This window comes from Streptococcus sp. A22 (assembly GCF_043674215.1).
GTDB classification, from domain to species: Bacteria; Bacillota; Bacilli; order Lactobacillales; family Streptococcaceae; genus Streptococcus; species Streptococcus suis_V.
The window spans coordinates 1-55,629 of sequence record NZ_JBIMJQ010000007.1 but is presented as its reverse complement, the minus strand read 5'-3'; the positions used below and the strand labels follow the sequence as shown (position 1 = coordinate 55,629).

The following is a 55,629-nucleotide window of genomic DNA, read 5'->3' as shown; positions in this document are numbered from 1 at the left end:
GGATCGTGGAGAATACCACGACTAGGAGGCTCACATGATTTTGACAATCACTTTAAATCCGTCAGTTGATATTGCCTATCAATTGGATACTTTTCATTTGGATACGGTCAATCGAGTAGAAAAAGTTCAAAAAACAGCTGGAGGCAAGGGGCTCAATGTCACACGAGTTTTGAAACAAATTGGTGAAGATGTTGTAGCAACAGGCTTTATTGGCGGTGAGATTGGAAGCTATGTCAAGAAACAACTAACTCGAAATGATGTTAAAACCTCCTTTGTGGAAATTGGGAGCGAAACACGTAACTGTATTGCGGTTCTTCATGATGGCAAACAGACGGAGATTTTAGAACAAGGTCCAACTATTCAAGAACATGAAGCCTTGAATTTTATAGAACATCTTGAAATCATCCTGAATAATGTAGATGTAGTTGTCATTTCAGGAAGTTTGCCTAAGGGACTTGCTAGTAACTACTATGTTAAAATAATTGAACTTTGTAAAAAATGCGGTGTGGCTGTTGTTCTGGATTGTTCTGGTGAGGCGCTGAAAAACGTTTTAGAAAGCCAGCAGAAGCCGACAGTTATTAAGCCGAATACAGAGGAGTTATCACAACTGATTGGTAAAGAAGTTACTGATGATATTCAAGAGTTAAAATCAGTTTTGTCTGATCAACTTTTCCAAGGAATTGATTGGATAGTCGTCTCATTAGGGGCACAGGGGGCTTTTGCCAAGCACAATGACAAGTTCTATCGTGTGAAAATCCCAAAAATCAAAGTCGTCAATCCAGTAGGATCAGGAGATTCAACTGTTGCAGGTATTGCAGCAGGTTTGGTCCATGCTCTACCCGAAGCAGAATTATTAAAAAATGCTAATGTTTTAGGCATGTTAAATGCCCAGGAAGAACAGACGGGTTACGTCAATTTAGAAAATGCAGAATCGTTGTATTCTCAAATCGAAGTCGAAGAGGTATAATATGGTAGCAACAGCAGATAAAAGAAAATACATGGAAAAAGTAAGCAATAAAGCAGGTATTATTTCAGCTTTAGCATTTGACCAACGTGGAGCCCTGAAAAAAATGATGGCAAAACATCAGACAGAAGAACCTACTGTGAAGCAGATGGAAGAACTAAAGAAACTAGTTTCAGAGGAATTAACACAGTTTTCTTCCTCAATTCTATTAGATCCTGAATTTGGTTTGCCAGCATCACGCGCCCGTGACGAACAGTGCGGTTTGCTCCTAGCTTATGAAAAAACTGGCTATGATACCAGCTCTACTAGTCGCTTACCAGATTGCCTAGTGGAGTGGTCTGTAAAACGACTAAAAGAAGAAGGGGCAGATGCGATTAAGTTTCTACTCTACTATGATGTTGATGGTGATCCATACGTCAATCTTCAAAAACATGCCTATATTGAACGCTTGGGTTCAGAATGTCAGGCTGAAGGTTTACCATTCTTTTTGGAAATTTTGAGCTACGATGAAACGATTGAAGACAATGCTAGTGTTGAGTTTGCTAAAGTTAAACCTAGAAAAGTAAATGAAGCCATGAAAGTATTTTCGGATGAACGTTTTGGAGTAGATGTTCTCAAGGTAGAAGTACCTGTGAACATGAATTTTGTAGAAGGCTTTGGAACAGGGGAAGTCGTTTATACAAAAGAAGAAGCAGCCGAATATTTCCATCAACAAGAAGCATCAACTCATTTGCCTTATATTTATCTAAGTGCAGGTGTTTCTGCAAAACTCTTCCAAGATACTCTGGTGTTTGCGCATGAAGCAGGTGCTAAATTTAACGGTGTTCTCTGTGGTCGTGCAACATGGGCAGGTGTTGTGCCAGTCTATATTGAACAAGGTGAAGAAGCTGCACGTGAATGGTTACGTACTGTTGGTCGTGAAAATATTGAGGGACTTGATGCAGTCTTGTCTCAAACAGCAACTTCTTGGCTAGAAAAATAATTGAAAAAATAACCATTTTCTTAAAAGAAAGGGTTTACATTTTCTGAGAATATGCTATAATAATCTCATCAGCAAGAATAGAGTGGATTGTAACTAATTCGATTAGGCAAGACTACAAATGGATTTGAGAGTAGGATATTCTCGGTTTGTTTGTAGTCTTTTTTTGCTTAAAAATATAGGAGGGATACATGTTTAGGATTATACAGTCACTAAATAATAACGCTGCACTGGTGAAAAATGAACATGGGGAACAGGCAGTCGTGATGGGATTAGGTATAACCTTTCAAAAGAAGAAAGGGGATTTAATTGTTAAGGATAAGATAGAAAATATCTTTTCGCTAAAAAATGATGAAGCCAAAGAAAATTTTCTAACCTTATTAAAAGATATTCCCTTAGATTTTATTTCAGCAACCTACACGGTTATCAATCATCTTGTAGCAACGTATCATTACCCTGTACAAGAATATCTCTATGTGACACTGACAGATCATATCTATTGTGCCTATCAGGCGGTTTTAAAGAATACTTATCAAGAAAGTAAGCTACCCAATATTTCAGCCGAATATCCATTGGAATATAAAATGGCGCGTGAAGCCTTAGCTATGTTTCGTGAAAAGTTGCTAAATGATTTTCCAAATGATGAGATTGGTAAAATTGCACTTCACTTAATCAATGCAAAGGGTGAAACGATTCATCCCACAAGTGAAGAACATGACATCAGTAAGAAAATTATTGCTGAGGTTGAACAAATTTTGATAGAAAATGGGATTAAACGCACAAAAGAAAATAGCAATTTTTATGATCGCTTTATGATTCATCTGTCCTATTTTCTGAATTACTTAGATAGGTCCCATCAGTCAAATGAATCGATTGCTAGTTTGGAACAGTATATCAAGCTCCAGAATCCAAGAGCTTACCAAATAGGTAGTCAGATTTTTGAGATGATTACATCATTGGTTGATGAACCTGTAAATGACAGTGAAAGGTTCTATATTGTATTACATATTCAACGGTTATTGTAAATCATACTCTTCGTAAATCCAATTCAGACGTTGTTGCCTCAACTTGATGAACTTTAGTTCTATCTGCGTTATATCGATACGAACTCGTTCGTCTTATTTCCAACCTTCAACAGTCTATTCCTAGACTGTTGAAGCTAGTCTGAATGGTATTTCCATTGAGTACATAAAAAATAGGAGGTTCATATTATGAACAGAGAAGAAATTACTTTATTAGGTTTTGAGATTGTTGCATTCGCTGGTGATGCTCGTTCTCGTTTGATGGAGGCGCTGGCTGCTGCTCAAAAAGGTGATTACGCAAAAGCAGAAGAACTAGTTGAAGCTGCCAATGCTTGTATTGTTGAAGCCCACCATGCTCAGACAAGTTTGTTGCAGAAAGAAGCGGCTGGTGAGGATTTAGCCTTTAGTGTGACGCTCATGCATGGTCAAGACCATCTCATGACCACATTATTATTGAAAGACATGATGAGTCATATGATTGAACTGTACAAACGAGGTGATAAGTAATGAATAAATTGATTGAATTCATTGAGAAAGGGAAGCCTTTCTTTGAAAAGATTTCGAGAAACCCTTATTTAAGGGCTATCCGTGATGGCTTTATTGCAGCCATGCCAGTTATTTTGTTCTCAAGTATCTTCCTATTGGTAGCTTTCGTGCCGAATATCTTTGGATTTACTTGGTCTGATGAAGCAGTTGCGGCTATCATGAAACCTTACGGTTACACAATGGGGATTGTAGCTGTCCTAGTTGCAGGAACGACCGCAAAATCTTTGACAGATGCGTTTAACCGTCAATTGCCAAAAACCAATCAAATCAACTTCATTTCAACCATGATTGCTTCAATTTCAGGTTTCCTATTACTGGCTTCTGATGGTATTGAAGGTGGATTTGCCAATGGTTACATGGGAACTAAGGGACTTTTGACAGCCTTTCTAGCTGCCTTCATTACGGTTAATATCTATAAGGTCTGTGTGAAAAACAATGTTACCATTCGTATGCCAGACGAAGTTCCACCGAACGTATCCCAGGCATTTAAAGATGTGATTCCATATGCATTGTCTATCTTTGTCTTGTATGGAATTGATCTTGTGACACGTCAATTCCTTGGAACAAACGTTGCTGAGGCTATTCTGAAATTATTTGAGCCTCTATTTACAGCCGCAGATGGTTATGTTGGTATTACCATTATCTTTGGTGCCTATGCTTTGTTCTGGTTTGTAGGGATTCATGGTCCATCTATTGTGGAACCAGCAATTGCAGCCATTACTTATGCCAACATTGAAACCAACTTCCAGCTTCTACAGGCGGGACAACATGCGGATAAAATCCTGACTTCAGGTACTCAAATGTTTATCGTGACAATGGGTGGTACAGGTGCTACCTTGGTTGTGCCATTCATGTTTATGTGGTTGACTAAGTCTAAACGAAATAAAGCAATTGGACGTGCTTCAGTTGTTCCAACTTTCTTTGGTGTAAACGAACCGATTTTGTTCGGTGCACCACTTGTACTCAACCCAGTATTCTTTGTTCCATTCATCTTAGCTCCAATTGCTAACGTATGGATTTTCAAATTCTTTGTTGATACGCTTAAAATGAACAGTTTCAGCGTTAACTTGCCATGGACAACTCCAGGACCATTGGGGATTGTAATGGGAACAAACTTTGCTCCACTTGCCTTTGCACTAGCTATCTTATTGGTAGTTGTCGATGTACTTATCTATTATCCATTCTTGAAAGTTTACGATGAGCAGATTCTCGCTGAAGAACAATCAGGGAAAGTTGAAAATAGCTTGAAAGAGAAAGTGGCAGCTAATTTCAATACTGCCAAAGCGGATGCTATTCTTGAAAAAGCTGCAGTCGACACCGAAATTTCTGAACAAACAAATGTTTTGGTACTTTGTGCAGGGGGTGGTACAAGTGGATTGCTTGCCAACGCTCTAACGAAAGCTGCAAAAGAATATGGTGTTCCAGTTACAGCTACAGCAGGAAGCTATGGGGCGCACCGTGAGATTTTGCCAGAGTATCAATTAGTCATCCTTGCACCTCAAGTAGCATCAAACTACGATGACATTAAACAAGAAACCGATGCATTGGGTATTAAACTTGCCAAAACTGAAGGGGCTCAATACATTAAACTCACACGTGATGGTCAAGGTGCTCTTGACTTTGTCAAACAACAGTTCTAGAACCTGTATTCACAGTTCAGCACTTCCATCTAAGGCTAGTTTTTCAGCTACTCATCGTTAGTTTTTTTCAAAATACAGTCAGTATTCCCTCAAAAAACTGCCTTGATTAGCGAAAAACTATCTCTTATATACAAGCACTTCACTTGTGAATACAGGTTCTTAATCAAAAGGGGAGGGAGTAATAAATCTCCAACTCCTCCCCCTTTATTTATTTTTGATAGAAGAAGGTAGGCATATGGTTAAAACATTACCAAAAGATTTTATATTTGGTGGAGCAACTGCTGCATATCAAGCAGAAGGTGCCACAAAGACAGATGGAAAAGGTCGTGTTGCATGGGATAAGTATCTAGAAGATAATTACTGGTACACTGCGGAACCAGCTTCTGATTTTTATAATCGTTATCCAGTTGATTTAGAACTAAGTGAACAATTTGGGGTAAACGGAATTCGTATTTCAATTGCGTGGTCTCGTATCTTCCCAACAGGCTTTGGAGAAGTGAATCCAAAGGGGGTAGAGTTTTACCATAAATTATTTGCGGAATGCCATAAACGTCACGTAGAACCATTTGTAACGCTTCACCATTTTGATACACCAGAAACGCTACATTCTAATGGTGACTTTCTAAATCGAGATAACATTGAACACTTTGTCAATTATGCAGCGTTTTGCTTCAAAGAATTCCCTGAAGTTAATTACTGGACAACCTTTAATGAAATCGGCCCAATTGGTGACGGTCAGTATCTTGTTGGGAAGTTCCCACCAGGTATTCAGTATGACCTAGCTAAAGTATTCCAATCTCATCACAATATGATGGTTTCACATGCCAAGGCAGTTAAGCTCTACAAGGATGCTGGTTATAGCGGAGAAATTGGAGTCGTCCATGCATTGCCAACGAAATATCCTTATGATCCAACCAATCCAGACGATGTCCGTGCAGCGGAGCTTGAAGATATTATTCACAATAAATTTATCCTAGATGCAACATACTTGGGTTACTATTCTGAAAAGACTCTTGAAGGTGTTCGCCATATTCTGAAAGTAAATGGTGGGGAATTAGACCTTCGTGATGAAGACTTCGCTGCCTTAGATGCTGCAAAAGATTTGAACGACTTCTTGGGCATCAATTACTATATGAGTGATTGGATGAGAGCTCATGATGGAGAAACGGAAATCATCCATAATGGTAAAGGTGAAAAGGGAAGTTCTAAGTATCAAATCAAAGGAGTTGGTCGTAGAGAGTCCCCAGTTGATATTCCAAAAACGGACTGGGATTGGATTATCTATCCGCAAGGTCTTTATGATCAAATCATGCGTGTGAAAAATGACTATCCAAACTATAAGAAAATCTACATCACTGAAAATGGTCTCGGTTATAAAGATGAATTTGTAGATGGTACAGTCTATGACGATGGTCGAATTGATTACGTGAAAAAGCATTTAGAAGTGATTTCAGATGCTATCTCAGATGGTGCCAATGTTAAAGGGTATTTCATCTGGTCCTTGATGGATGTATTTTCTTGGTCAAATGGATACGAGAAACGATATGGATTGTTCTATGTTGACTTTGAAACCCAAGAACGCTATCCAAAGAAAAGTGCTTATTGGTATAAAAAAGTAGCAGAAACACAGGTTATTGAATAAAAATAATACAAGGATGCCTAGCTCAAGTTAGCATCCTTGTTTTCATATAAGGGAGGCAGTTTTTATGTTCGAATTAAAAAATGAGAACTTAACAGTACAATTTTCTGAATTAGGTGGGCAAATTACTTCGATAAAAGACAATGATGGTGTCGAATATCTTTGGCAAGGGGATCCGACCTATTGGAGCGGTCAAGCACCAGTTCTATTTCCGATTTGTGGAAGTTTACGAAATGATTGGGCTATCTATGAACCTGCAGAAAGACCGACATTTACAGGCACAATTCCAAGGCATGGACTTGTACGAAAAATGATGTTCAAAAATGTAAGGAGAACCGAAAATTCTTTGGAATTTTCTATTTCATCAAATGAGGAAACCGTAAAAAATTACCCATTTGAATTTGAACTTTCCATTAACTACTCACTACTTGGCAATACAATCCGAACTGAATATCGGGTGAAAAATCTTGAAGGACATAGAAAACTACCTTACTTTATTGGGGGGCATCCTGGTTTTAATTGTCCTTTGTTGGATGGTGAGAGTTATGAAGACTATTATTTAGAATTTGAAAAAGTAGAATCTTGTACGGTACCTAGAAGTTTTCCAGAAATTGGCTTACTTGATCTGCGAGATCGTCGGCCATTCTTGGAAAATCAAAAGATCTTGGACTTGTCCTATCAACTGTTTGAGTACGATGCCGTAACATTGGATCAATTAGCATCACGAAAGGTAACCTTGAAATCCAAAAATCATCAGAAGAAACTTTCGATTGCATTTGATGATTTTCCATATTTAGTGATTTGGTCAACTACAAATCAGAGTCCCTTTATCGCATTAGAACCATGGAGCGGACTCTCTACATCACTGGAAGAATCTGACATATTCAATGCCAAACGAAATATTAGTTACGTTGCTCCAAAAAAAGTTGATAAAAAACATTTTGATATTATTATTGAGTAACCTTTTGAAAATGTTTGTTCGTTACAGAAATTTGGTAAAATAGTTCGTATAATGAAAAAACTAAAAAATATTAAGCCACGATGCTTTGTTTTTATTTGTATCCTAATTTTTCTTGCTTTAGGTTTTGACAGTCGGCTTCAAGTAACTCATTACAGGCTTGTTAGTCCCAAAATATCTCAGCCAATCAGACTTGCTCTAATTACTGATTTACACTCATCAAATTACGGTAAAAATCAGATACAAATCTTGGAAACATTAGAGAAAGAAAAGCCAGATATCATTTTATTAGGTGGAGATATTTTTGATGATGAACTTTCTGACAGAAAAACTCTAGAATTGTTAAGCGGGCTAGGAAAATTTAATCATACTTACTATGTGTCAGGTAATCATGAAATATGGAGTAATCGATATGATCAGATGCTGGAACATCTAAGACAACAGAATGTGGTCGTATTATCTGGAGATAGTAGTAGAGTTGATGTAAGGGGGCAGTCCATCACTATTTCAGGCATTGATGATCCTGAATATTTTCAAAAGTATGATACTAGTGAGAATTTGCTAGACCAACTTGAAGACATAAAAGGGAAGCAAATAAGCACTGACTTTCAAGTTTTACTAGCGCACCGGCCAGAACTAATTGACACATATCAAAAGTATGGATTTGATTTAGTGTTATCTGGTCATGCGCATGGAGGACAATGGAGAGTGCCTTATTTGGTTAATGGTGTATTTGCGCCTAATCAAGGTTTTCTTCCAAAATATGCAGGTGGTTTATATGAAGTTGAAAATTCGTATTTTATTGTAAGCAGGGGTCTGGCTAAAGAATCTACACGAGTACCAAGATTCTTTAATCGCCCAGAAATTATCATTGTCGATCTTGTTAATCCGTAACTTCACTTCTTTCTAACCACTCAAAAACCCACTGACTTTTAATGAGCCAGTGGGTTTTATTACTTTTCCGAATCAAAAACTTATTTCAAAAAAGGTAGTGATTCGACTGATTTATACTGCAATGTAATGAAAATAAAAATTTCAAAAATCGCTTAAAATCAAGGTTTCTACCGCCTATTGACGTGTAGTGAATCCCTATTTCACATCAGTAAAGATTAAGTATTGTCTATTTTAGCTGTTAGAAACGTTTATATATCAACGTTTTTGTAATATTCCTTAGCAAAAGGTAGAGTGAATGGTAGAGTAGTTATTGCGTTAGTTCAGCAATCTGATCAAGATAAATACCCACAGCTTCTAACATTCGTTGAGGTGCTAATTCAGCGTAAGTATCCATTGTTATCCTAGTTGATTAAAAAAATCTCTGATTTCCTCATCTTTTATAAAATAATATATAATTTTCCCCTCTCTTCTAGTGTCCAAGATGTTTTGATTGGCTAGTTTACGAAGATGGTGGGAGGCAGATGCCATACTGAGATTTAATAAACAGGCTATATCGCAGACACAGAGTTCTTCGACGGCAAGGAGATAAAAGATGATATTTATCTGTTTATTATCGGTAAATTTTGATAAAATGCGAAGTGATTTTTGGACTTTTTCCTTTTCAAGGTAGTTCGTTGCGGTTGTAACATTTTGTTGATTTATAACATCCACTTGACAGATACTATCTTTTTTCATAATTTTTTTCTCCTAGCCTAACACAGCCCATAGCATGTCAAAGCTGTTGTTTTCAATCAGGATATACATCCCCAATCCTAAATAGACAACGGCAATAAACCATCTGCTATATTTTTCCAAAGTTTCTCCAACAGAAGGGACTTGTGCCAATTTTTGGGCAGAAAAAACCAAGAGATAAATCATGACTAGAAAGGTAAGTAAAGCCACTATCAAATTCGCTAAATTTAAGGTAGTAAAATATGGGACAAATACACCAATATTGTCAGCACCACAACTTGCAAAAGTTATCATAGCGACTAGAAAAATAAGGTTTTTATTATCTTTGCGCAAACCATCTTTTACAATAGCTTCTCCATCAGAATCTCCTAAAAGCAAAACTTTGAGGCCTAGGAAAATTGGAATCAAACCGAGCAAACCTAAAATCTCTTTACTAGGAATATAATCTAAGACAAATGCAAAAAGCAAACTTAGTAATATTAGACTAACAGAGCCTAGAAATTGTCCTAAATAGATGTTAACGATGTCTTTTCTGCTTTTTCTTTTGGCAAAAAATAACATTAGGATAATAAGTAAGTCTACGGCTGTCCCAGAATACAGGATTATTGAAGTAACAACATTTTGAATCATAAAACACCTCATTCAAATATATTTTTGAATGTATTCTAACATTAAACTTTGTAGATGTCAACTTAAAATCCACCAAAATATAGATAAGAAGTTAGTGTACCAAATATTAAAAAGCCCTGCCATCGAAATGATAGTAGGGCTTAACTTCAATATCAAATGATATATTCATCTAAAAAGGTAGAGTTCTTATTGATTTATACTGCAATGTAGTGAACTTCAAAAATTCAAAAATCGCTTTAAATCAATGTTTTGACGTCTAATGACGTGTACTGAAACCCTTACTTAACCTCAGTAAAGGTCTAATAATGTCTATTTTAGCGATTATAAACCTTGATATAGCAAGACTTTTATGAATTGTCCTCCAAAAGTGTAGAGAAAAATGTAGAGATAGAATAACTATGCCGTTAATTCGTCTAATTTGGTTTGAAACAAGCTAACAACTTCCAATTTTCTTTTGCGCTAGTGAAGCGTACGTATCCATGGTAGTGGAGATTGACCGATGCCCTAATCGAACTTGTAATTATTACTTCAGTTTATCTTGTTGCGTTATAGTAATATTTAGTTCCAAACAGAAAAATACTTGATTGATAAGTAAATATATGTTAGAATGAAATCGATAAATAGAAAGCGCATTCATGGATTAGGTAAATATTGTGGACTAAAAAACTTCCTAATTTATTTTTGTTGCAGGTAGTTATAATTGGTAACGCAAATTCATATAAACAGGATCTGCAGAATGGAGAACACCATGAAGTGAGAATTCAGTCGTAAAAAAAGCCAGGTGGACTTGATGTGGGGAAAGCAGACTGATGGGGGATGTATTTTTATAGATTTCAAATTAATATTAATAAGGATAGGAGGTTCCCTGTAGATGAAAATCTACATTTATTAACTTCTGAAAAGTCATCAATTACTCATAAAGTAAATATGACAATTGAAAATAGGAAAGGAGAATATCATGCATAAGTTTGAAAAGCTATTGCTATTGTCAGGGGTTTCAGCTAGTTTATTTTTAGGATTGGGAGTGAACGCTACTTCTGTTTATGCAAATACAAAAGTAGATCAGGTAGATTCAACTATCTTAGGTGGCTGGAATGAGGAAACAGGTAAGTTTTCTAACCAGAATAGTAATTTAACGCCTGGAATTTCTAGATTGCGAGCAGCCAACAGTGGACCGATACATAATGGAAAACGTGAAAACCGTTTTCGGAAAGATGGTCTTGAATCGAGAGCTGTTGCTTCTACCACTTGGCCAGGAGTCTATCATTACAGTAGAGCTCAGATGGTAGGGGCGTATGGAAGAGGTCGTGTTAATACTGACTCAGGTCGTGTTTGGGCTCGTAATGGTACACAAGCTTACTCTCCATGGGTATTTGAAGGAGAGATTAGTACAAATCTCGCGAAAACTTTCTATGGTAAATAGTAATTGTTAAATAAATATGCCTTTTCATTAAAAAAGAAAAGGCATATTTTCTATCAGGTGATAATTTATGAATTTATTGAGAAAAATACAAATTTATATACCACTATTTATTTTAATGGCGTGTCTATGGCTTAATTACTATTACCAAAATCAGCAAAACTTAGTGGTGTTAGAAAGTAATGCTCTTAGAACATCAAACCATTTATCTCTATCTTCTGATGAATTTAGTGACATATTGACTAAAATTGGTAAGAATAATGATAACTTTTGGCTAGTTCAGAAGATAGAAAATGGAGATAAGGATGTTCTGAATATTTTTGCCAATAACTGGGATAATCTTCACTTCCCTCATAAAACAGGAGAATTATTATATAAAAATAATGATTCGAAAGCCTTGATTGGCTATTCAATAAAGACTATTTATGAAGAAAATAAAGAATATGTTATTTTTGAGGGAAGAAAATATGAAGTAATTGGAAAACTTGGAATGTTAGCTAATAGTCCGTTGTCCAGAACCATTTTAGTTAGTGACAAAAAGTTATTAGCACATGAAGGGGAACTCAGTTTAAATGGTGAATTAAATGATCCCAATTTTCAGAATCATACGAAACCAGGTGATAACATAGGTGTTGAACGTATTTTTTCTTTGTCACAATTTGCTTTCTTATTGAATGCAAGTACTGTAACGTTTGTCGGTCTATCTATTATTTTTTGGATACATTTCCTTATCCGAAAAAATAACAAAATATATCAAACATATCATTTATTAGGAAAAAACTGGGTATCCATTTATATCAAAGAATTATTTTTTCTACTTTCAGCAAATATTTGTATTTTGACGACATTTACCTTCCTATTTAAGCTACTAGGAGAGAGGCAAATGATGTTACCCCACCATTTAGCGATGGTCTTGATTGAGGTGATTAGTTTTACATTTTTGTTTTACAGAGGGAGAGCTAATGAAAAATAGAAATAATGACATACATATAAAAAAAACAATTCCCTCCGTCCTACTTCACTTACTTGCAAGTTTATTAGTCATATTACTTACGGTAGTTATCACATTAACTAGTCAGTTATTATTAAAAAATGATCAAGCTAAAAATAATATAACCCGACTATCCAACGGTTATTATAGTTACACTATAATTGATACTCTATATGAAGACGATGCTTTTTATCAGTTTAGGAGTGATAAAGAGAGTCTTGATACTCTTAGAATATTTTACAATAACTTGTATCAATCAAAAGAAATTGAGTTGTTAGCAACTTTTAATCAACCGCTTTTTATTCAATCATTCAATAAAGGAGAGAAATTTTTATATGATGAAGGGATGCTAGAAACCAATGGAAACACTAAGGATCCTGAAGCAGTAAAATCTTTTCAAATGAATCGGAAAGCATTTGATTTTTATCATTTAAAAGTTGAAGAGGGAGAGGAAATAGATTGGCCCTCTATATCTTTATTAGATTTCAACTCCTATCCTATACTTTTAGGTAGTCAATTTCGTGAACATTACAAACTAGGAGATAAAATCACTGGGGAATTTTATACGAAAACAATAACGTTTGAAGTTAAGGGTTTTTTAGAACCAAATAGTTATGTTTTCTATAAAGGGAATGCGGAATTTTATTTAGATGATTATATCGTTATACCTTATCCTATTGAACTTCCAGACATTAAGACAAAGGATTTTACATTTGAAGGTATTTTATATTTCGCTATGATTAATAGCCAGTTTGCAACACGTTTACCAAGAGAGAAGGTTTTGGAAGTGCTTCGAGAACAATCGGAAAAGTCAGGTTTTGTTGATTTTTCGCTGTTGGAAGTGGATGATTTTTTAATAAAATACGAGCAATTGTTATCGGTCATTAGTCGTCTTCAAATTTTATTGATCATACTAGTAGTTGCTCTAGGTATTCTTTTTTTATATGTTATAGGAAGCATTTTAGTATCTATTTTACGATACCAGGCGGATGAGATTCGCATTAGTTGGTTAATTGGGTATAACGTAAGAGATCGAATTTTATCCAGAATATGTATTTGGCTCTATTTATCATCTTTATTGACTTGTTTTGTGATAGAAATTTTATTATTTAAACAAATTTTTGTGTTACCTATTATGGTTGTAAGTAACTTTATCTTATATTTTATTATCTATTGCACACTAATTAAAATAAGTGAATATGAATAGGAGAAATCGTATATGATCATACTAGAAAACATTGACAAAAAATACCATAAGCACAAGGTATTTACCAAATTTAATATGAAAATAGAACCTGGAGAGATAACGGCAATTAGGGGAAAAATTGGTTCAGGGAAATCAACTCTATTAAGGATTCTTGCTGGATTAGATACATCTTATCACGGAACATGCTCCATTTTTGGACATTTAATGATAAAAAATGATAAGGAATTGGCGCACTATCGTCTTCAAAATATTGGCTATATTCCACAAGATTATCAGTTACTCGATGATTTAACTTGTTTTGATAATATAGCCTTACCCTTAAAGTTTTTGAAAGTATCCAAGAATGAGTCAAACAATAGAGTGATGAATATCATGAGAGAATTAAATATTACTCATTTAAAAGATAAGTATCCAGTGGAGATTTCAGGAGGACAAAGCCAGTTAGTATCTATTGCACGTGCTTTAGTAAAAGAACCGGCTATTATAATTGGCGATGAACCAACAGGAGCTCTTGATAGAAAAACAGAAGAGCTCGTATTGCAGTGTCTAAGATATCGTCAATCTAAAAATTCTTGTATCATTATTGCAACTCATAGCAAAGCAGTTGCAGAAAAATGTCAAAAAATAATAGAATTAAACTAATTAGTCAGATAGTTAGATTTGATATTAAGTTACAGAAATTAGTCCTTGTTATAAATGCACGCTACCTCCCCTTACTATTGAACTGTATTTAGAATTCTATATAAGAAAAATCTACATATAAATTCTATTTTAAAAATAGCAAAGGAACACCTCATATGAGGTGTTCCTTTTCATATCTGCATGTTCTACTTATATTTTTTATTATCTAAAAAAATGTAGAGATTCGGTTGATTTTTATTGCAATGTAATGAAAGTTCATCTTTCAAAAATCGCTTAAAATCAAGGTTTCTACCGTCTATTGACGTGTAGTGAATCCCTATTTCACCTCAGTAAAAATCACGTGCTTACGCAATTTTGGTGAGTATTTTTTCAATTGAAGACGGTCTGGAGTGTTACGTTTGTTTTTTGAAGTAAGGTACAAACGCTCACCAGATTCTTTGTGTTCAAGTGTGATATTTACGCGCATGGTATCTCCCTTCTATTATTCAGCTGAAGCAGCTTTAGCGATTTTACGTCCTTTGTAGTATCCTTTCAAAGATACACGGTGAGAACGTGAGTAATCTCCAGTAGTTTCGTCAAATTTCACAGTTGGAGCTGCTACTTTATAGTGAGTACGACGTTTGTTTTTCTTCGCTTTTGAAGTGCGACGTGCAGGTACTGCCATTTCGATTTTCCTCCATTAAAATGCGAGCTGACGCTCGGCTCTTATCATAAATATAGTGTATGACTTTCGCCAACTTTAACAGTATATCAAAACTTTTTTGTAAAGTAAAGTTACTTGACAGATTTTTTTCTATTTTTTGCCATCAAGCAAGGTGAATGGTCAGATATAGCAAAAAACTATCGAAATGTATAGAAAATATATATTTTACAATTATAGCTTTTGGGAATAAAATGAAACTATCAAAATTTTTCAAGGAGTTTTCATCATGTCAAAAACACATTACCATTTCGATCATGTCGGTTCTTATCTTCGTCCACAAGCTTTGAAGGATGCCCGTGAGCAATTCGCCCAAGGCAAAATCAGCCACGAAGACCTGCTCGCTATTCAGGACAAATTGGTCGCTGAATTGGTCCATCACCAGGTTGACAATGGGCTCAAGGTAGTTTCTGACGGCGAGTTCGGCCGTTCTTGGTGGCACCTGGACTTCCTCTGGGAATTGACAGGGTTCGAAGCTTACTTGCAGGAGGATTCTTACAAGTTTCACGGGGCTAAGACTCGCACGACCAATGTCCGCCTCAATGGCAAGGTAGCTGAAAATCCAGACCACCCGTTTTACCGTGATTTCCAATACCTTCAGTCTATCGTGCCTGAGGGAGTTACACCAAAGGTGACTATTCCAAGCCCGTCACTGGTTATCAAGCGTGACCATCGCAGCGATCTCTATGCGGATTACTACGAAAATTGGAGTGATTTCCTAGACGGTTTGGCAAAAGCCTATCATGATACCATTCAGCATTTTTATGATTTGGGTGCCCGCTATGTTCAATTGGACGACACAACCTGGGCTTATTTGATTCAGCAATTGGAGACCTATCATGACCAACAGGAAAAACGGGCGGAATTTGAGCAGATTGCTGAAGATGATGTCTACGTGATCAATAAGGCCCTGGAGGGCCTGCCAAAGGATTTGACGGTGGCGACCCATATCTGTCGAGGCAACTTCAAGTCAACCTACCTTTTTGAAGGAAGCTACCAGACGGTTGCCAAGTATCTAGGCCAACTCAACTATGACATCTTCTTCTTAGAATATGACGATGAGCGTTCAGGCGATTTTTCACCGATTGTGGACATCTGGAATGGCCGTGAGAATGTCGAATTGGTGCTGGGTGTGATTACATCTAAAGATCCTCAGTTAGAGGATATTGACGCGGTGGTTGCCCGTATTGAAGAAGCAGCGAAATTGATTCCACTCAAGAACATCGGCATCTCAACCCAGTGCGGCTTTGCTTCTACGGAAGAAGGAAATATTCTGACTGAGGAAGACGAGTGGAAAAAATTACAATTGATTAAGACGATTACGGACAAGGTCTGGGGAAATTAGGAGAGAAAAAGGAGATAGGAGGAGTCATAGGGATTTAGGAAGAGCGATTTTAGAAGGTGTAGGAGGCAAGGTCAATGTGTCCAGTCTGCCCCATTGTGCGACACGTCTGCGTTTTACCTTGGTGGATAAGTCTAAGGCAGACCAAGCTGGCCTGGAACAGTTAGAGGGTGTTTTGGGTGTGATTGATAAGGGTGGTCAATTCCAAGTTATTATCGGAAATGACGTGGCCCAGGTCTATCGTCCTTTAGCAGAGGATTTGGAAGAACAAGTAGTCGCAGACCAAGAAGTTTCGAGCAAGCAGGGAATTTTTGCGACTGTTCTGGCTACTATCTCAGGTATCTTTACCCCGATTTTGCCAGTCATTACGGCAGCCGGGATGATCAAGGCTGTGCTGTCCTTGCTGACGGTGTTTGGCGTGGTGGCTGCTGATGATACCAACTATCAAATTCTCAACTTTATTGGGGATGCTGGTTTCTTCTTCCTGCCTATCTTTCTTGGCGGCTCGGCTGCCCGACAGTTTAAGACCAATCAGCAGCTGGGGATATTAATCGGGGCGATTTTGCTCCACCCTAGCTTTGTGGCCTTGGTGACAGCGGCCAAGGAGGCTGGGACGGGTCTGAATTTCTTCTCCATTTCGATTACTATCAAGCTACTCTTCGACCGTTATTCCGGTAATTTTAGCAGTATGGTTCATGAGCTATGTGGAAAGAGTTGCGGATAAGATTTCGCCCAAGGCTATCAAATTTTTCTCTGTTCCACTCTTGACAACTCTGGTGACTGCCCTGGTTACTCTGATTGTGCTGGGGCCGCTTGGTGCTATTGTGGGCAATTGGCTGGGTGCCTTCTTCCTCTGGTTGGAAGAATTTGGTCCTTGGGTTGTGCCAACTATTGTAGGAACAGTGTCGCCTTTCTTGGTGATGACTGGTACCCACTACGGTCTAGTATCGATTGGCATCAACAACCGCATGACCATTGGCTATGATACCATCGCTCAGCCTGGCATGTTGCCGTCCAATGTGGCCCAGGGTGGGGCAGCTTTAGCTATTGCACTGAAAACGAAGGATGTCAATAAGCGTGCCTTGGCTTCATCGGCTGGTATTACCGCGATTTTTGGTATCACTGAGCCCGCCCTGTATGGTGTGACCCTGCGTCACCGTCCTGCCTTGATTGGGACCATGGTTGCCGGTGGTATTGGTGGTTTCTTTATGGGGATTATGGGGGCTCGCAACTTTTCTGGTGGTTCTCCAGGGCTTCTGACCATTGCTGCCTATATCGGTGAGGACACGCTCAAGTATTTTTATACAGCGGTAGCCGGCCTGGTCATTTCCGTTCTGATTTCCTTTGTGGTGACCGTTGTTCTCTATAAGGAAGATTAAGAACCAGTATTCACTGTTCGGCACTTTTAGCTAAGGCTAGTTTTCTGCCACTCAGCGTTGTTTTTCTCGAAATACAGTCAGTATTCCAGCTCAAACGGCCTTGACTTGCAAAAAACTATCTCATATCTAAATGTACCTCACTAGTAAACACAACTCCTAAAAGTGGTGCAAACCGCTTTTTCTTTACGGGGAAAAGGACTTGCACAGGTTGGCAAAATTTTTTACAATAACATCAGAAATACTTGACACGACATATATATAATGGTTGTAAGGAGAAATCCATATTAACTACTTTTAAGGAGAACTGTATGAAGACAGTTGGAAAATTTTTTGCTAAAAAGGTGGCGAGCCTCTTGGTTGTTTTATTGGTCTTAGCAATTGGTGTCATCTGGTTTCGAAATAGCATCTTTGCCTGGTTCCGAGGCACTCATAGGGTCCAGTATGAATTTGTCATCAAGCGGTTTGAGCAGGAGACCAAGCTGATAGTGGCAGGTGCAGATGTGGAAACGACTGCCAATCATACCTTTGAAAACAATAAAATGAAGGAGTGGCCAGACTGGACAGAGCCTATCACCAAGCTCTTTGTCGGACGAGAAATGTCGGTCGAGATTCCTGTTCAGACCGAGTTTAAGCTGGATTTGGAAGGCTTGACCAAGGATGATATTCGCATTGAGGACAATACCTTGACCTTCCAAAATTCTCTGACTGTTGAGGTGGACTCTCAGCAACATGGGGAAATCAAGATTTCCAATAATAGCAATGGTTTGATTGACAAGGCTGTCGATGTCTTTACTGCCGGACAAAAGGCACAAGAATTTCTGTCTGATAAGTCCCAGGAGGCAATTTACAAGACCAGTGAGTATGTCCTGAATGACGCTGAACGTCAGGAAAAGGTGGTCGGCTTTGCGGAAAATTCTCTTGAAAGTCTACTCAATTTAAATTCCGATGAAAAGTTAGAAGTTGATTTATCTCTGGATGACCTCAGCTTTGTCATCGTTGATAAGAAATAGCAGTGGAAACCGTGTCAAGCAGACATGGTTTTTTGCTCGCTCTGCCATTTCCAAAAAGCCTGGGAATATGGTAAAATAGGAAACAAACTGTAGAAACGAGAGACGAGATGAAACTTCAAAAACCTAAGGGAACCCAGGATCTATTGCCACAGGATACGGTCAAGTGGCAGTATGTGGAAGGCTTTGCCCGCAGTATTTTTAAGCGATACAATTACGCAGAGATTCGCACGCCGATTTTTGAGCATTATGAGGTTATCAGCCGTTCAGTTGGCGACACGACGGACATCGTGACCAAGGAAATGTATGACTTCTATGATAAGGGCGACCGCCATATTACCCTTCGTCCGGAAGGGACCGCCCCGGTGGTTCGTTCGTATGTGGAAAACAAGTTGTTTGCTCCAGAAGTGCAAAAGCCAAGCAAGTTTTACTACATGGGCCCAATGTTCCGTTATGAGCGTCCTCAGGCTGGTCGTCTACGCCAGTTCCACCAGATTGGTGTGGAGTGTTTTGGTTCCAACAATCCTGCGACGGATGTGGAAATCATGGCCATGGCCTATCATTTCTTTGAGGAACTAGGGATTCAAAACATCACCCTTCACCTTAACAGCCTGGGCAATCCAGAGAGTCGTGCGGCCTATCGCCAGGCCTTGATTGATTATCTGACACCGCTCAAGGACCAGTTGTCCAAGGATAGCCAGCGCCGTTTGGAGGAAAATCCTTTGCGCGTGCTGGATTCCAAGGAAAAAGAGGACAAGGCGGCAGTTGAAAATGCTCCGTCCATCTTGGATTACTTGGATGAAGAGAGCGCGGCCTACTTTGAAGGGGTCCAGTCTATGTTGGACAGCCTGGGTATCACATATGTCATTGACACGAATATGGTTCGCGGTTTGGACTATTACAACCATACCATTTTCGAGTTCATCACCGAGGTGGGGGGCAATGATTTGACCATATGTGCTGGTGGTCGCTATGACGGCTTGGTCAGTTATTTCGATGGACCTGAGACACCAGGTATTGGCTTTGGTATGGGGATTGAGCGCCTGATTTTGGTCCTTGAAAAGCAGGAAATTGAGCTGCCGATTGACCAGTCTCTGGATGTTTATATCGCTGTTTTGGGTCAGGAGGCCAATGGCGGAGCTTTGGAGCTGGTTCAAGCCCTCCGCAAGCAAGGTCTGTCTGCCGAGCGTGATTACCTAGACCGCAAGCTCAAAGCCCAATTTAAGTCTGCGGATGTCTTTGGTGCCAAATACATCATCACCCTTGGTGGAAGCGAGCTGGAAAGCGGCCAGATTACTGTCAAGAATAATCAGACCCGCCAGGAAGTCAAGACTAGCCTGGATACCATCAAAAATGATTTTGCCAGCCTCTTGCCAGAACTTGGAGCAGAGTAGGGGAGGTAGAGGATGAAAAAATACATCAATATTGCCTTAATTTACGCCGTTGTAGGTCTTCTCAGCGGTCTTGCTTACCGTGAAATCATCAAATTGACCGGTTTTACTGGTCAGACATCTCTTAATTTGGTTCACACCCACCTGTTTACATTGGGCATGTTCCTCTTTATGATTGTGGCGCTCTTTGCCCAGCACCATGAACTGGAAAAAATCAAGTCTTTTCGTGTCTTCCTAGTGACCTACCACATCGGCTTGCCTCTTTCTGCTATCATGCTGGCTGTCCGCGGTATGACCCAGGTTCTAGAAATGGATTTGTCAAAAGCCGTCAATGCTAGTATTGCAGGCTTGGCAGGTATCAGCCATATCCTGGTTTCAGTTGGTATTATCAGTCTACTCCTTGCCTTGAAAAAAGCAGCTGAAAATTAACATATAAACAGTAAAGCAAGCTCCGTTTTGGAACTTGCTTTTATTGTTTATTTGGAATAATAAAGAAGAGATAGTAGGTAATGAAAATAGTCAAAGCAACTAAGAGGATTTTGACTGGTAGGAGTGGGGCCAAATAGATAGAAATCCCCATGAGGATGTAAATTTGCAGGATAATTCGTTTTTTCCGACTCTTGCTGATAGCCTTGGTCTCCGCATAGTCAGCGACATAAAATTGATAGAGCCTGGTTGTCCTGAGCCAGGCCTCAAACTTCTTTGAACTATTGGCAAAACAAAAGCCAGCCAAGAGTAGCAGGGGAGTGGTAGGGAGGATGGGCAGGAAAATGCCGATGACTCCGACAAGCAAGCTGAGGAAACCGGAAAGAAAATAGAGATATTTTTTCATGTTACGATTGTATCATAAAAGGAAAATGAAAAAAAGACTTGCGTTTTACGAAAGAAAACGTTATCACAACTAGGTAACGTGATTTTTGTCACAAATACGATGAAAAGAGGGACCAAGATGAAATTGATTGCATTGGTTGGAACAAACTCCGCCGCATCCACCAACAGGAAATTATTGCAGTTTATGGCTACACATTTTAGCGAGAAGGCTGAAATTGAATTGGTAGAAATTAAGGATTTGCCAATGTTTAACAAGCCTGCCACCCGTCAATTACCAGAAGCTGTCTTGGAATTGGCTAAGAAAATTGAAGGGGCAGAAGGGGTTATCATTGGAACACCCGAATATGACCACTCTATTCCAGCAGTTTTGATGAATGCCTTGGCTTGGTTGTCTTATGGCATCTATCCCTTGTTGAACAAGCCGATTATGATTACAGGTGCATCTTATGGTACCTTGGGTTCTTCCTGTGCCCAGTTGCAGTTACGTCAGATTTTGAATGCTCCTGAGCTCAAAGCCAGCGTTTTGCCTGATGAGTTTCTCTTGTCAAATTCCCTGACTGCCTTTGATAAGAAAGGTCATTTAGTGGATATTGAAACAATCCAAAAATTGGAGGCTATGTTTGACGACTACCGCTTATTTGTGAAAATGACTGGAAAATTGTCTCATGCCAAGGAACTCTTGCACAAAGAGGCAGAGAATTTCGACTGGGAAAGTTTATAGGAAGAGGACGAAAAGATGAAATTTGTTGGTATTGTAGGATCAAATGCGGACCAATCATACAACCGTATGCTCTTGGAATACATCCGCCGTCAATTTAAGTTGAAGTTTGAACTAGAAGTCTTGGAAATCAAGGATGTTCTGATGTTCAATCAAGATGAAGACCAATCGGACTGCTTTGCTATCCAGTATTTATACAATAAGATTACTCGTGCAGACGGTGTCATCATTGCAACACCAGAGCACAACCATACGATTACACCAGCCCTCAAGAGCACCTTGGAATGGTTGTCCTTCAAGCTCCATCCACTGACTGATAAGCCTGTCATGATTGTCGGTGCTTCTTACTATGACCAAGGAACATCCCGTGCCCAGGTCCATCTCCGTAAGATTTTAGATGCTCCAGGTGTCAATGCCTATACCCTTCCAGGAAATGAATTCCTACTTGGCAAGGCAAAAGAGGCCTTTGATGAGAAAGGAAATATCATCAATGAGGGGACAGTGAAATTCCTAGAAAGCTGTCTAGATAACTTTATCAAATATGTAGGAGTAGTGTCTCAGTTGAAAAAACCAAAACCAATTGAACCAGAAGATCTTTACTGCGGTAAGCCAATTGCAACGACTGTTCAGGGCATTGACCCAGATGATCCAAACTGGTTGGAGAAGGCTGCTGCCCAGGTTGGAGCTGTTGAAGGAGACACCTATGTCAAATTGGACAACGGTCTACTGACGGTTAATCAGCTCAATCAATTCCTCAAGGCCATGCCTTTTGAATTGACTTTCACAGACGATAACAACCAGTTCCTCTACTATAATGCCGCTCACCAAGATCCTGAAACCATGCTTGGAAAACGTCTGCCAGAGCATGTCGGCGGTCGTTTGGCAACCCTACACGGCACCCTGCCACCAGCTCGCATGAAGAACGTGGAGTGGGTTGTTGGAACGCTCCGTAACGGTAACCAAGAATACGTTCGGACCATTGTTCCAGGTACACCGCCAGAAGTTATCAATACCCACAACTATCAGGCTATGTACTATCCGGATGGCTCCTTTGCAGGTATCAACGAGATTATCTTCAACTTCAAGCCATGGTTGGATTGGTACCTCAATGAAACTGGTCAACAGTTGGTTGGCGGTAAGGCTATGTCAGCTGCTGGTCACGGTCATGCAGCTGCCCATGTCGATGCGACATCCGGTGCATCGGATGCAGGTGCTGCTCCAGCTCCAGCTCCAGCTGCTTCCGGTGTGGATGCAAGCTCTGGTGCATCAGAAGCCTATTAGATTTGTAATGAAAGGTGCCATCAGGGCACTTTTCCTTTATTATTTTATTAGAAAGAGGAGACTATGACAGTTTTTAAGGAGAAAATCGGTGCGGCTTGTGCCAAAAAAGAGGCTCTCTTTGATGAGAGTTTGGGTCGGTATGCCCTGCGTTCTATGTTTGCTGGGGCCTATCTGACCATGTCAACGGCTGTGGGAATTATCGGTGCGGATGTCATTTCTAGCCAATTTCCGGCCCTGGCTCGCTTTGTCTTTACCTTTATCTTTGCTATCGGCTTGATTTTTGTCTTGATTTTCAATGGCGAATTAGCGACATCCAATATGATGTATCTAACAGTAGGAGGCTACTACAAGCAGATTTCCTGGAAGAAGGTCTGCACGATATTGCTTTATTGTACCTTCTTTAACTTGATTGGTGCTATTGTCTTGGCCTATCTATTCAATCAATCTTTTTCCTTCCAGCAACTGACAGATAAGAGTTTTGTAATCAATGCGGTCCAGCTCAAGTTGGCCAAGACAGATTGGATGAACTTCATCGAGGGCATTACTGCCAATATGTTTGTCAATATGGCTATTATGGGATATATGCTCCTGAAGGAGGAATCTGCCAAGTTCTTTGTGGCCCTATCTGCCATTTTCATGTTTGTTTTCCTCATCAATGAGCACTTGATTGCCAACTTTGCTTCTTTTTCGCTGGCTGGATTTAGCCCTGTTGACAACATCAAAGGTTTTGATTTGGTCAATATTCTTCGCCAGTGGACCGTAGTTTTCTTTGGCAATTGGATAGGTGGAGGTCTCTTTATCGGGATTGCCTATGCTTGGCTCAATGAGACCAAAACAGTGCATAAGGAAGGTTAGAAAACAAGCTCTCAGACCCCATACCGATTTTTTCAAATAGGTCTTGAAAAATACTCTAAAATGCCTATAATGTATTTACATTAAGGTATTTTTTAGTCTACTCTGCTATTCTACTGGGAAAAGGAGGAGATTCTATGTTTATTTTTGCCTTTCCTGGTACGGGAAAATCGACCCTTGCGAAACAGTCGTCAGCCATCGTGGACTTAGAGATCTCTGACATCAAGTATGACAATTCGAGCGTCAGCCATTTGACCAAAGAAGAGAGGAAGTCTGTGCCGCGGCCTATTAAGGACAAGGACTACCGTCAGACTTATATTGACAGGGCCTATGCCCTGGAGCGTGAGGGCAAGACGGTTCTCGTAGCTATGAATTTTCTGGTCAGGATGCTGGCAGCCATGCTGGTTCGAGGCTTTGTCCCCTTCCATATTTACATTCCTCACTTTTCTTTGAAGGAAGAATACAGGAAGCGCTATATTCAAAGAGGAAACAATTCCCGCTTTATTTTTGAGGTTATGTTTATTTGGTATCTAGTGTTGCTCCCTTTTTATCTACTATCCATATGCCTGCCAAAATGGATCACTGTATTGGGAGAGGGTGAGACATTGTCAGACAAGATATTCGCTAAAAATCACCAAAAATCCAATCCAAAAACAGGCCTAGCGCAAACCATTTCATGAAAATGAATGAAAATTCACAAATTACTTGAAAAAATGACGCTAAAGCGTTATCATATTATGGTACATAAATGGAGGAATGACATGACACATATTACATTCGATTATTCAAAAGTCTTGGGCCAATTCGTCGGAGCTCAAGAAGTAGACTATATGCAACCACAAGTTACCCTAGCTGACCAAATGCTCCGTCAAGGAACAGGTCCTGGTAGCGACTTTATCGGCTGGTTGGATTTACCAGAAAACTACGACAAAGAAGAGTTTGCTCGTATCAAGGAAGCGGCGGCTAAGATCCAAAATGAAAGCGACGTTTTGGTGGTTATTGGTATCGGTGGTTCATACCTTGGTGCTAAAGCAGCAATTGATTTTTTGAGCAACTCTTTTGTTAACTTGCAAACTCGTGAAGAGCGTAAAGCTCCACAAATCCTTTACGCTGGAAACTCTATCTCATCAAGCTACCTTGCTGACTTGGTGGATTATGTTGCTGATAAGGATTTCTCAGTTAACGTGATTTCAAAATCAGGTACAACAACTGAGCCAGCCATTGCTTTCCGCGTCTTCAAAGAATTGCTTGTCAAGAAATACGGTCAAGAAGAAGCTAACAAGCGTATCTATGCGACAACTGACAAGGCAAAAGGTGCTGTTAAGGTTGAAGCGGACGCAAATGGTTGGGAAACCTTTGTTGTTCCAGATGATGTCGGTGGCCGTTTCTCAGTCTTGACTGCAGTTGGTCTTTTGCCAATTGCGGCAGCTGGTGCAGACATTGATGCCCTTATGGAAGGTGCAAACGCAGCTCGTAAGACTTATACTTCAGATAAGATTGCTGAGAATGAAGCATATCAATATGCAGCTGTTCGTAACATTCTTTACAGAAAAGGCTATGTAACAGAAATCTTGGCTAACTACGAGCCATCACTTCAATACTTCAGCGAATGGTGGAAACAATTGGCTGGTGAGTCAGAAGGTAAGGACCAAAAAGGTATCAACCCAACATCTGCTAACTTCTCAACAGACTTGCACTCACTTGGACAATTTATCCAAGAAGGAAACCGCAATATCTTTGAAACAGTAGTTCGTGTTGACAAACCAAGAAAAAATATCTTGATTCCTGAAATGGCAGAAGACCTTGACGGTCTTGGCTACTTGCAAGGTAAGGATGTTGACTTTGTAAACAAAAAAGCAACGGACGGAGTACTTCTTGCCCACACAGATGGTGGCGTACCAAACATGTTTGTCACTCTTCCGCAACAAGATGAATTCACACTTGGTTACACCTTCTACTTCTTCGAGTTGGCAATTGCGATCTCTGGTTACCTCAATGCCATCAACCCATTTGACCAACCAGGTGTAGAAGCCTACAAGAAAAATATGTTCGCTCTTCTTGGTAAACCAGGATTTGAAGAACTCGGTGCAGAATTGAACGCACGTTTGTAATGAATATGAACCGGCCGCTTGGTCGGTTTTTCTTATGCCTCAAATCCTGTCTGTGTGTCTAGGTGTCTATTGTCTAAAAAAGTAATTTTTCTCTAAATTTTCTTGCATTTATCTATTGACAACCGAGATATATATATATATAATGGACATATAACATTCTTTAGGAGGCTATTATGGCAAAGAAAATTAGGGATGAGCATGGCAATGTCTATGTACAGAAGAAACCATTTTACAAACGGATTTGGTTTATCGTGTTGGCAGGTTTAATTGTACTTGGAGCTTTAGGCAATGCACTTGGCGGCGGTAAAGAGGGAACAACAACCTCAAGCCAACCTTCAACACAGGAAACAAGCCAGGCAAATACGGAGACTCCAGCAAGTAGCTCAGAAAAAGCAGAGGAGAAGCCAGCAGAGGTGACCTATGGCATTGGGCAAGAAGTACCAGTTGGTGATGTAACCTATATTGTAAATTCAAAAGAAATTGTCACTAATGTTGGTGGTGAATTTGGTAAAAATGCAAATGGAGTTTTCTTGTTGCTCAATGTTACCGTAAAAAATAATGGGACTAAAGCCATTACAGTAACAGATGACTTCTTTACTTTGTTAAAAGGTGAAGTGGAGTACGAGACAGATTCGTCAGCGGGTCTATTTGCTAATCAAGATGCAAATTTCTTCCTCTCTGAGGTAAATCCAGAGAGTACCATTACTGGCAATGTCATCTTTGATATTACAGAAGAGACAGCAAATGATCCAAGTATCCAACTCAAAGTACAAACTGGATTTTGGGGTACAGAGACTGGTTTGATTAACCTACAATAACAATCAAGAGGCATAACTCTAGTCTCTTTCTCATTGCCGGCCGCTTGGTCGGTTTTTCTTATGCCTAAAATTATGGTACAATGGTTTTACAAGGAGATAGGTCTATGAAACCAGAGTATTTTGTAGTCGGGGATGTTCATGGCAAGTATCAACTCTTGGTTGATTTGTTGCAGAAGTGGAATCCTGAGCGTCAGCAATTGATTTTTTTAGGGGATTTGATTGACAGGGGTGAGGATTCCAAGGCTTGTTTGGAATTGGTCATGGATTTGGTGCAGAATCAGGGAGCCATTTGCCTGACAGGTAATCATGAGCGGATGTTCCTGGCCTGGTTGCGGGACCCTCAGGACCGCTATGACCATTATCAGAGAAATGGTGGTGATACGACCATCAATTCATTGCTGGGGCGTTCCTTGGATGCGTCGGTGGATGGTATGGTTGATGCCCATCAGGTTTCAGAGCAATATGGGGAATTGATTGACTTTCTCAAATCTTGTCCCTACTATCTAGAAACGGAGCTCTATATCTTTGTTCACGCGGGGGTTGACCTGACCTTGGATGATTGGCGGGAAACCAGTGAGCATGACATGGTTTGGTTGCGATCCAAGTTCCACGAGACAGCTAATGAAACTGGCAAGTGGATTATTTTCGGCCATACACCAGTCTATAATTTGTTTGGAACTAAGACGCGGATCAGTCAGATTTGGGACAGTGGTGATGGAAAAATTGGCATGGATGGCGGTGCTGTCTATGGCGGTGTCCTCCATGGTCTGGTCTGCAATCAAGACGGGCCAATCGAAGACTATGTGGTCGGTCACACCCGATTCCAGTTGCAGATAGAAGATTAGTTTTTATCAGCTCCACCGTCAAACAGGGGAGAACAAGATTTTGTAAATAGACATATTAAAAAAGGCGATTGTGTTCGCCTTTTTGTGTATTCAGATAAAATTGTCTAAAAAGTCTGAGTGGTCACGAGAGTTGTTTGCAGAAGGTATTATGTCTTCAACCGAAAAGTCTGTGGCGCCTTTTTCAAGAGAAAGAAATAGCCGAAGCCGACGTAGAGCAGGAGAAGGCATGACACGCCGATGACATAGTAGTGAGAACCAATATCTACGCGGCTATTGAGATAGGCCACCCAGTAGAGGGCTCCACTGAGAAATTTATAGACAGGGTTGGTCACTTCCATGTCTTTGGTAAAGGGCTGCAACATATAATAGATAAAGAGGTCATGGAAGGAAAAGAGGGCGGTCAGGCTGGTCAATAGCAGGGCAGTTAGCAGATAGCTGCCAGGAGTGTATGTCGCCCGTGTAAAGAGGACAAGCCCTAAAAAGAGGGTGACAGCAAAGCGAGCGTTGTAGAAGATAGACTGCTTGAATCGGTAGTTGAAACCAGCAATAATGGTCTGCGGTTCCCGATAAAAGGGGTAATGGAGCATGGAAAGGTCGCAGTTGACAAAGACCATCTGTGTGACAGCCTTACCCATGGAGGCGATATATATAACCATGAACGTAAAAGGCAGCCCCTCGATATAGTTGGTATTGCTTATCTGAATGTCATCTTTTGAAAACCAACGAATTCCTTCAATAAAAAGGACAATAGCCAAAAGACAACCCAAGCGAAAATGCAGTTTTTTCGTAAGGATGGAGCGGTAGCGGTCAAATAGCAGAGCGTTTAAGTAGGTCATGCCTGATAGGTGACTAAGGTTCTTGCCTTTTTTGAGTTTGAGTTTCTCCTGCATCTGCAGACCTTGACGGGTGTATTCATTACCCTGCACGATACCAGCGATTTTTTTATCGGTGATAGCAGATTGGTCCATGCAAAATTCTATGTAGCTGTTCAGCTGATAGGGCTGGAGCAAGGTCCACAGACTGACCAGGATGAGAATGCCTAGTAAGACAGCCAGCCCCATAAACAGCTGGTTGCTCAGGCTATCTCTGTAATAAAAGGCAAGAAAATAGGGAATGATACAAGAAATCCCGATGACGGCAGATGACCAACCATTTCGTTTGTAGCGACAGCCTTTTTGAAAAAGGAAGCGGTTGAGTGCCTGTCCAGAAAAGCTCAGCGCCATGGGGGTCAAGAAACCTAGTGGGAGGAAAATCCATTGTCCCGACAAGAGGCAGAAGGTTACCAGAGCGGGCAGGTAGTAGATACTAGTCAAGACGGGTTCTAAGAAAATACGACTGTAGAAGTAGGTGGTTCGTGATAAGCCGAAATGGGTCATAAATTCCCGGTCGGGCTGGCTGATAAAGGGGTCAAAACTCCCTAAAAATCGATTGGCTATTCCAATGCAGTAGCACCAGCTGACAAAGCCCATGGTCCACATGTCTTCTTGTTCAAGGGTAAACTGAGGTTCACCTCTGAAGAGATTGAGGAAGAGAACGGCTATGCCCACGTGGAGTGCCAACCAGAAGAACTTGGCAAAAAAGCGCGTTGGGATGCTGAGGATGATGTTGAAATAGAAAAGAAAACTCTTGAAACCATAACTTTTGAAGATGTTGACCGGAATTTTATGGCCGACAAGAGGAATTTTTCGTAGGTAGTAGAGCAGGCTATTGGCCGACTTGTAGGCTCTGAATTGTTGCTGGTACCAGGTGTAGCTCAGCATGTCTTTGATTTGTTTCTTCATGGCTATCTCCTATTGCTCCGTTAGTAGGTTGACAATTTCCTGCTCAAAGTCCGTGTCATGGAGCTTGTCTGTCGGCACAGCTTGGAGTTTATGGTGATGGAGCAACACAATCTCGTCGCAGAGATCCTGAGCCAGTTGTAGAATGTGGGTGGAAAAGATAATCACGGAATCTTTTTTGGCTTCCCGAATCAGCTGCTTGAACTCGTGGGCAGCCACGGGGTCAAAGGAAGTCAGAGGTTCATCCAAGAGCAGGACAGGAGGTTGGACAATCAAGGACAGGAGCAACTGGACCTTGTTCTGCATACCGTGGGAAAAATCCTTGAGCAGGCGATGTTGGTCTTCTTCTCCGATACCGACTAAGTTCAGCCATTCTTCTGGACTGCGAGGAGATTTGAGCTTATCCTTGTGAATATCCATATAGAAACGGACAAATTCATAGGCCGTCATAAAGGCAGGCAGTTGTGGGTAGGTTTGGGTAAATCCGATGTCCGTATTATCGTAGTCAAAGGCATTTCCATCCTTTACAAACTGAATCGAGCCCCTATCCAAGGTCAGATTTCGGGCAATGCAGTTAAACAGGGTTGTCTTACCAGCTCCGTTCCGCCCTAGCAAACCGTAAATCTTGCCTTGTTCGAAGGTAAAGGAAGTATCTTCCAAAATGATTTTATGGTCGAATTTCTTGGAAATAGAAGATAATTTCAGTTGCATAGCCAATCTCCTTTTTGTTATATTGTTATGGATTTATCATACAATAAAAAACAAAAAAATTCAAGCAGATTTTTACTTGAATTTAGAAAGAGGATAGGGGTTGTTTTTGCTGCCCCTGGCCATTGAAGTTACTATCCTTTAGCCAGTTTTCAAGGGCATGCTTGCGGTCGGGCCATTCGTGGTCTAATAGAGAAAACCAGGCGGTATCCCGATTGCGTTCCTTATAGACTAGAGCCTGACGGAAGGTGCCTTCGTAAGTAAAACCAAGGCGTTTGGCAGCAGCTTGACTGGCTTGGTTGAGCGAGTCGCATTTCCATTCGTAGCGTCGATAACCCAGTTCTTCAAACACATAGTTCATGAGAAGATAGTGGGCTTCTGTCGCCTGTCGGGTACGTTGCAGTTGCGGGGAAAAGATAAGCCAGCCCACTTCAATGCTACGATGGTTGGTATCTATTCGCAGGAGTGCAAAGGTTCCGACTGCCTGATTGGTTGCTTGGTCAATAATAGCTAGATAATAGGGGTCGGTCGAGTCCAAAAGAGCCTGGAAATAGTCCTGAAATGTCTCTCTGTTCTCAAAGGGTTCAAGGGCCAGATAGGTCCAATCGGCTTTTTTAGCACTTGGTCCATAAAACTGATAGAGATCATCTGCATGGTGCAGGCTCAGTTTTTCTAAGCGGACTGTGTGTCCTTGTATAGTCTCCAGACTTGGTCGCTCACCACTGGTGTAATGTGGCAAGGGCATACCAATTTCTTGGCCGAATGAATTGATAGGCATGGTTCCCTCCTAATAATGCAAACTTCCAGCCACCCAGCCAGTTGCCAGACAGTAGGTGATGTTAAAGCCACCCGTGTGGGCGTTGATGTCCAAGACTTCTCCTGCAAAGTGGAGACCAGGTACTTTCTTACTTTCCAAGGTTTTGGGGTTGATTTCCTTGAGATCAACGCCTCCTTTGGTCACAAAGGATTTGGCTAGGGACATCTTGCCTGTAATCTTGATAGGGAGGGCTTTGAGGAGGGTAACCAGGTCAGCCAGATCTTTTTTTTGGACCTGTTTGACCTTGCAGTCGTAGTTCTCTGCGAAAAAGTCGGCTAGGCGGTCAGGCATGAGTTCAGACAGGGCATTCTTGACGGATTTTTCCCTGTTGGCTTCTAAATGTTCAAATAAATCTTGTTCAGAATGGGTCGGCAGAGCATCGAGAAATGCGGTTTCGCCGCCTTTGACAAAACTGGACAAGCGAAGGGCAGCGGGTCCCGACAGGCCAAAGTGGGTAAAGAGCAGGTCGTGGGTGATGACGTGCTTGCCGTAGGTCAGGGTGACGTCGTCCAGGGAAATGCCTTGGAGCTTCTTGTGGGGGAAGTCAGTCAGAACGGGGCTTTCAGCGGCATCAATCTCCGTGACTTCCAGCTTGAAGTGGCGGGCAATGTCGTGACCAAAGCCAGTCGAGCCGGTGGAAGGATAGGTCTTGCCGCCGGTGGTGACAATGAGCTGAGGAGCGGTAAAGGTTTCCTCGCTGGTCTTTACATGGAAGAGGTCGTCCCTCTTGCGGACGGAAACCACCTCCGTACCTGTGCGGATGTCCACGCCATTTTCCAGCATCTTCATCTCCAGACACTTGATAATGGTCTGGGAGCGATCGGTAGTCGGAAATACACGGCCGTGGTCCTCCACCTTGAGCTTGACCCCGTTTTCCTGAAAGAAATTCATGATGTCGTGGTTGTCAAACTGGGAAAAGACACTGTAAAGAAAACGGCCATTGCCAGGAATGCCAGCTAGTAGGTCTTCCAAAGTACCGTTGTTGGTCACATTGCAACGTCCGCCACCTGTACCAGACAGTTTCTTGCCCAAACGCTTGTTTTTTTCGAGGAGCAGGGTCTTCTTGCCGTAAAAACTGGAAGAAATAGCGGCCATCATGCCGGCAGGCCCCGCTCCGATAATAATGGTATCTACTGTATTCATGTATTTATTGTATCATAAAATAGCAGAGCTGGTTGGCAGGTTACTCCCCTCTACTTATTTATTGGTCTAAATTTGACAGTTTAGGGTGCTTATGGTAATATTTTAATGATACAGTCAGTAGAAAAATCAAGTATTTGAGGATAATATGGGAATTGAAAAAACAGTCAGCGAATTGGCTGAGATTTTAGGTGTCAGCCGTCAGGCTATGAATAACCGGGTAAAATCACTTCCAGATGAGTTTGTTGAGAAGAATGATAAGGGCGTGACGGTGGTCAATCGTCAGGGTCTGGTCAAGCTGGAAGAGATTTACAAGACCACGATTTTTGAAGATGAGCCAGTCAGCGACGAAGTTCTTCACCGTGAAATGATTGAGATTGTCATCGATGGAAAAAATGAAGAAATCGAGCGCTTGTATGCCCAACTCAAGGTTAAGGATCAACAATTGGCTGAGAAAGATGAGCAGTTGCGGGTCAAGGATATCCAGATTGCGGAGAAGGATAAGCAGCTGGACCAACAGCAGCAGTTAACAGCCAAGGCTATGGCGGACAAGGAAGTTCTCAAGTTAGAATTAGACGAGGTTAAGGCCCAGGCGGAAGAGGTAAAACCGAAAGGTTTTTTTGCTAGATTATTTGGCAAATAGAGGGATCCTATTTTAGGAAATGTTCGGGAGTGACAAGTTGTCGCTCTCTTTTTTGCGACATAAAGGAGTGATTGTGGTAAGCTAGAAACAGATAATTTTCTGAAAATTTCGGAAACTATTCTAGAGGAGGTTGCTTTATGTCCTATTTTCAAAACTTTATGAAGGCCAACAAGGCCTATGTTGACCTGCATGGTACCTACCACCTACCGCTCAAGCCCAAAACCAAGGTGGCTATCGTGACCTGTATGGACTCACGGCTTCACGTGGCGCAGGCCTTGGGCTTGGCTCTTGGTGATGCTCACATTCTGCGGAACGCGGGTGGGCGTGTGACGGAGGACATGATTCGTTCGCTAGTCATTTCCCAGCAGCAACTTGGTACGCGGGAAATCGTGGTCCTCCACCATACAGACTGCGGTGCCCAGACCTTTACCAATGAAGACTTTGTGGTCCAACTCAAGCGGGATTTGGGAGTGGATGTGGCTGGTCAGGACTTTCTTCCTTTTACAGACATTGAAGAAAGCGTGCGAGAGGATATTGCCCTTTTGAAACAATCTCCGCTCATCCCCGACGATGTTGAGATTTTTGGGGCAGTCTATGATGTGGATACAGGGCGTATGACAGAGGTCAGCTAAGAACCTGTATTCACAGCTCGCCATCTTTAGCTAAAGCTAGTTTTCTGCTACTAAGCGTTCGTTTTTCTCGAAATACAGTCAGTATTCCAGCTCAAACGGCCTTGATTAGCAAAAAACTATCTCTTATCTACATGCACCTTACTTGTGAATATAGGTTCTAAGAGCAGAGTTGTGAAGTCGGATTATTTCCGGCTTTTTTTGTAAAAATACTTGACAGTCATTCGGAGTTGATGTAGAATTGTTTTATAAAAATAATACAAAGAAACAAAGGAGTCCTCTCATGTCTGATAATCGTATGAAATACACAATTGATAGCAATATGCAATTTCCTTTGGTGGAAATTGCCTTAGAGGCTGGAGAGTCGGCTTATATTCAACAGGGGAGCATGGTTTACCATACACCCAGTGTGACCTTAAATACTAAGCTCAATGCCCGCGGTGGTTCAGGATTCGGTAAGTTGCTGGGAGCTATCGGTCGCTCCATGGTGTCGGGTGAGTCTATGTTTATCACCCAGGCTGTATCTAATAGCTATGACGGGAAAATCGCCCTGGCGCCGTCCACACCTGGTCAGGTTATTGCTCTAGAGCTGGGTGCCAAACAATACCGCCTCAATGATGGTGCCTTTCTGGCTTTGGATGGTTCTGCTCAATATAAGATGGAACGCCAAAGTGTGGGCCGTGCCTTCTTTGGTGGCCAAGGCGGACTCTTTGTCATGACTACAGAAGGCGAGGGTACACTTTTGGCAAATGCCTTTGGTTCCATCAAGAAAATTGAGCTAACAGGTGGAAGCATCACCATCGATAATGCTCACGTGGTAGCCTGGAGTCGTGACCTCAACTATGATATTCACCTAGAAAACGGCTTCCTTCAGTCTATTGGTACTGGTGAAGGGATTGTCAATACATTCTCAGGTTATGGGGAAATCTATATACAAAGCCTTAATATCGAGACCTTTGCCAATGTCATCGGTAGTCATTTGACTGTTTCGGGTGGCGACGGAGGTGGCGGTTCCACAACACTTTTAGATGCGATATTTTAACCAGTCGACCAGCTTTGGCTGGTTTTTATCTGCACATTTTTACCACTTACTTGTAAAATCTAACCACTTACTGAAAAGCCCTTGCCTTCACACCATAGCCTGATATAATAGGTATATCAAATGAAAGGGAGGTCTTATGAAAGTTCGGATTGAATTAGATGATAGCTTAGAGCAAGTCGAAGTGATTATCAGAAGTAGCCAACTAGGACCAGAGTTGGAACGCATCCAGCAGGCTTTGCAACAGGTTAGCCGTCCCTCGCTTGTCTTTTACAAAGGAACCAGTGAATATTTCTTGAAACTTGAGGACCTGCTCTTTTTTGAAACGGATGGGACCAAGATGATGGGGCATACTAAAGACGACGCCTATGAAGTAAAGATGAAACTCTATGAACTTGAAGACTGCCTCCCTGCTTATTTTTGTCGGGTTTCCAAGTCAACCATTGCAAATAGCAAGGCCGTTTATTCGCTGGACAAATCTTTTTCAGGAACTAGTCGGATTTCCTTCTATCAGACCCACAAGGAAGTCCACGTGTCGCGGCATTATTATCATTTATTAAAAGAAAAGTTACGAGAAGTGAGGTAGAAAAATGAAAAAAAATGGTTTAGGAATTGCTCTGCTGGTCTTGGCAGGCTTGGTCTTGTTTCAAGACTACTTGCCGGCTATTGAGCTTCCTCTTTGGAAATTGGCACTGGTAGTCGGTTGGAGTTATCTTCTCCTAAAAGCAATAATTAAAAGACAGTTAGTTACAAGCTTTGTGTGGGGAACTTTGGTCTTTATTATTTTGAACAACCACTTTGACTGGGTGGACATCGATACTTGGACACTGATTGTGGGTGCAGGCCTAGCCTGTGCGGGTTTGCAGCTCTTATTCAAGCCCAAGAGACCAGATGTGAGCAGTACAGGAGTGATTGGCGATAAGGGACGGGAAATAGCTTTTGGCTCCTCTACTCGCTACATTCATGAGGAAAATTTTACCTACGATAGTGTGGAAGTGGCCTTTGGCTCCAGTATGGTTTATTTTGATCAGGCGGTTATTCTGGGAGATAAGGCTGAATTTCATATAGATGCAGCTTTCTCATCAGTTAATCTTTATCTGTCTGCTAACTGGCAGGCGGTCGTGGAGCTAGATAGTTCCATGTCTGCTGTCAATAACTATGCAACTGGTATGGGAGAAAAGATGCTACATATCACAGGAGATATGGCCTTCTCCACTTTGAATATCTATTACACCTAGAGTGAACAGAGAGCAGTCTATCCAGGCTCCTCTGTAGGATAAAAAATCTGAATATTCTGGAAATTATTCAAAAGAAAGGGATTATCATGAAAAAGATTTTGAAAAATACTACTTACCTATGGGTATTGACTGCGGATATGCTGTCCAATTTTGGCGATGTGGTCTATTATCTGGCCTTGATGAACTATGTTTTGCTGGTGCCCAACAGCCGTCTGGCTCTGGCGATTGTGACCTTCTCGGAAATCTTCCCTAGCTTTATGGGACTCTTTACAGGCTATTTGGCAGATAAGACAGTCAACAAAATCGGCACTATCAAGCTGACCCTTCTCTTCCGTGTCCTTCTCTACCTCATCCTCGGATTCTGCATGGGCTTTGAGCCAGCCCTCTGGATTGTCGTGGTGGCTGCAACTTTCAATGTCTTTGCAGACTTCGCCGGCTTCTATGAAAACGGCCTCTATACACCTCTGGGATTACGCGTAGCGCCCAAGGAAGAGCGGGAGCAGTACTCGGCCTTTCGCCAGACCGTGACCAGCCTCCTCAACATCGCCTTTCAGGCCCTCTCTGCCCTCTTGGTCGGCCTCCTCTCCTACCAAAACCTGGCCTTTCTCAACGCCGGCACCTTTTTAGCCGCCCTCCTCATTATGCAGCTGCTGACACCAGCCTTTCGCAAACTCCTGACGGAGCAGCCTTTGAAAATAGCAGAGCAGCCGAGCCAGACTGAGCAAAAAACCAAAGGACCGGGCATTCTAGCTTCCTTCAAGCAAGCCATCGTGGAGCTTCGCAAGATTCCCGAGTTCCGTCTGGTCCTGATTACCAGCCCCCTTATCAATGCCTGTGGAGCGATTCTCTATCCTATTCTGGTCCTCTTGATTAGCGAAGACCCAGGCCTCGTCTTCCTTAATGTTGAAACGACTCTTGCCCTGACCATTTTGATTTTCTTTGTTGGCAATATCTTGGGTTCGACCTTGGTCTTTAGCCTCTTCAAAAAGACCAGCATGGTGACGCTGGAAGTGGTAGCCACTTTCTCTCTTCTTGGCGTTTTTGTCGGAATGTTGCTACATCAACTGCCAATTATTTTCTTCTTCCTTACTACAATGGGAATTAGCTTTGGGGCTAGTGGTCCCAAGTTTAATGCCAAGTTTGTCAACTCCATGCCAGAGGAGCAACTGGCAACTATCGGCGGTGCAGTATCGACCTACTTTATGCTGGGTCAGGCTTTTGTTCGCCTACTTGTTTCAGGTCTGGTCTTGGTATTGGCCGTCGATCAGATTAGCGGTCTTTTCCTATCAGCTACTGGAATCTTAGTCCTATACGTCCTCTACTGGCTGGCCCGCAAGCAAAAAACACCTCAAAATCAGTCTGCTTAGGCTGATTTTTCTGTTATCTGCGGGGCAACTATGCTATAATGTTCTTGATTGAAATTTTACAGGAGAGAAACATGACTAAACCAATTCGTGTGCGTTACGCACCAAGTCCAACAGGACTTTTGCATATCGGAAATGCCCGTACAGCATTGTTCAACTATCTTTTTGCCCGTCATCACGGCGGTACTTTCCTTATTCGTATCGAGGACACAGACCGTAAACGCCATGTGGAAGACGGAGAGCGTTCTCAGCTGGAAAACCTGCGTTGGTTGGGCATTGATTGGGATGAAAGCCCAGAAACCCATGAGCAATACCGCCAGTCTGAGCGTTTGGATATTTACCAGAAGTATGTCGATGAGCTCTTGGCTTCAGGAAAGGCCTACAAGTCTTACGTGACCGAAGAAGAGTTGGCGGCGGAGCGTGAGCGCCAGGAAGCTGCAGGTGAAACACCTCGCTATATCAATGAATACCTTGGCATGTCTGAGGATGAAAAAACTGCCTATATCGCAGAGCGTGAGGCGGCTGGCATTGTCCCAACTGTACGCTTGGCTGTCAATGAAGCTGGTATCTACAAGTGGAATGACATGGTTAAGGGTCAAATCGAGTTCGAAGGTGGCAACATTGGTGGTGACTGGGTTATCCAGAAACGTGACGGTTACCCAACCTACAACTTTGCCGTGGTGATTGACGATTATTTGATGGAGATTTCGCACGTTATCCGTGGGGATGACCATATTGCCAATACACCCAAGCAACTCATGGTCTATGAGGCACTGGGCTGGGAAGCGCCAGAATTTGCCCACATGACCTTGATTATCAACTCTGCAACGGGTAAAAAATTGTCCAAACGTGACACCAATACCCTTGCCTTTATCGAAGATTACCGCAAAAAAGGCTACCTGCCAGAAGCTGTTTTCAACTTTATCACACTTTTGGGTTGGACTCCTGGTGGTGAGGAAGAAATCTTCTCCCGTGAGCAATTTATCCAACTCTTTGACGAGAACCGCCTCAGCAAGTCACCAGCTTCCTTCGATCCGAAAAAGTTGGCTTGGATGGGCAATGAATACATCAAAAAAGCTGATTTGGAGACCATTTTCAACCTTGCTAAACCATTCTTGGAAGAGGCTGGTCGCTTGACAGACAAGGCAGAAAAATTGGTGGAACTTTACAAGCCACAAATGTCATCTGCGGATGAAATCGTTGGTTTGACAGACCTTTTCTTCTCTGATTTTCCAGAATTGACGGATGAAGAAAAAGAAGTCATGGCAGGTGAGACTGTTCCGACTGTCCTCAATGCTCTTAAGGAAAAATTGGAAGCCATGACGGACGAGGATTTCCAACCAGATAACATCTTCCCACAAATCAAGGCTGTTCAAAAAGAAACAGGCATCAAGGGCAAAAACCTCTTCATGCCAATCCGTATCGCTGTTTCAGGTGAAATGCATGGGCCAGAGTTGCCAAACACTATTTACCTCCTCGGCCGTGAAAAATCTATCCAGCATATTGAGAATATGTTGAAGAGTTTGTAATACAAATAATCCCCACTGTCATATGGCGGTGGGGATTTGTTATAGTTTAAAACTATGGAAATAAGCTTGAAAACGATATAACCAGTTTCTGAAAATTCATGGTATGATAGACTAATCACAAGAATTTAGGAGAGTGTATGGAAAATCATAATTTTGAAAATCAGGGTACTTTTAATCGAGAGATGAACAGTCGCCATTTGCAGATGTTGTCTATCGGTGGGGTTATCGGGACAGGTTTGTTCTTGAGTTCAGGCTATACCATTGCACAGGCTGGGCCTTTTGGAGCTATTGCGGCCTATCTTTTCGGAGCTGTCATGGTCTATTTGGTCATGTTTTCTTTGGGTGAATTGTCGGTTGCAATGCCGGTGACTGGATCTTTCCACACTTATGCGACCAAGTTTATCAGTCCAGGTACTGGTTTTATGGTGGCCTGGATGTATTGGCTCTGCTGGGTCGTTGCTCTGGCCTCGCAGTTTGTTGGGGCAGCCCAGCTCATGCAACGCTGGTTTCCTAGTGTACCGATTTGGATTTTTGCGACGATTTTTGCAGTTATTGTATTTGGTTTGAACACCCTATCAGTTGGCTGGTTTGCCAAGGCGGAGGATGCGCTCTCGTCTATCAAGGTCTATGCCATAGCAGCCTTTATCGTGCTTGGGACTTTGGCTATTTTTGGTATTTTGCCATTTGAGGGAACCAATGCTGCGCCACTGTTTAACAATATCACAAGTAACGGTTTACTTCCTAATGGTCTGGTTGGTTTTATCACGGTCATGCTGTCTGTTAACTATGCCTTTTCAGGTGTGGAAATGATTGGAATTGCGGCAGGGGAGACAGATAACCCTAAGAAAGCCGTGCCACAAGCTATTAAATCGACCATCGGTCTTTTGGTTATCTTCTTTGTCTTGACAATTGTTGTTTTGGCAGCCCTACTTCCTATGTCAGAGGCAGGTGTGACAGAAGCGCCGTTTGTGCTTGTCTTGGACAAGATTGGCTTCCCTTATGATGCAGATATTATGAACTTCATCATTTTGACAGCTATCTTATCAGCCTCAACTTCAGGACTTTACGCTTCAAGTCGTATGCTGTGGTCTTTGGCCAATGAAGGCATGATTAGTAAGGAATTAGTGAAGATTAATAAGCATGGTGTGCCTATGCGTGGCATGATTTTGTCCATGATTGGTGTTGTAATAGCCTTGATTGCGTCAATTTATGCAGAAGATACCATCTTCTTGGCCCTGGTTTCTATCGCTGGTTTTGCAGTTGTCATTGCTTGGTTGGCTATTCCGCTTGCACAAATCGGTTTCCGTCGTGAATTTTTGAAAACTCACAGTGAAGAGGAATTGGAATACAAGACGCCATTTTCACCGACCTTACCATGGATTACCGTTATTCTGCTAGTTATTTCCATCATTGGAATCGGCTGGGATCCTTCACAGCGTGCCGGTCTATACTTCGGTGTTCCTTTCATGATTGGCTGCTATATTTATCACTATATCCGCTTTAAAAAGTGGTAGGAGGGTTCAAGTATGGGGCGTTTTAAAGAACTATTAGAACAAAAGGAATATATCATTTTACACGGTGCTCTTGGAACAGAGTTGGAGTTTCGTGGTCATGATGTATCGGGCAAGCTCTGGTCTGCCAAGTATCTATTGGAAAATCCCCAGTTCATCAAGGATATTCACAAAGATTATATCCGTGCAGGTGCGGACTTGGTGACAAGCTCCACCTATCAGGCGACCTTTGAAGGATTAGCAGAAGTTGGCTTGTCACAAGCAGAGGCGGAGGACCTCATTCGCTTGACCGTTGATTTGGCCAAGGAAGCGCGTGATGAGGTCTGGGCTGAATTGGCTGAAGATGAAAAAGCACAACGAACCTATCCTCTCATTTCAGGTGACGTGGGTCCCTACGCAGCCTATTTGGCCAACGGTGCTGAATACACGGGTGATTATGGCAACATTAGTCTGTCAGAGTTAAAAGATTTCCACCGTCGCAGAATCGAACTCCTCCTAGAACAGGGTGCGGAACTCTTGGCCTTGGAGACCATTCCAAATTTTCTTGAAACACAAGCCTTGGTAGAGTTGCTGGCAGAGGATTTTCCAGAGGCTGAAGCCTATATCAGTTTCACCTCACAGGACGGGCAGTCGATTTCTGACGGAACGTCTATTGAAAAAATAGCAGAGCTGGTCAACAGCAGTGAGCAGATTTTGGCGGTTGGTCTTAACTGTACGGCTCCCTCGCTGTACTCAGCTTTCCTTGGCAAGTTGAGAGAAAAAACGGATAAACCATTTGTGACTTATCCGAATTCTGGGGAAGTCTATGATGGAGCCACTCAAACTTGGAAGGAAAAAGCAGGCGACAGCCATTCTCTTCTGGACAACACACTTGAATGGCACGAACTGGGCGCCAATGTAGTTGGAGGGTGTTGCCGTACCCGACCAGCCGATATTGCAAGTCTAGTTGCTGGATTGAAATAAAAGTATCCCCGCTGTCACATGACGGCGGGGATTTTGTTATAAATTCTGTAATTTTTCCTCAATCTGCTGGAGTAGATTTTCTAGATTTTCCTTCTGTTCTTGGAGTAGGAGGATTTGTTTTTCACGGTCGGCAATTTCATCCAGTATAACCTGTTTGTTTTCTTTTAGCTGTTCGAGACTGCCGCATTTGGTGTCGTGAAGTTCTTTGATACGGATAATAGCTTTCACAGATAGGCCTAACTGGCGAAGTCCTAGTATATTTTCTAGGTTGTTGATTTCTGCTTCGTTCCAGTAGTAGTTACCGTTAACCAGCTGAGGTTGTAGCAATCCTTGTTCGGTGTAGAAACGAAGCGTATCACGTTTGATACCAAATTGTTGCATGACTTGTCCTGTTTTCATAACTTCCTCTTTTACTAATTTCGTTTGACAGGGGGTCACCCCCTCATGATAAATTGGTGGGGAAAGGAGTTCTATATGATTATTGTTGTTAAATGCTTGATTGTGCTTTATTTGGGGCTATTACCGCTATCTGCTTGGGTATATCGTAAGCAACTTCCTAACTGGTTACTGGTTTTATATTCCTCCCCAGTCTTGCTCAGTTTGTTGGGCTGGCAGACAGTTTGGGGATTTATTTTCGGTTTAATCTTGGCTTGCGGTGTGCGTGTCTTAGGTGGTCGCATTCTTTTTGGGAGAAATCGTCTCAGTCACTTTTTATCTCATCTTTTACTGAGTAGCATTCTCGTTCTTGCCCTGTTCTTGTTCTAAAAACAGCCTCTCCACATAGTCCTTCTGCCTTGGAATGACCAGTTCTGTTTCAAGAAAATCTTTCAAATTTTCTTGTGGGACCCAGATATAATTGCTGGTTTCATCCGTTTGGAGTTGGATGGTCGATTTGTCCCAATTGGTTTCAGCCCAGTAGCAGTGGAAAATGCACTGGTCATCATGGGCGATAAAGTGTGTATGGTGGCGGAGTTGGTCAGCTGTCAGCTCAATGCCTGTCTCTTCGCGGACTTCGCGTAATATGGCCTGCTCTGCTATTTCCCCAAACAAGGCCGAGCCTCCTGCTGTTGCTTCATAATAGTCAGGGTAGGAGGGCTTGGTGCTGTCGCGCTTCATGAAGAGGGTGCTGCCGTCGCGGTGGCGGATGATGCACTCGACGACTAGGTGGTATAGGCCATCGGGAATGGTTTCTCCGCGTGTGAGGATATGGTCGGTCAAGTGACCGTCGGCTGTGTAGGCGTTCCAGATTTCCATTTCATTCTCCAGTCAATTTTGTAGTTATTCAGTATAGCACATCTATAAGTGCAAAGCAACATGTTTTGTTTTTGTACGGACAAGTGTTATACTGGGGGCCACTAACTCAAAGGAGAAATTTATGCAACCTATTATTCCTCATCTCTGGTATGACACAGAGGCAAAAGAAGCGGTGGCTTTTTATGTGGACCTCTTCGGTGGCAAGCTGGACTGGACCTACACCATTACGGATACGCCTTCGGGTGATTCGGATTTGATTCAGTTTCAACTGGGCGATATGACCTTGGCGGCTATTAGTGCGGGTCCATACTTTAAGCTCAATGAGTCCATGTCCCTCATGGTCAATGTAGCCAGCAAGGATGAAGTGACACGTTTGTACCAAGCCTTGTCAGAAGGCGGTCGTGTGCTCATGCCTTTGGGAGAATATCCTTTCAGCCCTTACTATGTCTGGTTGGAAGACCGCTTTGGTCTGTCTTGGCAACTGTCTTATGCACCGGACTTGGACAATTCTTATCAGTTTGACATCTGCCTGCTCTTCTCTCAGGATCAGGTTGGTTTGGCCCAGCCTATGTTGGACTACTACAAGGACAAGCTCCCTCAGGCTAGTGTCGGTCAACTTTCCTACTACGGTGAAGGGGAGGCTGCTGTTGAGGCTGCCAAGCTGAATTACGCGGAACTTCTTGTCGCTGGACAGAAAATGATTGTCATGGACCACGGCTACGGTGGTGAAGCTTCATTCAACGAAGCCTTCTCGCTCATGGTCTATGTGGATAGTCAGGATGAACTCAATTTCTATTATGACCTCCTGTCAGCAGTGCCAGAGGCGGAAATGTGCGGTTGGGTCAAGGACCAGTTTGGGATTTCCTGGCAGATTGTACCGCGGATTTTGATGGAGGCATACGATACGGCTAGCCCAGAACAGATTAAGGCTGTGAATGCTGCAGTAATGACAATGAAACGTCTAGATATCGGAACTATTCAAACGATATTAAATTAGTCAAGATTGGCAGGAACTGGATAGCAGTTTCTGTTTTTTTTATTAGACAAGAATGAATTGGCTCGGTTTTTGGTATAATGAAAGAAAGTAGAGGGGAGACCACATGAAAGCAATAGAAAGACGAAAGCACATTTTATCACTTTTACAGGAAACATCTCAACCACTTTCAGCGAATTACCTAGCAAAAGAATTTGGAGTGAGCCGTCAGGTGATTGTGGGAGATATAGCCTTGCTTCGAGCAGAGGGGGATCTGGTTTTGGCGACTCCGAGAGGCTACCTACTGCAGTCTTCTCTGGCGCCTCTTGAAGGTGCTTATATTCGTAAAATAGCTTGTCAACATGGACCAGAAGATGTTGAAAAAGAGTTGACTATCCTATTAGAGGGAGGAGCTCAAATCCTTGATGTCGAAATTGAACATCCTATTTACGGTCTATTATCTGGCAAACTAAATATTACCAGTTTTGAAGATCGGGACCGTTTTTTAGATGATTTGAGTCATTATAAAGGAGTACTATTGAGTAATTTAACAGAAGGAGTTCATACTCATACTGTCTCATTTCCCTCGGTTCAAGCCTACCAAGAACTTTCTTTGGTATTAAAGGCTGCAGGAATTTTGCTAGAAAATCAATAAAACATTACAGGTGTCTTGACACCTGTAATGTTTTGGTTTATAATCGAACCTATAGAAAGAGAGGTTCCTTATGTCCCAATTAACACTATCATCTAAAAGTTCCGTCAAGCAGCTTTCCATTAGTGCGATTCTTACTGCATTTGCTATTTTGATTCCATTGATAATGCCGATTAAAATTGTTATTGGACCAGCATCTTATACACTTGCTAGTCATATTCCGTTGTTTATTGCAATGTTTATTTCACCAGCAACGGCCATATTGGTAGCATTGGGCTCCAGTCTAGGCTTCTTTTTAGCAGGATTTCCTATTGTCATCGTATTTCGTGCATTAACCCACTTGATTTTTCTTACTCTGGGAGCTTTTATAATAAAACGATTTCCAAGTTTTATAGACACTAAGCGTTTCTTCCTATTAGGGATTGGTCTCAATCTACTTCATGGCTTAGGGGAGTATATTGTGGTCATGGCCCTGACTTCGGGCGGGCAGACTTCAGATACTTATTGGATGACTATGCTTGGCTTAGTTGGTCTAGGTTCTGCACTTCATGGATTACTCGATTTTAGTTTGGCATATTATTTTTGGAAAATCTTGAAAGAACGGAAAATTTATCAACCTTAATGTGAGTTGAGATAAAATATAGTCTAGAAGTCGGAGAAAAGTCTCTGGCTTTTTCTTGTTTTTTCTGTAAATGTACGAGATTTATTCAATTTTTTTAAAAAATGTGTATAAATATGTTGCAAAAAGTATAAATATACACTATAATAGTCACTAAGTTTTATTTGCTAATTTAAATAGAAATGAGAATGATTATGACGAAAGAAAAATTAATCCTAGCCTATTCAGGTGGTTTGGATACTTCGGTTGCTATTGCATGGTTGAAGAAGGATTATGATGTTGTCGCTGTCTGCATGGACGTGGGTGAGGGTAAGGATTTGGAATTTATCCATGACAAGGCCTTGTCGATCGGTGCGGTTGAGTCCCATGTTATCGATGTTAAGGAAGAGTTTGCCTATGACTACGTGCTTCCTGCCCTCCAAGCTCAAGCCTACTATGAGCAAAAATACCCATTGGTATCCGCTCTCAGCCGTCCTTTGATTTCTAAAAAACTGGTTGAAATTGCCCACCAGACTGGCGCGACGACTATTGCCCACGGTTGTACCGGTAAGGGAAATGACCAGGTTCGTTTTGAGGTGGCAATCGCTGCCCTGGATCCAAACTTGAAGGTTGTGGCTCCGGTTCGTGAATGGCACTGGTCTCGTGAGGAAGAGATTATCTTTGCCAAGGAAAATGGTGTGCCGGTTCCAGCTAATTTGGACAGCCCTTACTCAATCGACCAAAACCTTTGGGGTCGTGCCAATGAGTGTGGTGTCTTGGAAAATCCATGGAACGAGGCGCCAGAAGATGCATTCGGTATCACGACTGCTCCAGAAAAGGCACCAGATACGCCTGAATATGTCGAAATCGAATTTAAGTCTGGTGTACCTGTTGCCGTCAATGGAGAAGAGCTGAGCCTGGCTAATTTGATTCAGAAACTCAATGTGATTGCGGGTGCCCATGGTGTTGGTCGTATCGACCACGTTGAGAACCGTTTGGTGGGTATCAAGTCGCGTGAAATCTACGAGTGCCCAGGTGCCATTACCCTCTTGACAGCTCATAAGGAAATTGAAGATTTGACCCTGGTTCGTGAAGTAGCTCACTTCAAACCAATCATTTCCAATGAATTGTCAAACTTGATTTATAACGGTTTGTGGTTCAATCCAGCGACAGATGCTTTGAAGGCTTACTTGAAACAAACCCAGTCAGTGGTAAACGGTACTGCCAAGGTAAAATTGTTCAAGGGTACAGCTCAAGTCGTTGCTAGAAAATCACCAAACTCACTCTATGATGAAAATCTTGCAACCTACACAAGTGCAGATACCTTTGACCAGGCAGCAGCAGTCGGCTTTATCAAGCTCTGGGGCTTGCCAACCAAGGTAAATGCGGAAGTACATCACCAAAACCAATAGGAGATTTTGATGGAAAAGAAATTATGGGGCGGTCGTTTTGAGGCCAGCTTGGAGGCCTGGGTGGAGGAATTTGGTGCCTCTATCCGCTTCGACCAGAAACTAGCCAAGTTTGATATTCAAGGATCCATTGCCCATGTGACCATGCTGGGTCAGACAGGTATCATTGAGCAGTCTGAAGCAGACACTATCAAGGCTGGTCTGGAAGAGCTCTTGGCTGAGTATGAGACTGGTCAGCTGGAATTCGACGTGACCAACGAAGACATCCACATGAACATGGAATCGCTCTTGACGGAAAAAATCGGTCCAGTGGCTGGCAAGCTCCACACGGCTCGTTCACGGAATGACCAGGTCGCGACAGACATGCACCTCTATCTCAAGGACAAGCTCCATGAGGTGATTGAGAAATTGGCCAATCTACGTCAGGTCTTGGTCCATTTGGCTGAGGAACATGTGGAGACCATTATGCCGGGCTATACGCACTTGCAGCATGCCCAACCCATTTCTTTTGGTCACCATCTCATGGCCTACTATCAAATGTTCACCCGTGACAGCGAGCGCTTTACTTTCAATATCCAGCATGCGGACATGTCACCGCTGGGCGCAGCGGCCCTTGCAGGAACTACTTTTCCCATTGACCGTCAACTGACTTCTGATTTGATGGGCTTTGCCAAACCTTACAGCAATTCATTGGATGCGGTGTCTGACCGTGATTTCATCTTGGAATTTTTGTCTAATAGCTCTATTCTCATGATGCATGCTTCTCGTCTATGCGAGGAAATCATCAACTGGTGTTCCCACGAGTACCAATTTGTCACCCTATCGGACACCTTCTCAACAGGTTCCTCTATCATGCCGCAGAAGAAAAATCCTGATATGGCAGAGTTGATCAGAGGAAAATCGGGTCGGGTAGTGGGCAATTTGGTTGGTTTACTGACCGTCATGAAGGCTCTGCCATTGGCCTACAACAAAGACCTCCAGGAAGATAAAGAGGGCATGTTTGACACGGCGGAGACCATTACAGTAGCCATTGACATTCTGGCCGGTATGCTGGAATCTATGACCGTTCACAAGGATAGAATGGCTGTTTCAACCGAGAAAGACTTCTCCAATGCGACTGAGTTGGCAGACTACTTGGCCAGCAAGGGAATGCCTTTCCGCCAGGCCCATGAAGTGGTCGGCAAGCTAGTCTTGGAATGCACCAAGGCTGGTCACTACTTGCAGGATATTCCGCTGGAACGTTACCAAGAAGTGACGGACTTGATTGAGGAGGACATCTACCAGGCCCTGCAATCTCGTACAGCGGTGGAACGCAGAACCTCACTGGGTGGGACAGGATTTGAGTCAGTTCAACACCAAATTCAGCAAGCGACAGCGGAATTAAACCCAGATAAATAACGAAAAATGCCTCTAAACGTGATGTTTATTGGCTTTTTTGAATTTTATGGTATAATAGAGGTAATTTTGAAAGATGGAGTGACAGTTTGAGAAAAAGCTACCGTGTCAAGCGCGAACGAGATTTCAATGATATTTTTTCCAAGGGACACAATGTTGCCAATCGACGCTTTGTGGTCTACCGTTTGGCCAATCAAAAAGAGCATTTTCGTGTAGGCTTATCTGTCAGCAAGAAGTTAGGAAATGCCGTCACACGCAATAAAATCAAGCGTCGCCTGCGGCATGTTCTGCTTGAATTGAAAGAGGATATACAGGCAGAGGATTTTGTCATCATTGCCCGTAAGGGTGTGGAGGAATTGACCTACCAAGAAATCAAGAAGAATCTGCTCCATGTTTTGAAACTTGCGAAACTCTACCAGGAAGGTGTTGAGATTGAAAAAGAAAATTAAATGGGCGGGCCTCTTGACCCTGTCCCTTGTCGTGTTAGCGGCCTGTGGAAATCAAGCCAGCAACCAATCTTCGGGTGCCTGGGATTCACTCATTGAGTGGTTTGCCAGCATCATCCAATTCTTGTCTATCAATGGTCATATCGGTATTGGGATTATCCTTTTCACTATCTTGATTCGGACCTTATTGTTGCCACTCTTTCAGATTCAGGCAAAATCCTCTCGCAAGATGCAGGAAATTCAGCCGCAGCTGAGAGAGTTGCAGGAACGCTATCCAGGCAAGGATATGGAAAGCCGCCAATTATTGGCTGAAGCGACCCAGCGTCTTTACAAAGAAAACGGCGTCAGCATGGGGTCATCCTTTATACCGCTTTTGATCCAGATGCCCATTCTTTTGGCTCTTTTCCAAGCCCTGACTAAGGTGGATGCTCTCAAGGTTGGCCAGTTTCTCTGGATGAACTTGGGGCAGCCGGACCCGTACTTTATCTTGCCGATTCTGGCAGCGGTCTTCACCTTCCTTAGTACCTGGTTGACCAATAAGGCTGCGCCAGAGAAAAATGGTGCTCTGACCGTGATGATGTACGTCATGCCGTTTCTCATTTTCTTCTTTGCCGTGACGTCAGCTAGCGGGGTTGCCCTTTATTGGACCGTGTCCAACGCCTACCAAGTTGTTCAAACCTTGATTTTCAATAATCCTTTTAAAATCATAGCAGAGCGTCAAGCTAAGATTGATGCAGAGAAAGCGCGCCAGGCTAAAATTAGGAAAGCTCAGAAAAAAGCCCAGAAAAAGAAATAGGATAGTAGGAGAGAAAAGATGAAATTTACAGGTGCAAATGTTGAAGAAGCCATCCAAAATGGTTTGGCAGAATTAAATATCCCTCGTAAGAAGGCACATATTACTGTCGTTGCTCGTGAGAAAAAAGGTTTCCTTGGTTTTGGTAAGAGACCAGCGGTCGTCGATATTGATGTTATCAATGAAACAACGGTTGTCAAGGCTAACCAGAAGGCTGTTCGTGGCGTTCCAGATGAAATCAACGAGCAAAACGAGCCAGTGAAAAGTGTATCAGAAGCGACGATTGACCTTGGTAAGGTTGTTGCCGCTGTTAAGGAATACGAAAAGTCTGGTGAGGTCTTAGAGGATGATATCAAGGCTCAGATTCTGAAAAATGAAAAAGAAGCGACTACGATTTTAGAAGAAACAGGTCGTATCGAAATTTTGCCAGAAGAACTCCTGCAACCGGCCTCTGCAGAAGAGACAATTGAAGAAGTTGTTGAAACTCCTGAGGCTACTGAGGAGACAGAGTCTGTTTCAAAATCGGAAGAATTTTCAGACTTAGACATTAAAATCGAGCAACAGCATGACATTGAGCAGGTGGTGGCAGAAGTATCAGCTTACGTGCAGGAAATCTTGGATGACATGGACGTTGAGGCACGGATCGAGACCAGCTATAACCGCCGTACCATCAACATTCAGGTTGATACAAATGAGCCTGGTCGCGTAATCGGCTACCACGGCAAGGTCTTGAAGGCGTTGCAATTGTTGGCGCAGAACTTCCTCTACAACCGCTATGAGCGCAATTTCTACATCAGTATCAACGTTAATGACTATGTGGAACATCGTGCAGAAGTCTTGCAAGGCTACGCTCAAAAATTGGCGGAGCGGGTCCTGGCAGAACAAGAGGCCTATCACACAGATCCGATGTCTAGCAGCGAGCGCAAGATTATCCACCGGATTATTTCCAAAATGGACGGATTGACCAGCTATTCTGAAGGTAGCGAGCCTAACCGCTATGTGGTCGTGGACATTGAAGGACACAACGATTAAAAGAGGTTTAGCCTCTTTTTTTCACACTCCTTACTGAAAATAGGTCAAAATGCCTTGACAAACAGTCAGAATTCTTATAAAATAGTTTGGTATGTTTAGTAACTGATCAAAACTAGCCGGCTAAACGAATACAAGAATCTAAGAGGAGGTATTCATCGTGAAACGTACTTTTCAACCAAGTAAAATCCGTCGTGCTCGTAAACACGGATTCCGTAACCGTATGTCAACCAAAAACGGCCGTCGTGTCTTAGCAGCTCGTCGTCGTAAAGGACGTAAAGTGCTTGCAGTGGCATAAGAAGTCGAATGTAAAACCAGCAGAAACTCGAGTCTGCTGGTTTTTTCTTTTTTAATAATAAACAGATAGGTGAGATGGAAGGACCGAGATACGAATAGGAAGACGATCTCCCTCGTCTCCATCAATGTTGATTTGTAGGTCCCCATCGAGAAGTTTGATTTCCCCTTCCTTGAAGGTTTCATAACCCAGGCTATTACTTTCTTCTGTGACGCCGCCCATCAGCTGAGGAATGGCAGATACCGTATTTAAGAAGTGGCTATCTTTCAGATAGAGCAGGTGTAAAAGGCCGTCATCTACCTTGGCATCTGGAAGAAGGGTTTCAAACCCACCAATGGAATTAGTCAGTCCAATCAGGATGGTTGTCGAGGCAATTTCCTTAGTCTCACCGTCTAATTGAATCTGAAACTCATAGCGTTGGTTGTTTATCAATTCCTTGAAGCCATTGATGAAATAGGCCATCTTCCCATAGCGGGTTTTCTCATCTGGATCAATATTATTGATAGCTTGTGGAATAGCGCCGATTGCCACGACATTCATAAAGTAGCTATCGTTGACCTGGCCAATATCAAGAGGGCGCTTACGGTTTGGATCAAATTGTTTAATAGCTTGCGCTGGATCAAGGGGAATTCCCAAGGCTCGCGCTAAGTCGTTGACCGTACCTAGTGGGAAAAATCCAAAATTCGGTCGATATTCTTCCTTAGCCAGACCACTGATGCCCTCGTTAACTGTCCCATCTCCGCCCATGACAAAGACACTGTCAAAACCTTCTTGTGCAGCCTCCTTGACGAATTGGCAAGCATCTCCGCCTTTTTGAGTTTCTTTTATAAGGACTTGGTTAAAATATTCCTCCAATTTGACCTGGGCCAAGTCTCTAAACTCCAGGGCACGTTCCCCACCAGAACTAGGATTCACTACTAATAAAGCTTTTTTCATGCGAATCTCCTTTCAAAATACAACTTACCTCTATATTATAAGGTATTTAGGCTGTGATTGCAAAAGGAAGCTCCTTGTCACGTGAATTCAATATATCAAAAAACAATTAAAAGTGATATACTAGGATATTATAAGGAGGGATCGATATGGTAACAAAAGAAGAAGCAGTCCAATTGTTACAGGACATGATACAGATTAATACAGAAAATGACAATGAAGAAGAACTGGCTCGCTATATTCAAGAGTTTTTATCTGCTCATGGCATCGAGAGCGAGTTAGTGGAATTTGCGCCAAGACGTGCCAGTTTAGTAGCGGAAATTTCAAATGGGCCTGGGAAAAAATTGGGTCTAACTGGTCATTTGGATGTTGTCAGTGCTGGAAATGCCGAGGATTGGACCCATTCTCCTTTTTCAGGTTTCGTTGATGAAAACAAGATTCTTTGGGGACGGGGAGCTTCAGATATGAAGTCGGGTCTTGCTGCTCTTGTTCTGGCTATGGTTGCCCTCCATGAATCACAAGACTATTCAGGGACCATTCGATTGTTGGCGACTGTTGGTGAAGAAGTTGGAGAATATGGTTCCAAGCAGCTAACGAAGCTGGGCTATGTGGATGATTTAGATGGTATGCTAATTGGAGAACCTTGTAATATTGGGATTATTTATGCTCATAAAGGCTCGTTGAACTACAAGGTCACTTCCAAGGGTACGGCAGCCCATTCTTCCATGCCAGAACTCGGGAACAATGCCATTGAGCACCTCAATCATGCTATGCTGAAGATATCAGAAGCTATTGCACAAGAAGCAACAAAGCATACTGATCCAGAGTTGGGTCAAACCTTTCATAATATTACGGTGGTAACAGGGGGGCAACAGGTGAATTCTATTCCCGATTGGGCAAGTTTTGAAGCTAATGCCAGGACAATCCCTGCTTTTGATAACCAAGACGTAATTCGAACAGTCAAGGAAGTGATTGAAGAGCTGAATGAGCAAGAAGGATTTGATTTAAGTATAGAGGTGACTGCTGATCAAAAACCAGTTGTTAGTGATAAGAATTCTCCACTCATTCAGTCTATTTTGAAAGTACAGCAGCAGTTTCCTAGTTTACAGGTTCCTGCCCAGTTGAAGCAGATGGAAGAGGTTTTAGGAGGTGACCTGTCAGGACAAAACGATCTGCCAACCACCTTAGTCCCTCTAGCGGTATCGGGAACAACCGATGCAGCCCAATTTACTCTGTCGGAGAAAACGTTTGACGTGGCCGTCTATGGCCCAGGCATTCCCATGCTCAATCACAAGATTGATGAACGTTTACCGGTGGAGCAGTACTGGGATTTTATTGCGATTTATCAAGCCATTCTATCTGACTATCTTTCATAATTGGAATGTTTGCCGGATACTGATGAAAGATAAAACTGTTATCGGGGTCATCTGTTTATACTCTATTCAAAAATATAATATACTAGAGACAGAAAAGATCTCACAGGATTTAAGGACGGCCAGCTTGAAGAATGACCATAAAAGAAAGCATCGGACAGGGTTCGGTGCTTTTTCTCAGCCAAATACAGAGGTGGCTTATGGTATAATGGTAGAAAAGAAAGAGAAGTATGATGATAGAAATTTTTGATACACACACCCACCTCAACGTAGAGCAGTTTGACGGTCGGGTTCAAGAGGAATTAGATTTTGCCAAGGAAATGGGGGTCACCCTCCACAATTTGGTCGGTTTTGACCGAGCAACCATTGACAAGGCTATGGAGCTTGCTGACCAGCACCCTGAAATTTATCTGACATTGGGCTGGCATCCGACAGAGGCTGGCACCTATGATGAGGAAGTAGAAAGCTACTTGCTTGAGGCACTCAAACATCCCAAGGTCATTGCCCTGGGGGAGATTGGGCTGGACTACTATTGGATGACGGCGGATAAGGAAACCCAGGCTCGTGTTTTCAAGCGACAGATGGAGCTGGCCAAGCAGTTGGACTTACCCTTTGTGGTTCATACTCGCGACGCTCTGGAAGATACTTACCAGATCATCAGGGAAGTCGGTGTCGGTCCACGCGGAGGCATCATGCATTCCTTCTCTGGCACTCTGGAGGAGGCTCAAGCTTTCATGGACCTGGGTATGCACATCTCATTCTCGGGAGTGGTGACCTTCAAGAAAGCTGTCGAACTTCAGGAAGCGGCGCAAGCATTGCCCCTAGAAAAAATCCTGGTCGAGACGGATGCGCCCTACCTGGCCCCAGTTCCCAAGCGTGGTCGGGAAAATCGCACCGGCTACACTAGATATGTGGTGGATATGCTGGCCCAGCTTCGCAACCAATCGGTCGAAGAGGTGGCGAGAGCGACCTACGAGAATGCAAGGAGCTTGTTCAGAATTGACACAGAAAATTAAGATACAAGAAGTCCTCGTTGTCGAGGGAAAGGACGATACGGCAAACTTGAAGCGGTTTTATGAGGTGGATACCTACGAAACCAGAGGCTCTGCCATATCAGACGATGACTTGGAACGCATCGAGAAACTCCATGACCTGCGGGGAGTCATTGTCTTTACCGACCCAGACTACAATGGGGAGCGGATTCGAAAGATCATTATGCAGGCCATTCCTACGGTCAAACACGCTTTTTTACAGCGGGACGAGGCTACCCCCAAGTCCAAAACAAAAGGGCGGTCCTTGGGCATTGAGCACGCTAGCTTTGAAGACTTAGAAAAGGCCCTAGCAGGCGTGCGTGGTTACTATGATGATGAAAATAACTTTGACATTACCAAGTCTGACCTCATGCGATTGGGGCTTCTCATGGGGGCGGATAGTCGTAGACGCAGAGAATATCTGGGCGAACAGCTCAGAATTGGCTATTGTAATGGCAAGCAACTCCTCAAACGATTGGAATTGTTTGGGATAAGCTTGGCGGAAGTTGAGGAGTGTATGGTGAGCTATCATGGATAGAGTTTACGCTGTTAAGTGCTTGGTAAAAAACGAGTTTGAGCCAACTTATGAGAATTACTCATCTTATGAAGAAGTGACCTACTTGCTGCCGGCTAATGTCCTTGTTTGGGAGGATGAGCAGGTTAACACGGAAGCGCTACTTGACTATTTGCGTGATCTGGTCGAAGATGGCTATATCAATGCGGATGGTATTTGGAAGCAGAGCCGTTTGTTTCATATTGCCGGTGTGCAAGAAATGGACGACAGGGTAGAGTTTGATGGACCAGCTGTAGAAGTTTATCGTTGGTTTTACACTTTTGAACGTCCAGTTACTGGGGAAGAATTTTTGAATCTCTATTATTTTGATGATCTGGGGAGATAGGGCAATGTCTAGACTAGAACAAGTCATCCTAACCAATATGTGCATGATTACAGACGGTCAGCGGGTGTTGGTCCAGGAACGAAAGTCAGCAAAGTGGCCGGGCGTCACGTTTCCGGGTGGGGATTGTGTCATAATAATGACAGGTGCTTAAAACGCTGATAAATCAAGGATTTGAGCGTTCTACAATCTGTCGTTAAGGAGGAAAAATTTATTTTATTATTTATAATATCGCATAAGCGAGAACATGTTAATAAGTGTTCTCGTTTTTTTATTTTCAGGAGGAATTCATGCAAAAGAAGGAACAATCATCACGCCAAATCGTGATATGTCATCTCGTGACTATTTTAGGAGTTGATATTGTGAAAGCAACTCAGCTAATTGATGAAATGGAACAAGTAGGTTTAATCCGATTTGATGAATTCGGAAATGTTGGACTTTTAGTCTTGGAGGGATAATCATGAAACGTATTACCGCTAATCAATATCAGACATCAGAGCGTTATTATAAACTCCCAAAAGTCTTGTTTGAGAGTGAACGGTATAAGGATATGAAACTGGAGGTTAAGGTAGCCTACGCGGTTTTAAAAGATCGGTTGGAATTGTCTTTGAGTAAAGGTTGGATTGATGAGGATGGAGCTATATATTTGATTTATTCCAATTCAAATCTGATGGCACTTTTAGGCTGTTCAAAGTCAAAACTACTCTCTATCAAGAAAACCTTACGCGAATATGGCTTAATCGATGAAGTCCAACAGTCCTCTAGTGAAAGAGGACGAATGGCCAATAAGATTTACTTGGGGGAGTTGGAACATGAACCTACCCCTGTCTCAAATTCAGACGGGGCTAGTGTTAAAAAAACACTAGGGGGGTCTCAAAGAAAGACGGGGCCGGTCTTATATTCAGCCCCTAGTGAGACTGAAGGAAGTGAGACTAAGTATAGTGAAACTAAAGGGAGTGATTTCCTTATTGAGGACGAGGAGGAGAGGCAGCTGGTAGATGAGAAACAAGAAGAAAACTTTACTTCAAAAGTCGATGGCGTTACCAAGTACGATCGAGACTATATTTGGGGTTTGGTTCATGACCAGTTAAGACAGACGGGTCTATCTCAGTCGGCTAGTGACTATGCCATGCTCTATTTTAGTGACCGTTATCAGTATGCTTTGGAACATATGCGATTTGCTCGGTCAGCGGAAGTGATAGCTGAATACGTGTTTAATGGTGTGCTGTCAGAATGGACCAAGCAACTGAGACGACAAGAAGTAAAGGGAGGTGATTAAGATGATTTGGTGGATACTAGGTGGAATCTATTTGATTTCAATCATCATTTTGATTGTTGAAATCATCCGAGCACCAGAAATGGATGATCATATATAGGCAAGAGTTTTACAAGTGTAAGGCTCTTTTTTAGTTGGAAAGAGAGGAAAAATGAAGTTTTTAGATTTATTTGCTGGGATAGGCGGTTTTAGACTAGGAATGGAATCACAGGGCCATGAGTGTTTGGGCTTTTGTGAAATTGATAAGTTCGCCAGAACATCTTATAAAGCCATGTTTAACACAGAAGGGGAAATAGAATATCATGACATTAAAGAGGTCACAGACCATGACTTTAGACAATTTAGAGGGCAAGTGGACATCATCTGCGGGGGATTTCC

The 55,629-nt window shown here is 42.3% G+C and carries 64 protein-coding genes and 3 pseudogenes (1 of these 67 only partly in view); 54 read left to right on the top strand and 13 right to left on the bottom strand.

Features of this window, described 5'->3' with window-relative positions; all coding sequences use genetic code 11:
* The 9 genes from lacB to ACHBHN_RS04345 form a co-directional block, all read left to right on the top strand.
* On the top strand, window positions 1–25 hold the 3' end of the coding sequence (gene lacB, locus ACHBHN_RS04385; RefSeq protein WP_002941130.1) for a galactose-6-phosphate isomerase subunit LacB. 491 nt of this gene lie to the left of the window's left edge; 25 of the gene's 516 nt are visible here — the last part of the coding sequence; its start codon lies beyond the left edge, outside the window; its stop codon occupies window positions 23–25.
* Window positions 26–34: 9 nt separating this feature from the next.
* Window positions 35–967, top strand: coding sequence for a tagatose-6-phosphate kinase (locus tag ACHBHN_RS04380; protein ID WP_394733683.1), 933 nt, complete (start codon window positions 35–37; stop codon window positions 965–967).
* Window position 968: 1 nt separating this feature from the next.
* Complete coding sequence (lacD, locus tag ACHBHN_RS04375; RefSeq protein ID WP_394733682.1) at window positions 969–1,946, top strand: tagatose-bisphosphate aldolase; 978 nt, start codon at window positions 969–971, stop codon at window positions 1,944–1,946.
* Between the two features lie 188 nt (window positions 1,947–2,134).
* Complete coding sequence (locus tag ACHBHN_RS04370) at window positions 2,135–2,968, top strand: PRD domain-containing protein (RefSeq protein WP_394733681.1); 834 nt, start codon at window positions 2,135–2,137, stop codon at window positions 2,966–2,968.
* Between the two features lie 186 nt (window positions 2,969–3,154).
* Window positions 3,155–3,472 carry a PTS lactose/cellobiose transporter subunit IIA gene (locus ACHBHN_RS04365; RefSeq protein ID WP_003048451.1) on the top strand — a complete coding sequence of 106 codons (318 nt, stop codon included), beginning with the start codon at window positions 3,155–3,157 and terminating at the stop codon, window positions 3,470–3,472.
* Window positions 3,472–5,151 carry a lactose-specific PTS transporter subunit EIIC gene (locus tag ACHBHN_RS04360; RefSeq protein WP_002941140.1) on the top strand — a complete coding sequence of 560 codons (1,680 nt, stop codon included), beginning with the start codon at window positions 3,472–3,474 and terminating at the stop codon, window positions 5,149–5,151. Before ACHBHN_RS04365 ends, ACHBHN_RS04360 begins: the two co-directional genes overlap by 1 nt.
* A 235-nt stretch (window positions 5,152–5,386) precedes the next feature.
* Complete coding sequence (gene lacG / locus ACHBHN_RS04355; protein WP_105212242.1) at window positions 5,387–6,793, top strand: 6-phospho-beta-galactosidase; 1,407 nt, start codon at window positions 5,387–5,389, stop codon at window positions 6,791–6,793.
* 64 nt (window positions 6,794–6,857) lie between these two features.
* The gene (locus tag ACHBHN_RS04350) at window positions 6,858–7,751 is read left to right on the top strand and encodes an aldose 1-epimerase family protein (RefSeq protein ID WP_394733680.1); all 894 of its coding nucleotides are present in this window, start codon (window positions 6,858–6,860) and stop codon (window positions 7,749–7,751) included.
* Window positions 7,752–7,802: 51 nt separating this feature from the next.
* A complete protein-coding gene (locus tag ACHBHN_RS04345; protein WP_394733679.1) occupies window positions 7,803–8,642 on the top strand; it encodes a metallophosphoesterase in 840 nt (279 codons plus the stop codon).
* 307 nt (window positions 8,643–8,949) lie between these two features.
* Here the strand turns inward: ACHBHN_RS04345 and ACHBHN_RS04340 are convergent.
* The 3 genes and pseudogenes from ACHBHN_RS04340 to ACHBHN_RS04330 all read right to left on the bottom strand — a co-directional run.
* Window positions 8,950–9,051: pseudogene (locus ACHBHN_RS04340) on the bottom strand (site-specific integrase); the annotation flags it as partial.
* Window positions 9,039–9,377, bottom strand: coding sequence for a Cd(II)/Zn(II)-sensing metalloregulatory transcriptional regulator CadX (gene cadX, locus ACHBHN_RS04335; RefSeq protein WP_000711078.1), 339 nt, complete (start codon window positions 9,375–9,377; stop codon window positions 9,039–9,041). The gene cadX and the pseudogene ACHBHN_RS04340, both read right to left, overlap by 13 nt.
* 12 nt (window positions 9,378–9,389) lie before the next feature.
* Complete coding sequence (locus tag ACHBHN_RS04330) at window positions 9,390–10,004, bottom strand: CadD family cadmium resistance transporter (protein WP_248046506.1); 615 nt, start codon at window positions 10,002–10,004, stop codon at window positions 9,390–9,392.
* Window positions 10,005–10,032: 28 nt separating this feature from the next.
* Between ACHBHN_RS04330 and ACHBHN_RS04325 the strand changes: the two are divergent.
* The 5 genes and pseudogenes from ACHBHN_RS04325 to ACHBHN_RS04305 all read left to right on the top strand — a co-directional run bounded on the left by ACHBHN_RS04325 (window position 10,033) and on the right by ACHBHN_RS04305 (window position 14,264).
* Window positions 10,033–10,214, top strand: a pseudogene (locus ACHBHN_RS04325) (FanG protein).
* Between the two features lie 748 nt (window positions 10,215–10,962).
* A complete protein-coding gene (locus ACHBHN_RS04320; RefSeq protein ID WP_394731598.1) occupies window positions 10,963–11,427 on the top strand; it encodes a hypothetical protein in 465 nt (154 codons plus the stop codon).
* Between the two features lie 67 nt (window positions 11,428–11,494).
* Window positions 11,495–12,397 (top strand): hypothetical protein, encoded by a 903-nt coding sequence (locus ACHBHN_RS04315; RefSeq protein ID WP_394731597.1) that lies wholly within the window; start codon window positions 11,495–11,497, stop codon window positions 12,395–12,397.
* Window positions 12,387–13,622, top strand: a complete 1,236-nt coding sequence (locus ACHBHN_RS04310; protein ID WP_394731596.1) for a hypothetical protein — start codon at window positions 12,387–12,389, stop codon at window positions 13,620–13,622. The genes ACHBHN_RS04315 and ACHBHN_RS04310 overlap by 11 nt, the downstream gene beginning before the upstream one ends.
* Before the next feature lie 12 nt (window positions 13,623–13,634).
* Entirely contained in the window at window positions 13,635–14,264 is a 630-nt protein-coding gene (locus ACHBHN_RS04305) for an ABC transporter ATP-binding protein (protein WP_394731595.1), read from the top strand.
* 316 nt (window positions 14,265–14,580) lie between these two features.
* Here ACHBHN_RS04305 and rpmG read toward each other — a convergent pair whose 3' ends face one another.
* Together rpmG and rpmF are read right to left on the bottom strand one after the other, a co-directional pair.
* A complete protein-coding gene (gene rpmG, locus ACHBHN_RS04300) occupies window positions 14,581–14,730 on the bottom strand; it encodes a 50S ribosomal protein L33 (protein ID WP_002262412.1) in 150 nt (49 codons plus the stop codon).
* A gap of 15 nt (window positions 14,731–14,745) precedes the next feature.
* Complete coding sequence (gene rpmF / locus ACHBHN_RS04295; protein ID WP_002937589.1) at window positions 14,746–14,928, bottom strand: 50S ribosomal protein L32; 183 nt, start codon at window positions 14,926–14,928, stop codon at window positions 14,746–14,748.
* Between the two features lie 265 nt (window positions 14,929–15,193).
* On the opposite strand from rpmF, the gene ACHBHN_RS04290 reads away from it, so the two are divergent.
* The 6 genes from ACHBHN_RS04290 to ACHBHN_RS04265 all read left to right on the top strand — a co-directional run bounded on the left by ACHBHN_RS04290 (window position 15,194) and on the right by ACHBHN_RS04265 (window position 20,512).
* A complete protein-coding gene (locus ACHBHN_RS04290) occupies window positions 15,194–16,309 on the top strand; it encodes a vitamin B12 independent methionine synthase (RefSeq protein ID WP_394731594.1) in 1,116 nt (371 codons plus the stop codon).
* Window positions 16,305–17,030 carry a PTS transporter subunit EIIB gene (locus ACHBHN_RS04285; RefSeq protein WP_394731602.1) on the top strand — a complete coding sequence of 242 codons (726 nt, stop codon included), beginning with the start codon at window positions 16,305–16,307 and terminating at the stop codon, window positions 17,028–17,030. The genes ACHBHN_RS04290 and ACHBHN_RS04285 overlap by 5 nt, the downstream gene beginning before the upstream one ends.
* Complete coding sequence (locus ACHBHN_RS04280; protein WP_394733678.1) at window positions 17,002–17,685, top strand: PTS transporter subunit EIIC; 684 nt, start codon at window positions 17,002–17,004, stop codon at window positions 17,683–17,685. The genes ACHBHN_RS04285 and ACHBHN_RS04280 overlap by 29 nt, the downstream gene beginning before the upstream one ends.
* A gap of 308 nt (window positions 17,686–17,993) precedes the next feature.
* Window positions 17,994–18,695: a hypothetical protein gene (locus ACHBHN_RS04275; protein ID WP_394733677.1), complete on the top strand. Its 702-nt coding sequence runs from the start codon at window positions 17,994–17,996 to the stop codon at window positions 18,693–18,695.
* A gap of 107 nt (window positions 18,696–18,802) precedes the next feature.
* Window positions 18,803–20,086 (top strand): histidine--tRNA ligase, encoded by a 1,284-nt coding sequence (gene hisS, locus ACHBHN_RS04270; protein ID WP_105122283.1) that lies wholly within the window; start codon window positions 18,803–18,805, stop codon window positions 20,084–20,086.
* A 12-nt stretch (window positions 20,087–20,098) separates the two neighbouring features.
* On the top strand, window positions 20,099–20,512 hold the full coding sequence (locus ACHBHN_RS04265) for a DUF2871 family protein (RefSeq protein ID WP_172009832.1): 414 nt from the start codon (window positions 20,099–20,101) through the stop codon (window positions 20,510–20,512).
* A 40-nt stretch (window positions 20,513–20,552) separates the two neighbouring features.
* On the opposite strand, the gene ACHBHN_RS04260 is transcribed toward ACHBHN_RS04265, so the two are convergent.
* Complete coding sequence (locus ACHBHN_RS04260) at window positions 20,553–20,915, bottom strand: DUF454 family protein (RefSeq protein WP_172009833.1); 363 nt, start codon at window positions 20,913–20,915, stop codon at window positions 20,553–20,555.
* Window positions 20,916–21,032: 117 nt separating this feature from the next.
* Between ACHBHN_RS04260 and ACHBHN_RS04255 the strand changes: the two genes are divergently transcribed.
* From ACHBHN_RS04255 to ACHBHN_RS04225, 7 genes are all read left to right on the top strand, one after another.
* On the top strand, window positions 21,033–21,635 hold the full coding sequence (locus ACHBHN_RS04255; RefSeq protein ID WP_394733676.1) for an NADPH-dependent FMN reductase: 603 nt from the start codon (window positions 21,033–21,035) through the stop codon (window positions 21,633–21,635).
* Window positions 21,636–21,650: 15 nt separating this feature from the next.
* Window positions 21,651–22,913: an NAD(P)H-dependent oxidoreductase gene (locus tag ACHBHN_RS04250; RefSeq protein ID WP_394733675.1), complete on the top strand. Its 1,263-nt coding sequence runs from the start codon at window positions 21,651–21,653 to the stop codon at window positions 22,911–22,913.
* A gap of 63 nt (window positions 22,914–22,976) precedes the next feature.
* Window positions 22,977–23,768 (top strand): formate/nitrite transporter family protein, encoded by a 792-nt coding sequence (locus ACHBHN_RS04245; RefSeq protein ID WP_105122278.1) that lies wholly within the window; start codon window positions 22,977–22,979, stop codon window positions 23,766–23,768.
* 134 nt (window positions 23,769–23,902) lie between these two features.
* On the top strand, window positions 23,903–24,445 hold the full coding sequence (locus ACHBHN_RS04240) for a hypothetical protein (RefSeq protein WP_394733674.1): 543 nt from the start codon (window positions 23,903–23,905) through the stop codon (window positions 24,443–24,445).
* Window positions 24,446–24,526: 81 nt separating this feature from the next.
* Window positions 24,527–25,876, top strand: a complete 1,350-nt coding sequence (locus tag ACHBHN_RS04235) for a glucose-6-phosphate isomerase (RefSeq protein WP_394732658.1) — start codon at window positions 24,527–24,529, stop codon at window positions 25,874–25,876.
* Window positions 25,877–26,049: 173 nt separating this feature from the next.
* Window positions 26,050–26,694 (top strand): DUF4352 domain-containing protein, encoded by a 645-nt coding sequence (locus tag ACHBHN_RS04230; RefSeq protein WP_257117169.1) that lies wholly within the window; start codon window positions 26,050–26,052, stop codon window positions 26,692–26,694.
* A gap of 104 nt (window positions 26,695–26,798) precedes the next feature.
* Window positions 26,799–27,539 carry a metallophosphoesterase family protein gene (locus ACHBHN_RS04225; protein ID WP_394733673.1) on the top strand — a complete coding sequence of 247 codons (741 nt, stop codon included), beginning with the start codon at window positions 26,799–26,801 and terminating at the stop codon, window positions 27,537–27,539.
* Window positions 27,540–27,685: 146 nt separating this feature from the next.
* On the opposite strand, the gene ACHBHN_RS04220 is transcribed toward ACHBHN_RS04225, so the two are convergent.
* The 4 genes from ACHBHN_RS04220 to ACHBHN_RS04205 form a co-directional block, all read right to left on the bottom strand.
* Entirely contained in the window at window positions 27,686–29,320 is a 1,635-nt protein-coding gene (locus ACHBHN_RS04220) for a hypothetical protein (protein ID WP_394733672.1), read from the bottom strand.
* A 9-nt stretch (window positions 29,321–29,329) separates the two neighbouring features.
* Window positions 29,330–30,028 (bottom strand): ATP-binding cassette domain-containing protein, encoded by a 699-nt coding sequence (locus ACHBHN_RS04215; protein ID WP_394733671.1) that lies wholly within the window; start codon window positions 30,026–30,028, stop codon window positions 29,330–29,332.
* Window positions 30,029–30,110: 82 nt separating this feature from the next.
* Window positions 30,111–30,803 carry a GNAT family N-acetyltransferase gene (locus ACHBHN_RS04210; protein ID WP_394733670.1) on the bottom strand — a complete coding sequence of 231 codons (693 nt, stop codon included), beginning with the start codon at window positions 30,801–30,803 and terminating at the stop codon, window positions 30,111–30,113.
* Window positions 30,804–30,812: 9 nt separating this feature from the next.
* A complete protein-coding gene (locus ACHBHN_RS04205) occupies window positions 30,813–31,985 on the bottom strand; it encodes an NAD(P)/FAD-dependent oxidoreductase (protein WP_394733669.1) in 1,173 nt (390 codons plus the stop codon).
* Between the two features lie 145 nt (window positions 31,986–32,130).
* Between ACHBHN_RS04205 and ACHBHN_RS04200 the strand changes: the two genes are divergently transcribed.
* From ACHBHN_RS04200 to mmuM, 9 genes are all read left to right on the top strand, one after another.
* Window positions 32,131–32,625 carry a DUF536 domain-containing protein gene (locus ACHBHN_RS04200; protein WP_105111069.1) on the top strand — a complete coding sequence of 165 codons (495 nt, stop codon included), beginning with the start codon at window positions 32,131–32,133 and terminating at the stop codon, window positions 32,623–32,625.
* Between the two features lie 137 nt (window positions 32,626–32,762).
* The gene (locus tag ACHBHN_RS04195) at window positions 32,763–33,257 is read left to right on the top strand and encodes a beta-class carbonic anhydrase (protein ID WP_394733668.1); all 495 of its coding nucleotides are present in this window, start codon (window positions 32,763–32,765) and stop codon (window positions 33,255–33,257) included.
* A gap of 280 nt (window positions 33,258–33,537) precedes the next feature.
* Complete coding sequence (locus tag ACHBHN_RS04190; RefSeq protein WP_105122267.1) at window positions 33,538–34,296, top strand: TIGR00266 family protein; 759 nt, start codon at window positions 33,538–33,540, stop codon at window positions 34,294–34,296.
* A 136-nt stretch (window positions 34,297–34,432) separates the two neighbouring features.
* Window positions 34,433–34,879 carry a LytTR family DNA-binding domain-containing protein gene (locus ACHBHN_RS04185; protein WP_394733667.1) on the top strand — a complete coding sequence of 149 codons (447 nt, stop codon included), beginning with the start codon at window positions 34,433–34,435 and terminating at the stop codon, window positions 34,877–34,879.
* Window positions 34,880–34,883: 4 nt separating this feature from the next.
* Entirely contained in the window at window positions 34,884–35,531 is a 648-nt protein-coding gene (locus ACHBHN_RS04180) for a hypothetical protein (protein ID WP_394733666.1), read from the top strand.
* Between the two features lie 86 nt (window positions 35,532–35,617).
* A complete protein-coding gene (locus ACHBHN_RS04175; protein WP_394733665.1) occupies window positions 35,618–36,898 on the top strand; it encodes an MFS transporter in 1,281 nt (426 codons plus the stop codon).
* Between the two features lie 71 nt (window positions 36,899–36,969).
* The gene (gltX, locus tag ACHBHN_RS04170) at window positions 36,970–38,424 is read left to right on the top strand and encodes a glutamate--tRNA ligase (RefSeq protein ID WP_394732664.1); all 1,455 of its coding nucleotides are present in this window, start codon (window positions 36,970–36,972) and stop codon (window positions 38,422–38,424) included.
* 137 nt (window positions 38,425–38,561) lie between these two features.
* Entirely contained in the window at window positions 38,562–39,938 is a 1,377-nt protein-coding gene (locus ACHBHN_RS04165; RefSeq protein ID WP_394732665.1) for an amino acid permease, read from the top strand.
* A 12-nt stretch (window positions 39,939–39,950) separates the two neighbouring features.
* Window positions 39,951–40,898 (top strand): homocysteine S-methyltransferase, encoded by a 948-nt coding sequence (gene mmuM / locus ACHBHN_RS04160; RefSeq protein ID WP_394732666.1) that lies wholly within the window; start codon window positions 39,951–39,953, stop codon window positions 40,896–40,898.
* A 36-nt stretch (window positions 40,899–40,934) separates the two neighbouring features.
* Here mmuM and ACHBHN_RS04155 read toward each other — a convergent pair whose 3' ends face one another.
* Window positions 40,935–41,297 (bottom strand): MerR family transcriptional regulator, encoded by a 363-nt coding sequence (locus ACHBHN_RS04155; protein WP_394732667.1) that lies wholly within the window; start codon window positions 41,295–41,297, stop codon window positions 40,935–40,937.
* A 75-nt stretch (window positions 41,298–41,372) separates the two neighbouring features.
* Here ACHBHN_RS04155 and ACHBHN_RS04150 point away from each other — a divergent pair, with 75 nt between their 5' ends.
* On the top strand, window positions 41,373–41,663 hold the full coding sequence (locus ACHBHN_RS04150) for a hypothetical protein (RefSeq protein ID WP_394732668.1): 291 nt from the start codon (window positions 41,373–41,375) through the stop codon (window positions 41,661–41,663).
* On the opposite strand, the gene ACHBHN_RS04145 is transcribed toward ACHBHN_RS04150, so the two are convergent.
* Complete coding sequence (locus tag ACHBHN_RS04145; RefSeq protein ID WP_394732669.1) at window positions 41,622–42,152, bottom strand: NUDIX domain-containing protein; 531 nt, start codon at window positions 42,150–42,152, stop codon at window positions 41,622–41,624. The genes ACHBHN_RS04150 and ACHBHN_RS04145 overlap by 42 nt on opposite strands.
* Before the next feature lie 121 nt (window positions 42,153–42,273).
* Here ACHBHN_RS04145 and ACHBHN_RS04140 point away from each other — a divergent pair, with 121 nt between their 5' ends.
* From ACHBHN_RS04140 to rpmH, 9 genes are all read left to right on the top strand, one after another.
* Complete coding sequence (locus tag ACHBHN_RS04140) at window positions 42,274–43,149, top strand: VOC family protein (protein WP_394732670.1); 876 nt, start codon at window positions 42,274–42,276, stop codon at window positions 43,147–43,149.
* 103 nt (window positions 43,150–43,252) lie between these two features.
* Window positions 43,253–43,780: a transcription repressor NadR gene (locus ACHBHN_RS04135; RefSeq protein ID WP_024397302.1), complete on the top strand. Its 528-nt coding sequence runs from the start codon at window positions 43,253–43,255 to the stop codon at window positions 43,778–43,780.
* Between the two features lie 70 nt (window positions 43,781–43,850).
* Window positions 43,851–44,399 (top strand): hypothetical protein, encoded by a 549-nt coding sequence (locus ACHBHN_RS04130; protein ID WP_105160358.1) that lies wholly within the window; start codon window positions 43,851–43,853, stop codon window positions 44,397–44,399.
* A gap of 191 nt (window positions 44,400–44,590) precedes the next feature.
* A complete protein-coding gene (locus ACHBHN_RS04125) occupies window positions 44,591–45,787 on the top strand; it encodes an argininosuccinate synthase (RefSeq protein ID WP_105111059.1) in 1,197 nt (398 codons plus the stop codon).
* A gap of 6 nt (window positions 45,788–45,793) precedes the next feature.
* Entirely contained in the window at window positions 45,794–47,182 is a 1,389-nt protein-coding gene (argH, locus tag ACHBHN_RS04120; protein ID WP_394732671.1) for an argininosuccinate lyase, read from the top strand.
* Between the two features lie 86 nt (window positions 47,183–47,268).
* Complete coding sequence (gene rnpA / locus ACHBHN_RS04115; protein ID WP_105122258.1) at window positions 47,269–47,628, top strand: ribonuclease P protein component; 360 nt, start codon at window positions 47,269–47,271, stop codon at window positions 47,626–47,628.
* On the top strand, window positions 47,612–48,421 hold the full coding sequence (locus ACHBHN_RS04110) for a YidC/Oxa1 family membrane protein insertase (protein ID WP_105111056.1): 810 nt from the start codon (window positions 47,612–47,614) through the stop codon (window positions 48,419–48,421). The genes rnpA and ACHBHN_RS04110 overlap by 17 nt, the downstream gene beginning before the upstream one ends.
* Window positions 48,422–48,439: 18 nt before the next feature.
* Window positions 48,440–49,450: an RNA-binding cell elongation regulator Jag/EloR gene (jag, locus tag ACHBHN_RS04105; protein ID WP_394732672.1), complete on the top strand. Its 1,011-nt coding sequence runs from the start codon at window positions 48,440–48,442 to the stop codon at window positions 49,448–49,450.
* 157 nt (window positions 49,451–49,607) lie between these two features.
* Window positions 49,608–49,745, top strand: coding sequence for a 50S ribosomal protein L34 (gene rpmH, locus ACHBHN_RS04100; protein ID WP_018368178.1), 138 nt, complete (start codon window positions 49,608–49,610; stop codon window positions 49,743–49,745).
* Window positions 49,746–49,796: 51 nt separating this feature from the next.
* Here the strand turns inward: rpmH and ACHBHN_RS04095 are convergent, their stop codons facing one another.
* On the bottom strand, window positions 49,797–50,678 hold the full coding sequence (locus ACHBHN_RS04095; RefSeq protein ID WP_394732673.1) for a diacylglycerol/lipid kinase family protein: 882 nt from the start codon (window positions 50,676–50,678) through the stop codon (window positions 49,797–49,799).
* A 146-nt stretch (window positions 50,679–50,824) separates the two neighbouring features.
* Here ACHBHN_RS04095 and ACHBHN_RS04090 point away from each other — a divergent pair, with 146 nt between their 5' ends.
* From ACHBHN_RS04090 to ACHBHN_RS04055, 8 genes and pseudogenes are all read left to right on the top strand, one after another.
* Window positions 50,825–52,051, top strand: coding sequence for an ArgE/DapE family deacylase (locus tag ACHBHN_RS04090; RefSeq protein WP_172079658.1), 1,227 nt, complete (start codon window positions 50,825–50,827; stop codon window positions 52,049–52,051).
* A gap of 230 nt (window positions 52,052–52,281) precedes the next feature.
* A complete protein-coding gene (locus ACHBHN_RS04085; RefSeq protein WP_105122253.1) occupies window positions 52,282–53,064 on the top strand; it encodes a TatD family hydrolase in 783 nt (260 codons plus the stop codon).
* On the top strand, window positions 53,027–53,617 hold the full coding sequence (rnmV, locus tag ACHBHN_RS04080; RefSeq protein WP_394733664.1) for a ribonuclease M5: 591 nt from the start codon (window positions 53,027–53,029) through the stop codon (window positions 53,615–53,617). The genes ACHBHN_RS04085 and rnmV overlap by 38 nt, the downstream gene beginning before the upstream one ends.
* Complete coding sequence (locus tag ACHBHN_RS04075) at window positions 53,610–53,978, top strand: hypothetical protein (protein WP_394733663.1); 369 nt, start codon at window positions 53,610–53,612, stop codon at window positions 53,976–53,978. The genes rnmV and ACHBHN_RS04075 overlap by 8 nt, the downstream gene beginning before the upstream one ends.
* Window positions 53,979–53,982: 4 nt before the next feature.
* Window positions 53,983–54,099 (top strand): annotated as a pseudogene (locus ACHBHN_RS04070) (DNA mismatch repair protein MutT); the annotation flags it as partial.
* A 166-nt stretch (window positions 54,100–54,265) separates the two neighbouring features.
* Window positions 54,266–54,433 carry a hypothetical protein gene (locus ACHBHN_RS04065; protein WP_043029208.1) on the top strand — a complete coding sequence of 56 codons (168 nt, stop codon included), beginning with the start codon at window positions 54,266–54,268 and terminating at the stop codon, window positions 54,431–54,433.
* A 2-nt stretch (window positions 54,434–54,435) separates the two neighbouring features.
* Window positions 54,436–55,254, top strand: coding sequence for a replication initiator protein A (locus ACHBHN_RS04060; RefSeq protein ID WP_044684029.1), 819 nt, complete (start codon window positions 54,436–54,438; stop codon window positions 55,252–55,254).
* Window positions 55,255–55,402: 148 nt separating this feature from the next.
* On the top strand, window positions 55,403–55,629 hold a 227-nt coding region (locus ACHBHN_RS04055; RefSeq protein WP_394733662.1), incomplete at its 3' end, for a DNA cytosine methyltransferase.

Bases quoted from the DNA above. Each gene is read 5' to 3' on its own strand.
- ACHBHN_RS04380 (WP_394733683.1), top strand. From the start codon at position 35: ATGATTTTGACAATCACTTTAAATCCGTCAGTTGATATTGCCTATCAA.
- lacD (WP_394733682.1), top strand. From the start codon at position 969: ATGGTAGCAACAGCAGATAAAAGAAAATACATGGAAAAAGTAAGCAAT.
- ACHBHN_RS04370 (WP_394733681.1), top strand. From the start codon at position 2,135: ATGTTTAGGATTATACAGTCACTAAATAATAACGCTGCACTGGTGAAA.
- ACHBHN_RS04365 (WP_003048451.1), top strand. From the start codon at position 3,155: ATGAACAGAGAAGAAATTACTTTATTAGGTTTTGAGATTGTTGCATTC.
- ACHBHN_RS04360 (WP_002941140.1), top strand. From the start codon at position 3,472: ATGAATAAATTGATTGAATTCATTGAGAAAGGGAAGCCTTTCTTTGAA.
- lacG (WP_105212242.1), top strand. From the start codon at position 5,387: ATGGTTAAAACATTACCAAAAGATTTTATATTTGGTGGAGCAACTGCT.
- ACHBHN_RS04350 (WP_394733680.1), top strand. From the start codon at position 6,858: ATGTTCGAATTAAAAAATGAGAACTTAACAGTACAATTTTCTGAATTA.
- ACHBHN_RS04345 (WP_394733679.1), top strand. From the start codon at position 7,803: ATGAAAAAACTAAAAAATATTAAGCCACGATGCTTTGTTTTTATTTGT.
- cadX (WP_000711078.1), bottom strand. From the start codon at position 9,377: ATGAAAAAAGATAGTATCTGTCAAGTGGATGTTATAAATCAACAAAAT.
- ACHBHN_RS04330 (WP_248046506.1), bottom strand. From the start codon at position 10,004: ATGATTCAAAATGTTGTTACTTCAATAATCCTGTATTCTGGGACAGCC.
- ACHBHN_RS04320 (WP_394731598.1), top strand. From the start codon at position 10,963: ATGCATAAGTTTGAAAAGCTATTGCTATTGTCAGGGGTTTCAGCTAGT.
- ACHBHN_RS04315 (WP_394731597.1), top strand. From the start codon at position 11,495: ATGAATTTATTGAGAAAAATACAAATTTATATACCACTATTTATTTTA.
- ACHBHN_RS04310 (WP_394731596.1), top strand. From the start codon at position 12,387: ATGAAAAATAGAAATAATGACATACATATAAAAAAAACAATTCCCTCC.
- ACHBHN_RS04305 (WP_394731595.1), top strand. From the start codon at position 13,635: ATGATCATACTAGAAAACATTGACAAAAAATACCATAAGCACAAGGTA.
- rpmG (WP_002262412.1), bottom strand. From the start codon at position 14,730: ATGCGCGTAAATATCACACTTGAACACAAAGAATCTGGTGAGCGTTTG.
- rpmF (WP_002937589.1), bottom strand. From the start codon at position 14,928: ATGGCAGTACCTGCACGTCGCACTTCAAAAGCGAAGAAAAACAAACGT.
- ACHBHN_RS04290 (WP_394731594.1), top strand. From the start codon at position 15,194: ATGTCAAAAACACATTACCATTTCGATCATGTCGGTTCTTATCTTCGT.
- ACHBHN_RS04280 (WP_394733678.1), top strand. From the start codon at position 17,002: ATGAGCTATGTGGAAAGAGTTGCGGATAAGATTTCGCCCAAGGCTATC.
- ACHBHN_RS04275 (WP_394733677.1), top strand. From the start codon at position 17,994: ATGAAGACAGTTGGAAAATTTTTTGCTAAAAAGGTGGCGAGCCTCTTG.
- hisS (WP_105122283.1), top strand. From the start codon at position 18,803: ATGAAACTTCAAAAACCTAAGGGAACCCAGGATCTATTGCCACAGGAT.
- ACHBHN_RS04265 (WP_172009832.1), top strand. From the start codon at position 20,099: ATGAAAAAATACATCAATATTGCCTTAATTTACGCCGTTGTAGGTCTT.
- ACHBHN_RS04260 (WP_172009833.1), bottom strand. From the start codon at position 20,915: ATGAAAAAATATCTCTATTTTCTTTCCGGTTTCCTCAGCTTGCTTGTC.
- ACHBHN_RS04255 (WP_394733676.1), top strand. From the start codon at position 21,033: ATGAAATTGATTGCATTGGTTGGAACAAACTCCGCCGCATCCACCAAC.
- ACHBHN_RS04250 (WP_394733675.1), top strand. From the start codon at position 21,651: ATGAAATTTGTTGGTATTGTAGGATCAAATGCGGACCAATCATACAAC.
- ACHBHN_RS04245 (WP_105122278.1), top strand. From the start codon at position 22,977: ATGACAGTTTTTAAGGAGAAAATCGGTGCGGCTTGTGCCAAAAAAGAG.
- ACHBHN_RS04240 (WP_394733674.1), top strand. From the start codon at position 23,903: ATGTTTATTTTTGCCTTTCCTGGTACGGGAAAATCGACCCTTGCGAAA.
- ACHBHN_RS04235 (WP_394732658.1), top strand. From the start codon at position 24,527: ATGACACATATTACATTCGATTATTCAAAAGTCTTGGGCCAATTCGTC.
- ACHBHN_RS04230 (WP_257117169.1), top strand. From the start codon at position 26,050: ATGGCAAAGAAAATTAGGGATGAGCATGGCAATGTCTATGTACAGAAG.
- ACHBHN_RS04225 (WP_394733673.1), top strand. From the start codon at position 26,799: ATGAAACCAGAGTATTTTGTAGTCGGGGATGTTCATGGCAAGTATCAA.
- ACHBHN_RS04220 (WP_394733672.1), bottom strand. From the start codon at position 29,320: ATGAAGAAACAAATCAAAGACATGCTGAGCTACACCTGGTACCAGCAA.
- ACHBHN_RS04215 (WP_394733671.1), bottom strand. From the start codon at position 30,028: ATGCAACTGAAATTATCTTCTATTTCCAAGAAATTCGACCATAAAATC.
- ACHBHN_RS04210 (WP_394733670.1), bottom strand. From the start codon at position 30,803: ATGCCTATCAATTCATTCGGCCAAGAAATTGGTATGCCCTTGCCACAT.
- ACHBHN_RS04205 (WP_394733669.1), bottom strand. From the start codon at position 31,985: ATGAATACAGTAGATACCATTATTATCGGAGCGGGGCCTGCCGGCATG.
- ACHBHN_RS04200 (WP_105111069.1), top strand. From the start codon at position 32,131: ATGGGAATTGAAAAAACAGTCAGCGAATTGGCTGAGATTTTAGGTGTC.
- ACHBHN_RS04195 (WP_394733668.1), top strand. From the start codon at position 32,763: ATGTCCTATTTTCAAAACTTTATGAAGGCCAACAAGGCCTATGTTGAC.
- ACHBHN_RS04190 (WP_105122267.1), top strand. From the start codon at position 33,538: ATGTCTGATAATCGTATGAAATACACAATTGATAGCAATATGCAATTT.
- ACHBHN_RS04185 (WP_394733667.1), top strand. From the start codon at position 34,433: ATGAAAGTTCGGATTGAATTAGATGATAGCTTAGAGCAAGTCGAAGTG.
- ACHBHN_RS04180 (WP_394733666.1), top strand. From the start codon at position 34,884: ATGAAAAAAAATGGTTTAGGAATTGCTCTGCTGGTCTTGGCAGGCTTG.
- ACHBHN_RS04175 (WP_394733665.1), top strand. From the start codon at position 35,618: ATGAAAAAGATTTTGAAAAATACTACTTACCTATGGGTATTGACTGCG.
- gltX (WP_394732664.1), top strand. From the start codon at position 36,970: ATGACTAAACCAATTCGTGTGCGTTACGCACCAAGTCCAACAGGACTT.
- ACHBHN_RS04165 (WP_394732665.1), top strand. From the start codon at position 38,562: ATGGAAAATCATAATTTTGAAAATCAGGGTACTTTTAATCGAGAGATG.
- mmuM (WP_394732666.1), top strand. From the start codon at position 39,951: ATGGGGCGTTTTAAAGAACTATTAGAACAAAAGGAATATATCATTTTA.
- ACHBHN_RS04155 (WP_394732667.1), bottom strand. From the start codon at position 41,297: ATGAAAACAGGACAAGTCATGCAACAATTTGGTATCAAACGTGATACG.
- ACHBHN_RS04150 (WP_394732668.1), top strand. From the start codon at position 41,373: ATGATTATTGTTGTTAAATGCTTGATTGTGCTTTATTTGGGGCTATTA.
- ACHBHN_RS04145 (WP_394732669.1), bottom strand. From the start codon at position 42,152: ATGGAAATCTGGAACGCCTACACAGCCGACGGTCACTTGACCGACCAT.
- ACHBHN_RS04140 (WP_394732670.1), top strand. From the start codon at position 42,274: ATGCAACCTATTATTCCTCATCTCTGGTATGACACAGAGGCAAAAGAA.
- ACHBHN_RS04135 (WP_024397302.1), top strand. From the start codon at position 43,253: ATGAAAGCAATAGAAAGACGAAAGCACATTTTATCACTTTTACAGGAA.
- ACHBHN_RS04130 (WP_105160358.1), top strand. From the start codon at position 43,851: ATGTCCCAATTAACACTATCATCTAAAAGTTCCGTCAAGCAGCTTTCC.
- ACHBHN_RS04125 (WP_105111059.1), top strand. From the start codon at position 44,591: ATGACGAAAGAAAAATTAATCCTAGCCTATTCAGGTGGTTTGGATACT.
- jag (WP_394732672.1), top strand. From the start codon at position 48,440: ATGAAATTTACAGGTGCAAATGTTGAAGAAGCCATCCAAAATGGTTTG.
- ACHBHN_RS04095 (WP_394732673.1), bottom strand. From the start codon at position 50,678: ATGAAAAAAGCTTTATTAGTAGTGAATCCTAGTTCTGGTGGGGAACGT.
- ACHBHN_RS04090 (WP_172079658.1), top strand. From the start codon at position 50,825: ATGGTAACAAAAGAAGAAGCAGTCCAATTGTTACAGGACATGATACAG.
- ACHBHN_RS04085 (WP_105122253.1), top strand. From the start codon at position 52,282: ATGATAGAAATTTTTGATACACACACCCACCTCAACGTAGAGCAGTTT.
- rnmV (WP_394733664.1), top strand. From the start codon at position 53,027: ATGCAAGGAGCTTGTTCAGAATTGACACAGAAAATTAAGATACAAGAA.
- ACHBHN_RS04075 (WP_394733663.1), top strand. From the start codon at position 53,610: ATGGATAGAGTTTACGCTGTTAAGTGCTTGGTAAAAAACGAGTTTGAG.
- ACHBHN_RS04065 (WP_043029208.1), top strand. From the start codon at position 54,266: ATGCAAAAGAAGGAACAATCATCACGCCAAATCGTGATATGTCATCTC.
- ACHBHN_RS04060 (WP_044684029.1), top strand. From the start codon at position 54,436: ATGAAACGTATTACCGCTAATCAATATCAGACATCAGAGCGTTATTAT.